Genomic DNA, 57,671 nt, shown 5'->3' on the forward strand with positions numbered 1-57,671 from the left:
CTTCGTCTTGTTTAGTGACGATACGGTTCAGTTGTTCAATCGTATCGTCCTGAAAAGCAGCTTTGGTTTGAAGCTCATCTATCTGATGTTGTAAAGATTCCAGTGTACTCATTGTTACCAGTTGGTGAGATTAGGCTTCCTCAAGTTTTACCATGCGGGTACCTAAAATAAAAGCAACAATGCCAATCGCTAATAAAATTGATACAGGAGTCATCATTTCGCTGTAACTAAAGTCCCGCCAAATAGCGCCCTCAAAGGCCACAATAGCCCACTTAACCGGACTAAAATTACTGATCGCCTGCATCCAACCCGGCATCACAAAAAGCGGTATCATGGCACCGCCAATCATTCCCATCATGACCAAAAACGCATTGGTAATACCCGCCACTGAACGCTCGGTTTTAGCCATAGATGCGAATAACATCATAAGCCCGACAAAACAAACACCCGACGCAATCGCCGCGATGATTAATTTTGGTAAATTAAATCGCACTCCTAGAATAAAGTAAGCAACTACGAACAGCATCGTAACCACAGCTATTTGTGCGGCAAAACAACCGAGCGCTTTGCCCGCGACAATTTGTGTGCGACTAATGGGCGCGACAATTAAGCGGTTCATTGTTCCAAGCGTTTTTTCTTGTACTAAACTGATGGCAAAGCCAATAACACACCCCATGATCGCCCAAATAACGCCCTGTGGAATAGTAATGGCGTAAGCATTCTTTGGTCCCGAACGCTTCACCACTTCTTCTTGCTTTGTAACCTTTAGCGGCATCATCGGATTAGCGTCACCGCTCGCCCCAAAACTTAAGCTCTGACCATTGCTCGTTTCTTGATCCGTTAGTTGCTTCATTTTTGGCAAATAATCACTCAATAAAGACTTCCATTCATCGGGAATATCGTCGCTCTGCTGTATTTGTGAGATTGAGGCATCCAATTGCTCTGACATTGCCATAGGATCTGAGAAAGCTTGTTCAAAGCGCTTGATTCCAAGTTTCATCAATGACCCTTCAAGGTAACCGGCCTCAGCTTTGCGAGAAGGATCGATACCAACAAGAATTTCTGGCGGGTTACCTGAAAACACACCTTTGTAATCATCGCCAAAACCGGCTGGGAGGATAAAATAAGCCACTCGCTTACCGCGACGGACTAGGTCTTTGGCTTTTTCTTCCGTGGCCAACGTAACGCTAAATTCTTCAGCAGCTTCTATATCCGCAATAAAAGCTTGCGAATACTCGGTTTGATCGAGATCAACCACAGCTACTTTTAAAGCTTTAGAACCGCTGCCGCCACTTGAAAAGATTGAACCAAAAATAAAAGCAAACACAAGTGGGAACACAAAGGTAAAAAACACTGCCATTTTATCCCTAAAAAGCAATTTAATATCCTTCTTCATCAAAGCGATAATTTTTTTCATACAGTAACCCCTTAGTCCCTAAGCTGTCTGCCGGTTAAGTTTAAAAATACCGTCTCAAGATCTGGGCGATTCATAGAAATATCGTAAACACGATCGGTCGATTTTAATGCCTGAATTAAATCTTGAGAGACATCCCCGGATTTGAATTGCTTAATACCTTGATCCGAACTGATACTAATTTGAGTGTCGCCACCATGACTTTTAAGCAACTCATCAACCGTTCCTAGCGCTAATAACTGACCGTGATCGATGATGCCCACTTGATCGCAAAGTTTTTGCGCTTCTTCCATATAATGAGTTGTGTAGATAATCGTTTTGCCGAGTTCTTTAAGTTCCAAAACATTATCAAACAACTTATTTCTCGACTGTGGATCAACGCCAGCTGTCGGTTCATCCATAAAAATATAATCCGGATCATGTAACAAAGATGCGGCTAAATTTAGACGTCTTTTCATACCGCCAGAAAAACCTGACACCCGATCATTTGCGCGCTCCTGCAAGCTCACAAATTCTAACGCCCAATCCATACGATCACTTAAATCTTTGCTTGGGATATCATAAAGTGATGCGAAAAAACTGAGATTATCAATGGCGGTTAATTCTTCATAAAGCGCAATACTTTGTGGAATTAAGCCAATTTTATAGCGGGCTTCTTTCGATTGAGGATTAAGTCCAGCGAGACTAACCGAGCCTGAGTCACAGTCAATCAACCCAGTCATGATAGAAATACTGGTACTTTTCCCGGCACCGTTTGGCCCGAGAAGCCCAAAGATTTGCCCCTGTTGAATATCAAGCGAAATGTCGTTGACGGCATGGATACTGCCAAAGTGTTTATGTAAGGCTTGAACTTGAATCATTCCTTTTCCCTGTCGTTATTTATTGCATCTAATTTACATTAGATGCTTTTAAAAAGGAAAAGGTTTAGTTGCAGGATAATTTACCAATTAAGAGAAGCAACAGCGCTTAGCTTTAGTACCACTACCGCAAGGACACGCTTGATTACGGTTGATTTTCTGAGAGACTTTCGGCTTAAAATCACCGTCCGTATAAAACCATGAGCCATTGTCTAGGATGAAATTCGAAACCTCATGAAAAGTATGCAATTTATCTTTGTCGATAAAGCTTGCCTTAAACTCCACAGTCCCCGACGTGCCATGCTGGGAGCTAGCAATTACTTCTAAATGACACCAGCGAGTAGACTTAGCACTTGCCGTTAACTCTTCGGGACTAACGCTCCCTCTGAAGTCTTGATGATGAGTGTCGTAGATGTATTGCCCCAAACCGAAATAGTAAGCACTGTAACGTGACCGCATTAACTGCTCAGGCGTTGTAGCAACCTCTTTACCTTGATGCAAAGGCTGGCAGCACTCCTGATAGTCAAGGAGCGTGCCACTAACACTTTTACCGCAAGGACATAAGCTTCTCTGCATAATCAATTAGATCTCAACTGACAAATCATTCCACTCAGGATTGCTCGATTCTATAAGAGTAACTTTCCATTGCCTTCTCCAAGCCTTTAGTTGCTTTTCTCTTCGCAAACAATCATTAATATCATTGGATGATTCAAAATAAACTAACTTCTTTACTTGGTACTTTTTTGTAAACCCTTCGACCAGTCCTTTACGATGCTGGTAAGCACGCTTTACCAAGTTTCCGGTCACGCCTATATAAATAACCCCGCCTTTTTTAGAAGCCATAATATAAACGTAGTACTCCTTCACACAAAAACTTCCTTATCTTAATTTCAAGATCCTGAATCAAGTTCAGGATGACAGTAGTCGCTTCCTGCTAAGGGATGTCATCCTGACGAAAGTCAGGATCTTATTCCTTATAACTTCTACGCTTCCGGCAACTCACAATACCCAAACATACAACGCGCTTTAATGACTTCACGAATTTCTTCTGGTAACTGCTGCTCCCAGTCGCCCTGCCCCAGCGGGATTTTTGTCGCAATATGACGCGCTGAAATATGGAGGTTTTCATCATTCCAGTTTTCGATTGGCGCCAATAGTCGGTTATAGGTTAAATGTTTTAAAAGGTACTGAGCATTATCATCAACTTCAACGTTATCCAGCGTTATTAGCTTGTTATCGCGTCGGGTTGGATAGACGTAAACATTGGTATTGCCAGAGAATAACTTTCCCATTGCTTCCAAGATTCCGCCCTCGAGACCTTTGTAGTACTTCGCGTCAAACAGCTGGTCAAAGTCTAAAATGCTGAGAACAATACCGATCCGATTTTGCGTATAGCGACGCATCCATGAACGTAACCTAAAGAAACGGAGGTAATCTGAGATCAACACGTTATAACCCAGTTTATTGAGCAAGTCGACACGCGCTAAAAAGTCCGCATCCTCAGTTTCAACGTCGCTGTCCAATTCGGCCATGGTAATCTCAGCGACAGTACACACCTTGTCACTCTCTACGCCATCTTCCTCCAAGAACTGCTTCATCGCCGCCTCGGTCATATCGACATGGACTTTGGTGGGTGGCTTAAAAGAGCCCCGAATAACTAAGACGTCTTTCTTTCGGAGCAAGCTCATCGGCACTTCTGAGCTACCTTTTGCGTCGAACATGACAGCACGGCAACACCAAGAGCGAACCAAGTGCAGGTTCATCAGGCGGTTTTCGACATCACTAAACTGATGTCCTGAAAAGTGGATCAAATCAATTTCAATACGCTTCTGACCAAACGGATTGATCAAATTATCGAGTAACGACTCGATAAACACTTTAGGAGCCTGGTTATAGTTGAAAGCACCATAAACCACATTAACACCTAAAATGCCTAAGGCCTCAGATTGCTCACGATTGGTATCATCCAGCATGCGCACATGCATCAATATTTCGCTGGCTGGTGCGCCAGGCTCAAGCTGTAGACGAATACCAATCCAACCATGGCACTCATTTTTCTGACTGTAGCTTTTAGCAGTTACCGTCGCCGCGTAGCTGAAATACAATGTTTCTTGCGAGCGCACCGCGTCTAAACGCTTACGCAATAAATCATACTCATAATCCAGCATCTGCTCTAAGCGCTCACGACTCACATAACGCCCCGCTTTGCCGTAAATATCATCGCTCACCTGCATGTCGTAAGCGGACATGGTTTTGGCTACGGTACCAGCAGCCGCGCCCGCAGAGAAGAATTGCCGAGCGACTTCTTGGCCTGCGCCAATTTCTACGAATGTCCCGTACTGCTGGTCATTTAAATTAACCGCTAAAGCTTTCTGCTCTGTTGTTAGGTTTTTGTCGTGCTCTATCATTCTTTGTCCGGATTGACTTTAAAGTGCTGCATTAACTCTTTAATGAATTGTGCCATAGTTTGCGTCATTAAGACAAAGTCGGCATCCAGTCGTGCCAGCTTGTCCTGAGAATCAATATCATCATTCTCTTTCACTAGCTCATCCTCAAACTTGAGGCTTTTGAGCAGCAAGTCGCTAGTCAGTACAGCGCTAAATTCATCGGCACGTCGAAGGCCCATTTTTTGCACCCAGAAACCATCTTCTATTAACTCTTTGACCAGCTCTAAATCTTGCTCACCTTTAATCTTTACCACTCGGTCATCTTTAGGATCTTGAAGGTCAAACTGCCCTGTTAACTCAAGGTCGTCCGGTAACTCGCCCAGTACCCACTGGTTCATGATAGCTCCTGGACTTTCTTCGCCCATAAGACGCACGGCACCGAGCGAGCCTAGCGATTCAATTAGTAGCTCAACAAAGGCATCAGCCGCACTCGCGCTACTGGCATTAACCACCAGTAACTCATGGCGCGTATCAATATAACCTTGAGTATGACTCGACTTTGTAAGTGCCTTAGGCTTAAGTAAACTCAAGATATCATCTTTGAGGTTTGCTTTTTCTTTACCGTAAACTTTTCGGCCTTCAGCGTCTTCAATCTGGCTTACTCGATCTTCAAGCGACTCTTTGACCATACTTGCTGGAATGACCTTTTGTTCTTTACGCATAGAGAGCAGAAAAGCTCCATTAGCCGCATACACCAGCCCTTCATAGCCACGTCCTAACGGCGAAACCCAACCAAAAGCATCAGTCTCTTGACGCCCTATATCTTTAAACGACTGATTTTTAAGAAGTTCCTCTAAAGATTCTGGAGAATGCTCAAATTCTGAGCTGAGGTAATAGATAAAACAGTTTTTAAACCACATAAGACTAAGCCACCATCAATTAGACTGCGTATTATGCCAAAACCCGCAGTTGATACTAGCCATCTTTGACCCTTTTTCGATTAATTTCCAAGAATCCACGTGAGTCAGGTTTAAAATTGATAAATCACCCCCATTAGAGCTTCTTAGACACCTTTGATGGAGACACTATGTCAACGACAGACTTTTCAACAACAGAAGCTAAAGCTTCATACGGTATCGGCCTCCAAATGGGCCAGCAAGTAAGCGGAGCCTTCCCAGGCGTTACGATTGATGCCGTTATCGCTGGTATCCAAGACGCCTTTTCAGGCAACGAATCCCAAGTTTCTAACGAAGACTTAAATGCAGCTTTCCAAGAAATTCAGAAAGTTGTTGAAGAAGAAAACGCCAAAAAAGCGAAAGAGTTCGCTGCTGAAGGCGAAGCTTTCTTAGCTGAAAATGCTAAACGCGACGAAGTTACTGTGCTGGATAGCGGTTTACAATACGAAGTGATCACAGAAGGTTCTGGTGACGTTCCTACCGCGGAATCAACCGTCAAAACTCACTATGCAGGTACTTTGGTCAATGGCCAAGAGTTCGATAGCTCTTATAAGCGCGGCGAACCAGCAGAGTTCCCTGTTGGTGGCGTTATTCCAGGCTGGACAGAAGCACTACAGAAAATGCCGGTCGGTTCAAAGTGGAAGTTATACGTTCCTTATAACCTCGCCTACGGTGAACGTGGTGCGGGCGGCGCAATTGGCCCATACCAGGCGCTAGTATTTGAAATCGAATTATTAGATATTGTTGCCTAATAACTCTGTTTCGAGCATTAAAAAAGGTGAGCTAAGGCTCACCTTTTTTTAGACTAGCGGTATTAACGACATCGAGCAGGTCTGTGTTTTTCATCAACGGTACCGCCCGTACAATCCCAATAAGTAATATGGCCATCTTCAAATACTGGAACATACACAATCGTTTGTGGACCATAGCCTAACCGTTGATTTCTGAAGAATACCGTCATCACACCATCATTAACCACGATCTTCTCAATCGCCGAGTTGCCATACTCTTCCGCGGCTTGAATGTTCTCATAGCCGTTATCCAAGTCTTCAACATCAGCACCAAGCATTAACGCTTCCGTAATCTGTACTTTCACCGCTTCAGCAGCATACATTCCCGCTGACGTCTCAGCTCTAATCGTATAATCTTGATAAGCAGGAATAGCAACAGCAGCCAAAATACCGATCACTGCGACAGAGCTGGTCGAACCCAATCCAAGGAATAAATCAGTACCGCCATTCTCAAAAGTAAACTCAATGCCAAGAATGTCTTTATCCGAACGAATATTGAAACCTATCGCTCCTTTTTCTGGGAACCCTAACTCATCCGCTGTCGGCAGCGCCAGCAAATCGATATTTGCACCCGTTAGATCCGACAAAATGATCAGCAACTCGGCATAATAATGGTAACTGCTACGCGATAAGCCATCGACTGATGCAGTAAAGCCAATCAGGGTGCCTGTTGGGTCATAGCCCTGACTCTCTTCGAACCAGTTAGCAATACTGACATCCGCGCCACGCTTTTGTCTTTCCAACAATAACTGTGGCACTGAAGCGAATATTACTTGCTGACCTTCAATGATCCAGAAAATATTTTCTTGGTAGTTTGCCATCAAAGCTGGTGCAAAATTTGAACTTCCACCTGACTGAGCAGCAAATCCCTTTTTTCCACCAAGCGGCGCTAATGATAAGTGGTGAACAACCGTCGAGTTCTTCTGGTAAGTTTGGTACTCAACCTTTGCGGCATCTTGAGCTTGTGCTTTTTTTAGCAAAGCCTCGATGTTGCCCTTGTTATACGTCACCGCTGCAAAAGTGCCTACGGCATCACTGAACACGGTGACTTCAGGACCGAAAGTATTCAGTAGCGTTTCAAGGCTAAGGCCAAGTGCCTTTTCCATGTTGCTGTTGATCTCCTGCCAAGACTGTACGTCCTCAATACCGGCTGTATGTAACTTACTGACTAGCTTCTCAGTCTCCATAGCCGTTGGAATCGAAATCACAGAAGCCCACTTCGGCGTGCCTACAGACTTAACGGTCACCTTGTTCTCAACTGCTGGCAAATATCGCTCACCATCATCTGATGGCATGTCAAGAAGCAGCTTAAGACGTGTTTTACCGCCAGTAACGCCATAACCAAACGCTAGACCATTCGCTTTATCCACACCAAGCTCTTTCAACTTCTGAATTTGCTGAGGCTGCATTCCCATCTGCATAAACGGCATCGCATTCTTCGGGCTTGCCCAGACAAATAACCCTTGGTGACTCGCATCAATATCCTGTTCTAAGGTCAACATTTCATGCTTATCGTTCGGCTTAATAGTGGCCGCAGCATTTTCAAGACTGGTGATTGAGACACCCATACCACTGATCAGTAAAAAGCGTTGATTGCTGGCATCGTAGCTGTAATAGACCGCAGCGCCCGGGCCGAAGCCTATGACGCCTTTAGCAGCATCATCTTGTGGCATATGATTTGCATTTGGAATACCGCTTATCAGATTGACCAGAGCCTCATTAAAGCTTGTCTCATCTTGGTAATCTAAACGAGTACCCGTCAATATCACCGGTTGGCCATTTTGACTGACAAATGCCAGTTCTACCGGCCCAGTGGTGTGCTCAACATAAAATTCGGCCAAGCTTTTAGCCGGATCTTGCAGTTTGCTAATGATATTCTCTTGCAATCCCTGCTGTATTTGCTGAACGACTTTGACATGCTGTTCATTGCCAAGTGCATATTTGAAGCTGTCCTCTTTCGCCGAAAAGCCCGCCCAAAGGTTAGGCGCTCGCACATAAGCCACGGTATTTTGCGGTAAAGAACCGTATAACCAGGCACTGGTCGTTAAGCTTTCCACCTTAAAGCTTGGTTTAGCAACACTTTTCTTATCGCTGTCAGAACAGCCTGAAATGATCAGTCCCCACGCTAGCGCTGCAAACAGCACCTTCTTAATTGATACTTTATTCTTATTACTCGTATTCATGAAATCCTCTGCATTACTTTTGTCGATGTCCTTAAGGGAATTGCCTTATAAAATCACGAGCTAGTTTATTATCCTGAGCAGAATATCTCAATCAGATATGCTTTCATCTAAGCCTAAAATTCACATAACATTCAGTATCGTGCCGTAAACTAACACTTAGAAACAATAGAAATTTGCTTCTTGCCGGATTATTCCCTAACGTATTAACCACTTTTAACCAAGGCAGTGTATTTTGAAATCATCATTTAAAGTTGTTGTTATCGCGTTCTTTTTATTCATGTTACAAGGTTGTGGCTTTCAGTTCTGGTACAACCGTATTGCGTGGGTATCCACTTGGTATGCCGATGACTACGTCACTCTAAGCAGTGCCCAAGAGGAACGCATTGAGTCACTGGTTGAACAACATGCGTATTGGCACCGAACCACACAGTTACCCCGTTACAACCAATTCATTGATGATGTCATTGCCGATCTCAATAATAAAACCGTCGCGGAAAACTACGACAGCTATGGCGAACGCTTGCTTAGTTTTTACTACACGATTCTGGATAAAGTGCTTGATGATGCGGTCAATGAGCTGGCGCAATTAAATGACGAACAGGTTGATGAGTTAATGGACAATATCAACGCTTCTGCACAGAAAGAACGCCAAGAATTCTCCAAACAAACGTCAGAAGAGCGTCGAGAGAAGGCTATTGAAACCACTATTGAGTCATACCAAGAATGGTTTGATGACTTAAGCAGCGAGCAAGAAACATTGATCATAGAGTTAGTTAACAAGATACAGCCTACGACCGAACTCAGGCTGGACTATTTAAAAGAATGGCGTAATGCGTTCTCGCTTGCGCTAGCTGAACGCCAATCAGAGTCAGGCCAAAAAGCCTTGCGCAGCTTGTTACGTAACCCTCGCCAACTGCGATCTTCTGAACTCATTAAACTGTCTGATGCGAATGATGCCTTACGCAAAAAGATCCAGTTAACGCTATTTACGACTCTTTCAGACGAACAAGTTGAACACTTTATCGAATACCTTAACGAGTACCGCGAGGACTTTTCAGAGCTTGTACAAGACGCCGATTAAACGACGCCTTTGAGATAAACGTAGCCTAAGCTGATAGCAATAGCTAAACCAAAGCTGATCAAGGTTCCAATTAAGATATATTCGGTTAAACGGCGATCATGAGCTTCTTTCAGATCGCCAAACCTGAACACTGATTTAGCGGCCAATAAAAAGCCAACCCCTTCCCAATGTCCGGTCACAATAAACACAAAGATAAATAAGCGTTCCAAAAATCCAATGTAGCTTCCTGCGTTCGCCAGAGAATGATTGGTCTGTCCTGGATCGTCGATGTTGACCGGTGACCAGCGTGAAATTAAAACCTTAATAACAATCGACGACACTCTGGTGATTAACAGCAAGGTAATAGCGAGCAGCCATAACTGCTCGACCGCAATAGAAAATTCGTAAAGCTCAGGGAAGTAATACCCCACCACAGCCACGATAATCCCTACGTGTAACAACTGGTCCATGATAAACAAGCTACGACGGTTAAAGAATAACGACTGTTCTTGGCGGATATACCGATTACTGACCGACTTAAAACCATCAATCACATAGTGCGAAACGACTAACACCAACCACCCCAGCCAATATTGTGGAGCAAATGCAAACGCCATGGCGTAAAGCACAGCATGCACTAAAGAGTGCAACACAAGCTTATTTGAAACAAACGCTCGCTGCTCTTTATCCTTGATCCAAGACATCGGCTGAATCAAGAAATCTGCAACTAAATGCGCCATTAGTAGTTTTAATAATAATAAGGTCATTGTTTACTCTGTACGTTTACCATGATGACTTGATAGTGCAGCTAACCGCTCTTTTATTGCTGCACGATAATACTGCTCAGTTTCTTTAATTGCTTCAAAACCCGCTCGAGAAAGGCGCTCACTAACCCGGCTTTGTGGTATCGACAATAGCGTTGCAATCTCCTGCTGGGTCGCTTGCGGGTGCTGCAAACTTGCCATCACCACTTCTGCACGGGTTTCAGACCAATCATCCATAGTCAGCAAAGCTAATTTGAGGAATAGATTAAACGCTTTGTCCAAGTCTTGCCAGGGTGTTTTTATCGCAAGTGTCTGTTTTTTGAGCGAATCGAACTTTCGGCCAGAATATGCAAACGCCTCACCGTTAGATTGCAACACTTGCTCAGCTTCATGCTCTAAAGCACCCACCCCAATCGCGATACGAACATCAAGCTCTTTAAAACGCTTAATAGTCGCTTTTAACTTTAGCGATATCGATAAGGCATCACTAGGATCTTTAAGCAAAAGCTGGAAACTATCGCCACGATACACCTGCCACATTTTTGGATGATCACCGCACTCACCCAGTAACTCCTTGAGCGCAGATAACCAATCATTCGTCTGCTCATAACCTTGAGAATTAACAATATCACCAGTTATAACTGCTACTTGCGGCAGACCATTAATTATTGTTTCTGTCTTTTCACTCATCACAACGTCCTCACCCTCGACCGCTAGGCTTTGCTAGATCACCTATCACAGAAGATTGTCACCTCAAAAAACTAGCACCTCATAAAACTGGCACCTCAGGAGAACGCACCTGCAATTACGCGAAATAGCGTATAACTTATTTTATACGCCATAAAATGTATATTGTCAATATATACGCAATTATAAGTATATCAAGGTTCAAGACAATATCGATAGGGGTTAAAGTAAAAAAAGTCTATGAAGGCTGAAACAGAGAGGTTCAGCCAAAGAAGGGTACAAAGGATACGTCAGAGTAACTCTAATTCTTGTGAGTGAGCGTTGGGTAACCTTTAATCCTTTACTTTCATCTGCACACTCAAAACATCGCATGGAGCACCATGAAGCACACCGTTGGCGGTTGAGCCTAACAGCAGCTCCCAACCGTTTTGCCCGTGAGTGCCGATAGCAATTAGGTCACAACCCTGCTCGCCTGCAAATTTTTTGATGACGCGGGACGGCTTGCCGATTTCGATATGCTGCTTACTTTCTGAAATACCGAAGTGTTTACCGAGCGCTTCTAACCGCTTCATTTTAGCTTTCATAGCTTCCTGCTCCAGCTCTTCGGTATTGACCACCACGGCTCCAAATGGCGCTCCCGCCCATAACCCAGCGTCAATCGGCTCGGCCACATGCAGCAACTCTAAAACACCGCCTTGAGCCAAGACATTTTGAGCTTTCTTGATGACCTTTTTGCTTTCTTTGCGTAAATCGACCGCAACCACAATATGGTTATACAATGACATAATTAACTCCTTGTTAATAAAGTCTATGCATAAACTGTAGCACAGCAAATCGAGGAAATCTTGCTTTGAATCAAGCTTTTAAAGCAAGGAACAGACATAAAAAACGCCCAGTTAAGGGCGTTTAAAACCAGCGGTTATTCTACTTCGCAAAATCCTTCAGGGCCTGCCCCGTTAAACGATAGCCGAGCCACTCTTTTTGGGGCTTAGCCCCAATAGCGTCATAGAAGTTGATAGCCGGCTCATTCCAGTCAAGAACTGACCAGTCTAGGCGCTGACAGTCATTATCAACGGCAACTTTAGACAGGTGTTGCAGTAAACCTAAGCCGATGCGCTGGGCTCGAAAAGCAGGTTTCACGAACAGGTCTTCAAGATAAATACCGTGCTTGCCGAGAAATGTTGAATAGCTGTAGAAGTAAAGAGCAAAACCCGCGGCCTGCCCATCGGTTTCAGCGATTAAGCAGTGTGCTTTGGGTTGTGGCGCAAACACTGTTGATTCAATATCAGCAACCGTCGCAACCACTTGGTCTGACATTTTTTCATAGTCAGCCAACTCTTTAACAAACTCCAGGATAAGCGGCGCATCTTCACGCACCGCTTCCCGAATAACGAAGTTACTCATTAACTTTTATACTTCTTAAACTCGTTACTATACCATTCAAATTGGTTCGCCGTTTGCTCACCCACCGTGGTCATTTTGCTCACGATGTAAATGGTTACCATAGCAATGATAAAGCCAGGCAGTAACTCATAGAGTCCAAACAAGGCAATGTCCGTATTGTTACCGATGTAATCCCAGATCAATACCGAAGCACCACCGGCGATAATACCGGCCAACGCCCCTTGACGAGTCATATGCTTCCACAGCAATGACAGGATAATCACCGGACCAAAGGCCGCACCGAATCCAGCCCACGCTTGTCCAACAAGGTTAAGAACATTCTTGCTCTCGCCGAGCGCGACCCAGATACCAATACCAGCCACTAGAATCACCACAAAACGGTTCACCCAAACCAGCTCTTTTTCCGAAGCGTTTGGACGCATGTGAGGCTTATAGATATCTTCTGTTACTGAGCTTGAAACTGCCAGTAACTGCGAGTCAATGGTGCTCATTACGGCCGCCATAATAGCTGCCAGCAAGAAGCCTGCTAACCACGGGTTAAACAATGCTTGCGTTAATAATAAGAAGACTTTTTCGGCACCTGCTGACGTGTTTAAGGTTGCTACTTCTTCTTGAGTTAACAACTTATATTCACTCGCTGCGAAGTCACCACCGAAGTAAGCAATACCGGCGAAACCGACAAATACCGCACCGAGTACACAAACCGCCATCCACGTCATACCAATACGACGCGCTTGTGGCACTGTGTTGACGCTTTTAATCGCCATAAAGCGTGCCAAGATGTGAGGCTGACCAAAGTAGCCTAAGCCCCAAGCCATCAATGACAAGAAAGTAATCCACTTAAAGGCGTTATCAGCGTCAAACAAACCCGCTGTAAAGCTCGTTAAATGATCTTTGCCCATGGCTTCGCCAGCTTTTTGTACACCTTCAGTGATACCTGCCAGACCGTTGTACTCAACGAGTAATACGATTGGGGCAACCACTAGTGAAATCGCGATGATCAATCCTTGAAAAAAGTCTGTCCAGCTTACCGCTAGGAAACCACCAAGGAAGGTATAAGAAATAATAACGATTGTGCTGACTAATAGCGCGGTGTTGTAGTCGTAGCCAAAGCTTGACTCAAACAACTTACTACCGGCCACTAAGCCTGAACCGATGTAGTAACCATAAAAGACAATCATAACGACAACCGCAGCAATACGTAACCATTTACCACCATCGTGGAAACGGCCCGCGAAATAATCCGGTAAGGTTAACGCGTTGTCTGCAATCTCCGTGTAAGAACGAAGACGACCCGCAATAAACTTCCAGTTAATGTAAGCACCGATGATTAAGAATAGCGCTAGCCAAGACTCAGACAAGCCGGAGAAATAAATGGCTCCTGGGAGGCCCATCAGAATCCAACCGCTCATATCGGAAGCACCAGCACTCAAAGCTGTTACCGCGCCTCCAAGACCTCGTCCACCGAGCATGTAATCGCTAGAATCATTGGTTCTTTTATAAGCCCAAATACCGATGGCTAACATGAAAACAAGGTAAAGACCGAAAGCAATTTCGATCGGGCCAATGCTCATGCCCCAAAGTTCAAATAAAGCTGTACTACTAGAGTCCATACTACTCCTCTAATTTTAAGTTAGTTTGGCTCAGCAGCTCTTATATTGAGCGTATGTATAACGACCTATTCGGCAAAATATTGCTTAAGGTATTCTTCAAAGCTGAGACTGTCACTCTTCTCAATCACTTGCTGTTCAATGATCGACTTCTCAGCTTCTTTCGCAAACAAATCTTGTATTCGCGGCTCGACTGCTTGTGACAAAAACTGCTGCTGAGCTTTAGTTGAAAGCTCCATCGTGTAACCGAAATAGCCCTTACCACTACGCTTTATAGCGTCGTAGTAGAGTCCTGATAAGGTCTTTGATGGGTCGTTAGCCATCTCGATGGCTTCAGACAGTGCTTTCGTATAAGCACGCGTATGGTTACATTTATCGAGCAATACTGCAACCGGACGCATATCTTCAAAAATCTGCAAACTCGCCTCTTTTAGGGGTAAAGAGCGGTTATTTCGCAATAAATTCAAATCTGGCTTGCGCCCGTAATAAACCACGCGACGGAAGTTTTCATCATTTTCAGCATTCTCACGATCCGACTGGTTTTTACTTTCCTGCAATAAACAGAACAGCATAAAGATATCTAGGAAGTCGATTTGAGACTGACTGATCCCCAAAGGCTCAAACGGGTTTAGATCTAAAGAACGAACTTCGATGTACTGTACACCGCCTCGATTCAAGGCCTGCGTCGGACGTTCGCCACTATTGATAACGCGTTTTGGTCGAATCTTGGCGTAATACTCATTCTCAATCTGTAGCAAGTTAGTATTCAACTGACGATACTCACCATCAACTTCAACGCCCAGTTCTTGATAAAACTCATCAGGCGTTCGAATGGCGCGCTCTAACTCTGCCGTATATTCGTGTAAGTCATTGTGTCGTATTGAAAATTTGGCCTGAGCATTATTTTGGTAGCCTAAGTCACTCATGCGCAACGACGTCGAATAATCACCGTACATGGTGCCATCCGAGTCCTCGGTTAAGAAAGCACCGCCCCCACCCTTCATGAACGACTTACAAATCGCAGGCGAAGCCCCAAACAAATAGGGTAACAGCCAGCAATAACGCAGATAGTTACGAATTAAGCCGAGGTATTGATCAGAGATAAAGTCCTGCAACTCCGACGAGTCACCATGAAACGCCTGATAACTAGGCCAAAACTCATCAGGTAACGAAAAATTATAATGAACCCCAGCAATGGTCTGCATGTATCGGCCATAGCGATAACCCAAGCCACGACGATAAACATGCTTCATCATGCCCACATTTGACGAGCCATACTCCGCCAAGGGAACATCCTCCTCTCGGGTCATAATGCATGGCATACTCCCCACCCAAAGGACCTCTTCCCCCATGTGTTGGTAGATATATCGATGAATATCATCCAACCAGTGACGCGGCCCATCACGCTCATTGGTCACAGGTGTAATTAACTCAGGCAAAGCCTCAGAGTAATCGGTCGTAATGTATTGATTGGTTAAAGCAGAACCCCACTCTTTCGGGTGTGGTCTTGATGACAAATACCCATCAGGCGTGACTCGCAAACTCTCCTTCTCGATACCACGGTTGATCTTGGTCAAGGTTTCCGCAGCTTCACTCTCGATAAAGGATAAAGCAGCCCGGTTTAATTTAGGCTCAAACATATCTCACAGGCGGGATAGAAAATAGTTTGCTTACTATGCCACAGTGCTCGGCTATTTTGAAGATAAGTGTTTGTTATATAATGTATAGCGACTATGCATAGATTGGAATTGTCTATGGTTCGGTGGCATAATTCGGCATCGGACACATACTAATAACATGGAACCACAATGAAACTCCTACTCAAAGTAACTTTATTTATCGTCGTCTTGCTAGTGGTAATTCTTGGTCTACTGCAAATTGATGATGACTTGAAGCCGGAAACCAAAGCGTGGATGGAAAGAACACAAAACGTTGTAAACAAGGATAATGATGCCTATTTTTACTTCCTCGGTTTGATGGCTCCTGAGAAAGCAAATCCTATAGAGGTCGGTAAAGCAATCCACCAAAAAGCATTGGCGCAGCCTATTCCTCAAGTTACGGGTGAGCCTCAGTCAGAAAAGGATTACTTCAGTGTCTACCAAATTAATAATGGCCTAAAAGTACAACCCGATAGAATATGCAGAATATTTAACGCCACTTGTTTCCAAGAACTCGTAAATAATAAAGACAGCATTGACGAGATAATTCAAAACAACGCTACGTTACTACAGCGCTATCAAACATTCTTAGGCATGCCAGATTATCAACTCATGCACCCTATCGGTAATTGGCAAAGCATGCCCCGCTACCAACACTTGATTGAAGCCAATAATATCAGCCTAATAGCGCTATTAGCGGTTGAAGATGAAAATACCCTCAATCAGAAATACTCTCAGTTACTTAAACAGACGCGAGCAAAACTAGCTCAATCAGGCTCCCTGATAGAGAAAATGATTTATGTCGCGCTAGTAAATCATAATATTGAATTTTATAACCTACTACACATCAACAATATCACCGAAGCCCCTCAAAGCTTTACAAAACTATCCCCAGAGGAAAAAAGCTTAAAAAAGGTCATGGGGTACGAAACTTTGTCTGGCTCAGCGATGAGTAATCACTTTGAGTTTCCATGGTACTCACTTATTAATAAAGCTGTCATAAAGCAAAACATGATGCTTAACTACCGCTATGAGTTTGTTAGAAAATATAACGAGTTGAGTGTGCTTCCACCGCATCAACAACTTAAAGCTTACGATACAGAAAGGTATACGTCAGACGAGGTCAGTTTAATAAATAAGTACAGAAACTATTCGGGATGGATACTCAGTACAGTTGCTGACTCAGCTTATGACGACTATGTATTTAGAGTTTCTGATCTAGACGCGAAAATTGCAGTCCTCAATTGGCGTTTACAACAGCCCCATGATGCAGCCATTAATGAAGCGTACCTTGAGCAACACGATACAGCGAAACTAAATCCATACAAAACAGGCAGCTTCTTCATCAAAAAAGAACAATCAGACAAGCAAAAGCTTCTCTGCGTACCACTTGATATACATAGTGATCACAAAAACATAAGATGCGTACAACTATAAAAGGACAATACAGTGAGTAATAAAAACAAACCCTCTATGGCACAAACATTCATCGCCTTTATCTTTGCCTTCATTGGTTCAAAAGCCCTTTTCCACTTCATGGACTTCAACTACAGCTTATTCAAAGATCCTTTTGATATTGGAAAACTATTGATTGATATTGGAGTGTTTTTTGGCCTGTTCTTTATCGGCATGATGATTTATAACTTATTTTCAGCGAGAAAAGCATCATGAAAATTACCAAGAAGGCTTTAAGTATTGTTACATTTACTGTCATGTTGCCGTTTGCCGCTGAAGCAGCCACAGATTACAGACTGCTCATAAAAAGGGACCTAGAAAAACTCGTTGGGACATCCGAACTGTACACGGAGTTTGAAAAAAGCTCATGCGGGGATCTTTTGGATAAAGACTTCCCAAACCTAGTAAAGAAAATAAATACGTCAATCCAAGAAATAGAAACTGAAGTAAAGCCCCAATATCCAAAAATATGGCAAGAAGTCACCTCTGAAGATAGCAAAGCGAAGCAACAAGCTAAAAAGTGGGTATCACATAGAATAAAAAAAATTCCTGACCTAAGCAGCAACCAAGATTTTGGTTGCGGTGTGATTTTTGGTGAGCTACTCAGTTTTGGTTATCGCTTCGAAAGAGACCGCGTAAGCTTAATGATGCATATTCGCAATGCGTCAGAGAATCAATCAGAGCCAACGCCATAATGTTAACTTTATAAGATAGAATGGGTTAGGCTTGAGCCGTAACCCATCACGTATAAAGCAATAGAACCCATTCATTACAAGGAACTCTCATGGAAGCATTAATCAGTTTAATCATTGTAGTCATTCTACTTGTGTTACCACTAAAATTTGCCGCACAGTTTATCGGCGCCAAAAACACCGGCTTCTTTAACTGCCTCTTCGCCCTAATCGTCTCCGCCCTATTCCAGTATGGCGTATATCACTTTTTCCCAAGCTTAGACAACACCTACGGCTGGCTCGTCACCGTACCCGTCGCCGCCATTGCCTATATGCTTGTTCTAGGAACGACCTTCATAAAAGGCGTACTGATCGCCATCGTGCAGGTTATCTTAGCTGTGTTATTGACCGCTTTAGTCGCGAGTTTAATGGCGGGAGTATGATTAAATTATTTATCGTTTTCATATTGATAGTTTGCTCTCCTTTACTATATTCATCTGAAGATTGTTCTGTTGGGAAGCATTGTGAGCTAGAAGGAGTACTGGATTTACACTTTACTCCACCAGAATTTACAGCATCACTTACAGTCAGCAATGGCTGTATTCCCTTAGCTTTAGATCCTTCTTTTTATGAAAGACATAAGAAAATTAATGAGAAAAGGGTTGAGGTAAAAGGTATTACATATAAAGCACTCTCTGCTGAAAATCTTGTTACTTATGAACTACAAGGACGGCATGTTGGTACTTTATGTAATAGTGAAATTATACTGCTTGTTTCAGAAATCAACGTAATAAATGATTAAACGTAATTGGGGTAGCTAACTCCTACATAATAGCTAAGTACTATAAATGTTCATTTTCTTTGCATGCCCAAAGAAAACGAACCAAAAGAAAAGGCACCCCAGACGCTAGGTGCTTCGCACTCCCCCCGCTCAACAAAGTTACTCACGCGCCATCAAACTCGACATCCTGTCTCGTTTTGATTAAATTGGGCTATCCCTGCTCAATTTACGCTATAACTTTGCCTCACTCGGCTAGCTTTAGGGGGGGAATTGGAGCTAGCCTGACAATTAAGCAAACGTAGCCTCGAAAGAACGTTAGTGATTTCGAGGTTTTAAAATTAGACTTTTTAGATTCCCACCTTCGCCCGGAGGAAAGATATAGCTTTTGATACCGTTACTTAACGTAAAATCAGAATTTTTCTTTCTAGGCGCGGCGTATCAAGATTTTAAATGACGAGTTTACTAGTAGTAAATGAGTCACTTTAAAATCTTGATACAACAAAGCATAGGGAGAAAAAGGCGATTTTATCCTATGTGCTTACGGGCGTTGTAGAATATCCGCTGCCAAGCACCATCCTCTCTCCACTCATCCGGTCTCCACGAATTCTGCACCGTACGAGCGACACGCTCTGGGTGTGGCATCATGATGGTGACGCGGCCGTCAGTTGTAGTTAGGCCGGTAATACCGTGCGGTGAGCCGTTTGGATTGGCTGGGTAGGTGTCAGCGATATCGCCGTAGTTGTTGATGTAGCGAGCTGTGATTAAACCTGATTCGTTAACTTGCTGCGCGGCTTCGGCTGATGCGAATTGTGCACGACCTTCACCATGCGATACGGCGATTGGCAGGCGTGAACCTTCCATTCCTTGCGTAAATAACGATGGTGACTTTGCCACTTCGACCATGGCGAAGCGGGCTTCAAACTGCGCCGATTCGTTTTTGACGAAGTGTGGCCAGTGCTCAGCACCAGGAATTAATTCTTTTAAGTTCGACATCATCTGACAGCCGTTACAAATACCTAAGCTGAAGGTATCTTCGCGCTTAAAGAAGGCTTCGAACTCATCACGAGCACGGCTATTAAATAAAATCGACTTAGCCCAACCTTCACCAGCGCCGAGTACGTCACCGTAAGAGAAACCACCGCAAGCGACGGCTCCAACAAAATCTTTCAAGCTAACGCGTCCGCTTAAAATATCGCTCATGTGAACATCGATACATTCAAAACCAGCTTTGGTCATGGCCGCCGCCATTTCGAGGTGACTGTTTACACCCTGCTCACGCAAAATAGCGACGCGAGGTCGAACACCACCGTTAATAAAGCTTGCGGCAATGTTTTCGCTTACATCATAGGTCAGTTGTGGCTGAATACCGGGGTTGTCCAAATCAAGCTTTGATTGATACTCTTCTTCAGCACATTGTGGGTTATCACGTAGCTTCTGCATGTGATACGTCAGTTCCGACCAAATCGCGCGTAAATCTTTCATGTCGCGCGACATAATGTCTTGGTCATCCTTGGTCACGCTGAAGGTTTTGGTTTCTGCTGGCACGCCAATGAAATGGCTGAACGCATCAACACTGTGTTCTTTCAGTAAAGCTTCAACTTCTTCACGCTTAGAAGCTGGCACCTGTAATACGGCGCCTAACTCTTCATTGAATAAGATTTCTTCTGCTGTGCCGCTTAGCCCCGTTAAGTCTACGCTCACACCGCAATTACCGGCGAAGCCCATTTCAACTAACGTCGTTAATAGACCACCGTCTGAACGGTCATGGTAAGCACTGACTAAACCTGACTGATTTAGCCCCTGAACTGCATTGAAGAAATTGCGCAAATCATCGCTTGAGTTAACGTTTGCTGGCTCTGCGCCCAATAATTTATAAACCTGAGTAAAGGCGGTTGCGCCTAGACGGTTTTTACCACGACCTAGATCGATTAGTAGCAACTCGGTCTCGCCAATATCAGTTCGTAGTTGTGGCGTTAAACTTTTGCGCACGTCTGTGACCGGCGCAAAAGCCGTAATAATCAATGATAGTGGTGACGTAACACTTTTCTTTTTGCCGCCTTCTTCCCACACGGTTTTCATCGACATCGAATCTTTACCGACGGGAATGGTGATGCCTAATTCTGGGCAAAGCTCCATGCCAACCGCTTGTACTGCTTCATAAAGATTGGCATCTTCGCCCGGTGCACCCGCAGCAGCCATCCAGTTTGCAGAAAGACGGATCTTACGGATATCGTCAATTTTTGATGCCGCGATATTCGTCACCGCTTCACCAACCGCCATACGAGCTGCCGCAGCGCTGTCGAGCAATGCTGCTGGTGTGCGTTCGCCCATCGCCATCGATTCGCCGGTGTAGCTGTTGTGGGTCGACGTCGTTACAGCGCAATCACCAACCGGAACCTGCCAAGGACCCACCATCTGATCGCGCGACACCATACCGCCAACGGTACGGTCGCCAATCGTGATCAGGAACGTTTTATCGGCTACTGCTGGCAATGCCAAGATACGGTCAACGGCTTCGTTGATGTCATCAACTTGTGGTAAGTCCGTTGATGGTTTCGATAAGGTCTTAGCTTCACGGTGCATTTTTGGTGGCTTACCGAATAGGATATCCATCGGTAAATCGACCGGCTTATTTTCAAAATGTTCATCGGCAAGCTCTAAGTGCAACTCTTCTGTCGCCTCACCCACCACCGCAAACGGGCAACGTTCACGCGAACAAATTGCTTCAAAAGCTTCAACATTATCTGGGGAAACCGCCAAAACGTAACGTTCTTGGGCTTCGTTACACCAGATTTCGACTGGCGCCATGCCTTTTTCAGCATTCGGTACACGGCGTAATTCGAACTTACCACCGCGCTCACCATCATGCACCAGCTCAGGGATTGCGTTTGATAAGCCGCCCGCACCCACATCGTGAATAAACTCGATAGGATTACGCTCGCCCATCGACCAGCAGCGATCGATCACTTCCTGACAGCGACGCTCCATTTCTGGGTTGTCACGCTGAACAGAGGCGAAGTCTAAATCTTCCTGGCTTGAGCCAGAAGTCATTGATGAGGCTGCGCCACCACCAAGACCAATCAACATCGCTGGACCACCCAGTACGATAACTTTATAGCCTGGCTTAATTTCTTTTTTCTCAACGTGCTGCTCGCGAATATTGCCCATACCGCCGGCAATCATGATCGGCTTATGATAACCACGCACTTCAGTGCCGTATTCAAAAGTAAACTCTTCTTCAAAAGTACGGAAGTAACCGTTAACCGCTGGACGACCAAATTCGTTGTTAAAGCTGGCACCACCGATCGGCCCTTCTAGCATAATGTCCAGAGCCGTTACGATACGCTCAGGCTTACCAAAATCAGTTTCCCAAGGCTGTTCATAGCCTGGAACACGAAGGTTCGATACCGTAAAACCCGTTAAGCCCACTTTCGGCTTACCGCCGATACCGGTCGCGCCTTCGTCACGAATTTCACCGCCCGAGCCTGTCGAAGCGCCTGGGTAAGGCGAAATACAGGTTGGGTGGTTATGCGTTTCAACTTTACACAACACATGAACTGGCTCTAAGTGATACTCATATTCATTAGTTTCAGCGTTAGAGAAGAAACGATGCGCGCTAAAACCTTCAAATACTGCCGCGTTATCTTTATAAGCCGACAAGACGCCTTCAGAATTATTGGCGTAGGTGTTTTTGATCATCTTGAACAAGGATAAGTCTTTTTCGATACCATCAATGGTCCAAGATGCGTTGAATATTTTATGGCGGCAGTGCTCAGAGTTGGCCTGCGCAAACATCATTAGCTCAACGTCAACCGGGTTACGCCCCAGCTGTGTGAAACTGTCCACCAAGTAATCAATCTCGTCTTCAGCTAATGCTAAGCCAATTTCTACGTTAGCAATTTCTAAAGCTTCGCGGCCACCTTTTAGGATATCCACCGTTGAATAAGGCTTTGGGCTTTCTTGAACAAACAGTTGCTCAGCTTCTTGGTGTTGACTTAATACCACCTGAGTCATGCGATCATGCACTAGCGGCTTTAACTTTTCGGCCAGCTCGGCGTTTAGTGGCTCGCCCTCAGGGTTATTGAAGTAAACGGCAACGCCGCGCTCAATGCGGATAACCTTGTCTAAACCACAGTTTTGCGCAATGTTGGTCGCTTTCGATGACCAAGGTGAAATCGTTCCGGGACGAGGCACCACAATCATGCGATGGCCGCTATGCTCACTCGCAGCGCGGTCAGGACCATATTCCAATAAACGGTCTAGCACTTGTAACTCGTCTTCAGTCAGCTCGGCACTAGCGTGAACATAGTGTACAAACTCACCATAAACCTCAGCGATACGGGGCTCTATGGCACTCGCTTCTTCAAGTAGACGTTGTTTCTGGAATTGTGAATAGGCAGGATTTCCGCGTAGTATGAGCATAAACTTCTCGGCTTCTCTAAACTGTGTGAGGGGTGGATACCAATTAGTGCGCAAATTTTACTCCATCTAGGACTTTTTGATAAGTCATTGAGGAAATTTAAACGCTTAAATTTGCACTTTTTTGGTGTTTACCTTCATAATGCAGTTAGTTACTCATCAAGAATAATCTTTAATGATAACAAGCTTCTACAAAAAATTAGGCTTTCTGGCGCTCTTTCTTCTTACTATTGGCGGTCTGACATCTTGTGATTATAAGCAGGAATCACAGCTCGATCGCATTAAAGAACAGGGTTACATCAAGGTTTACAGCCGCATTTCACCGACCACCATGTCAGTCGGAGAACAAGGCTTTTCGGGCTTTGAATATGAATTGGTGAAACTGTTTGCCGAAGACTTAGGCGTTCGGCTGGAAATTGTGACTCACAATGACATCGCCAAAATTTTGAATGAAGTTGAGCAAGGAGAGGTCGATTTCGCTGCAGCGGGCTTAACCGTGACTCAACAGCGACAACAGCGCTTACGCTTTGGCCCTCCTTACCAGAATATCACCAGTAAGCTGGTTTACTTGAAAGGCACGGATCGACCGCGCGACTTTTCCCAAGTTGACGAGCAGTTAACCATTATCGCGAATAGTTCCCACTCGGAAGACTTGTACGAAGTCCAAAAAGACTACCCTGAACTAAGCTGGACAGAGCGTTCAGATTTAACCTCGCAAGACCTTATGGACATGGTGCTTTCTGGAGAAATCACATACACCATTGTTGACTCGAACGAGCTGGATTTAATGCGCCAAGTTCAACCCGAGTTAGCGGTCGCTTTCAGTGTTTCAGAGCCAGAGGAGCTCGCTTGGGCCTTCAATAAAAATGGTGATAATAGCTTATTTATCAAAGCGATAGAGTTTTTTAGCAAAATACGAGAAGACGGCACACTGTCTTACCTCGTCGAGCGTTACTACGGCCACCTATCTAAATTCGATTATGTAGGCAGTCGGGCATTTCACCGCGCTATCGAGAGCAAATTACCCGAGTTTAAGCCTTATTTTTACGAGGCCGCAGGCGATGATTTGGATTGGCGTTTCTTGGCTGCCATGGGCTATCAGGAGTCACACTGGGAGCCTCATGCGCGTTCACCTACCGGGGTTCGCGGCTTAATGATGTTAACACTAGACACTTCAAGACAGCTAGGCATCGAAAATCGATTGGATCCTGAGCAGAGCATTATGGGTGGCGCTGAATACTTCAGGTTGATGAAAGATAAGATTCCTGAGCGAATCAGCGATCCCGATCGTACTTGGTTCGCCTTAGCGGGCTATAACGTTGGCTTTGGTCACCTTGAGGATGCACGCCGTCTGGCGCAACATGCCGGAGAAAACCCAGACAAGTGGTTGGTGGTTAAAAAGTTCTTACCGTTATTGAGACAAAAGAAATGGTACTCCAGAACACGTTTTGGCTATGCCCGTGGTGATGAGCCGGTTAAGTACGTCAATAATATTCGCCGCTATTACCAAGTGTTGAAAAAAGTTGAACCGCCAAAATCCGGTAATATTGAGCTAGAGCAAGAAGCCAATGACGACGATATCGAACCGGCAGAAAACATTATTGAAGAAGCTATGGATCAGCAAGGCGATGTTGAAGATGGCGTTGAAGATAATATTGAAAATAGTGAGGACACCGAACAATAATAAAGCGGCTCTGAGCTTTTAAGTTCAGAGCCTTAGTTGCTGCAGGGGTTAGACACCTCTCTAATTATTATCTCTCGGCGATACTCTCAATACTTCGGCAATGGTGGTTAAACCTTGTGCCACCTTATAAGCTCCGCTGACGCGCAACAAATTCATGCCTTGTTTTTGAGCTTGTTTACGTAGGTCTCGAATCTCCGCATCATCATGAACCAGGGTTTTGATTTCATCAGTGACACTCAATAACTCATAGATTCCTTGTCGTCCTTGATAGCCGGTATGACGACATTCATCGCAACCAACCGGCTCATAGGTAAATTCGGGCTTTTCTAATGTGCCATTCAGACTATCCCCCACCAGACTATCCCAAGCTTCAGAATTAACCTCTACACGACGCTTACAATGAGTACATAAGGTTCTAACCAAACGTTGCGCCATAACGCCAAGCATTGTGGCGTTCAATAAGTAAGGTTCGACTCCAACTTCAATCAATCGAGTCATTGCCGAGGGCGCATCATTGGTGTGCAGTGTGGATATCACTAAATGGCCAGTCAAAGCAGCCTGTACTGCCATCTGTGCCGTTTCTTTGTCACGGATCTCACCAATCATAATGATATCGGGATCTTGTCGTAACAAAGCCTTAACACCAGCCGCAAAGTCTAAATTAATATCATGATGAACCTGCATTTGATTCAACTTTGGATCGACCATTTCTATCGGATCTTCAATCGTACAGACGTTGACTTCCGAAGTCGCTAGTAGCTTCAACGAGGTGTAGAGCGTGGTGGTTTTACCCGATCCTGTCGGTCCTGTTAGCAATACAATGCCTGTGGACTGACCGATCATTTCGCGCCACGTATGCTCAGTGTCGGGCTCTAGCCCTAGCTCTGAAAATTCACGTGTCAGAACCGTTGGGTCAAAAATACGTCCGACAAACTTTTCACCAAATGCTGTTGGTAATGTCGAAAGTCGCAGCTCAATTTCTTGTCCATTTGGCGCTCGGGTCTTCACACGCCCATCCAACGGCTTACGACGCTCAGCCAAATCCATCCGTCCGAGTATCTTTAAACGCGAAATAACAGCATGAGTAATCGATATTGGTAGTTCATACACATCGTGCAAGACCCCGTCAATTCTAAAACGAATTTTACCAACCTCTCGACGTGGCTCGATATGAATATCACTGGCGCGCTCTTTAAAAGCATACTGCAACAACCAGTCAACAATTTGTACGATGTGCTTATCGTTAGCGTCAGCTTCTTCACCACCTTTCAGCTCGATGAGCTGCTCTAGGTTCGTCACGCTAGTGTCATTCTGCAGCTTAGTGCCTTTAGCGCCAGCAACCGATGCAGACAGTTGATAAAATTCTTTTTGATAGCGTTTGATCGAGGCTGGGTTTGCGAAAACAGGAATAATGTCTTTGCTAACCACCTGACCTAAGCTTTCCTTCCAGCTTAAGTCGTCTGGGTTCATCACCGCCACTTTAACCGTGTCTTCGTGCTCATTGACCTCGACCGCCAGAATATTATGGCGCTGCGCATAAGCATAGGACATCACCTGGGTAATGGCATCGACGTGAACTTTTAGCGGATCGATTCGGTAGTAAGGCAACTTATACAGCCCTGCTAAAAAGCGCGTCAGCACTTCCTCGTCTATAATTTTTTGATGATGGTCATGCCTTGTCAGAGACAGATCTGCAACTTGCTCGATAGGGTGAAGCTTTGGATCTACTTGCCTGAGATGAATTTTGGCAGCATCAAACTGCTCTTGCGAGATCCAATCAGCCTGTAGCAAAAGTTTTAGAATATGGAACGTTGATAATGGCGATGTCATCGAATTGTTTTTCCTTTGATCCGTACCTCCAGATTAAAGCATATTGCCTTATTTTCAAAGGGTTAGTCGCTTACTCTTTAAGAAACTCGATCCAATTAACGAAACTCATAACAGTTGGCCAATAAAAAATGGGGCCGAAGCCCCACTCTTAACTGCTGGATATTGCCTAGAACTTCATCTTCACTGAAAGATAACTGAAGCTACCTTCTGGGTCATACACCGAAGGGTCATAACCATTCAAAGAACAGCTATAACATGCTGGTGGATGCGCATTAAATGCATTGTTAACACCCACAGTTAACTCCATATCCATGCCTTCCAGTTCAGGGAAATAGCTAAATTGGAAGTCACTATAAGTACGAGAATCCAGCTCATTAGTTGACAGTGATTCGTCTGCCGTATTTGGGTTAGAGCATAATCCAAGTGCCGTCAAACTATCGGGAGTACCGTTAAGAAAATCACTACAGGATTCCGTCAAACTATCGACATGACGAATGGTCCAGTTAAACGACAAGTTTTCATACTTCCAGCCCATAGCAAGACGTGACTTCCACTCGGGGATACCAGTGTTATTCTCCTCACGACCAGCCAAATCTCGGCCATTCTCTACATATTCATCAACAAAAGTATTTACCCAGCTTACATCCAACATACCCCAGTCATATTGAGGACTGGTGTAGTTAACAGTTATGTCATAACCTGAAGTTTCAATACTACCGATATTTACCAGTCGGTTGTCAATTGCTCGTATTGTTCCTCCAGCAGTTCGGTCAATATCATCACAAAATGGTGAAGTTATATCAGCCACACACTCATCGATTTTAAGCTGTGCGTTCTGTGGCTCAATCGCATCCTTCAACTCATGTTTATAATAAGTCCCCTTAAAATCAAGCGTATTGATCCAGTCTACGTTCCATTCTGGGCTGTAAACAAAACCTAGGGTGCTACTATCAGAAGTCTCAGCGGCTAATTGAGGATTACCGCCTGTTATTACTGAGATTTGACTATTAACCTGCTCATAAGTATCAGGGACACCTAATGCCGCACAGTTGTCTCCAACAGGAGTTCCCACAACATAATTACTACAGTGATCGGTTAATGGTTCATCAAAACGTGAATCACTCACAAATAACTCGCCGATACTCGGTGCTCGGAACCCTTCTGAGCTTGAGCCTCTCAACATAAAGCTATCAGTAATTCTCCATAAAACGCCAAACTTAGTCGTAGTCTCAGAGCCGAAAGTACTATAGTCAGAGTTTCTCGCCGCTAGAGTTAAAGTTAACTCTTCAGCTGCACTCATGTTGGCTAAAAGCGGAACTCTAAACTCAGTATAGTATTCATCTACTTCATAAGAGCCACTTGTAGGCGAAGATGGTACACCATTACTGTTTCCGGCAACCACGAGCGCATCTGGTTGGTAAAAACCACGATACTCACGTGACTCGATACCTGCTGCGAAAGAGGCATACCCCGCTGGCATCTCAAACAAATCACCTGTAATGTTAGCAGAAATGGTATCGATCACATTCTCACTCTGATCAGTGAGTACTGGTTGAATATAATCCAGCATGTCTTGAGTAATAGTCCCAGAACCATTCCCCTGTCCACCAAAAATATTAAGTGGTACGCAGCCAGCCAGGGCCTGACAGTCTGCTAAAGGACCAAGCGCATTTTTAATATGGCGAATGTTATAACTGCCATAGGTGGTTTGCTTGGCCTCATTTTTACCGTGCGTGTAGTTAACATCCCAATAAAAACTATTGTCGCCGGCAATAAAGTCACCGTTAAAACCCATACCAACATAGGTGGTATCAACATTTTGTTTAAATATACGTGGGCCACCTTCAATAGGACGACGACCAATGAAGATTAAGTTGTTTTCATCCAGCGTCATGCCAAAAGGATTATATGGGTTGGTTTCATGAATACTGACTGTATCTGCTAAACCACCTGTACCGGCATCTGGGCCAAGAAATAAAGGTTCTGGAGCAGCTCGGTTAGTCGATTTACGGTTATTGAACAATGCTTTCGTGTAAAAGTTAACACTGTTGGTCAACTGATAATCTGCTTGTCCAAAAATCGAGGTTCGCTGACTTGGTGTTACATACAGATTGTACTCAGCATAGTTGTAGCGATCGTTATTAGTGAAGGAATGGAAGTCATCATTCGGTCCACCCGGGTTATTTGGATCATAAGTTGGCATACCGGTGACGCCATTATTAATGGTCAAGTTATTTACATCCGGATTCCCGTCGCCATCATTATCTTGTCCGAAGAACAGAAAGCGGCCCTGCGGTGTACCCGAACTACCTCGAGTCAAGCCCGTATTAGGTAATGGCAAAGCAGATAACTCACGCTCGATAGAGTCAACCGCTTCTTGTTCGTAATGACTGACATTAAAAAAGACACGATGCTTATCACCTGAAGCACCAAACGCTAGGTCAAACTGACTGGTTTCGCCGTCGCCCTCATCAAACATACCGCCATAAGCGTTAAACTCCATACCATCAAAGTCTTTACGCGTAATAACGTTAACCACACCAGCAATGGCATCAGAACCATAAATCGATGAAGCGCCATCTTCAAGAATTTCAATGCGATCAATCATACTGATTGGAATCGTATTTAAATCGACAGAATTTGATACACCCGATGCTGACGAGCCATTAACCCAGCGAATACCATCAACCAAAACCAAGGTTCTTTTTGCATTCATATGGCGCAGTGAAACTTGAGAAGCTCCGGCACCGATTCCACCACCATCAGGCGGGAAGCCAAAGTTACCGCTACTGTTAAAACGAGTGTTTAATGCAGAGCCTGCAGCGGGTAAACGAGCAAGGATGTCACCTACCGTTTTCATACCTGTCTGCTCAAGATATTCACGGTCGAGAACCTGTACTGGATTAGCCCCTTCAGCTTGCGCCTGACGAATACGAGAACCGGTAATAACAATGCTCTCAGCATCAGCGCTAGTGTCTTCTTCCGCAGCTATGGTGGAGTTACTGAAGCCTAACGCGGTAAGTACTGCGCCAGCCACCAATAACTGTTTTACGGGTGGAAAAAAGAAATTTTTATCCATGATAATCCCCATTTGTTATTTATTAATTGATTATAAGTGCTTGATCTTTATTGACTTAAAAAGATACAAGCTCCGGCGTTATAGCTTAATCAATACTGAATAACAATTGAGATTTATTTAAAGTGTGAAGTGATTAGACTTTGTACATTAGGTTACGCGTAACGCTTTGTAAGAGTTTGCCGTCGTCTGTAAGGCTATTTCCTCTGCACTCTCTTCCCTCAATTCAACCAAGGTATTGAAGTTTTGGAAGATATTCAAAGGACTGTTGTGATCTTTTTCGCACCCAGCTGGCATCATATCTGGTGCATCAGTTTCTAATACGATATCCGTCAGCGGCAACTTGGTAGCTAGTTCCCTCAGCTTTACTGAACGCTCGTAGGTCATAGCCCCACCAAACCCTAACTTAAAACCAAGCTCTCGGTAGCGCTCAGCCTGCTGCAGACTGCCATTAAAGGCATGGACGATACCACCCTCTTGGAACTTCATGCCCTTTAAATACAGCAAAACATCTTCGTGGGCTTTTCTAACATGAAGTACAATCGGTAACTGGCATGACTTTGCAATTTCAACTTGTGTCTTAAATAACGCAATCTGCACTTTGCGATCGAGATTCTTTTCATAAAAGTCCAAGCCTATTTCACCAATCGCGGCCAAGGGCTTTATACCTACCGCCAACTCTAAATCATGAATATGTTCTTTTCGATGTTCCTTCAAAAACATCGGATGTAAGCCTAAAGCAACCTGAACACCATCCTTAATTGCAGCTAGCTGGCGGATAAACCGCCAGTTTTCTTTTCTCACACCAGGAATCAAAACACCTTCTATTCCGACTTTCCGCATTTGCTCAAAAATAGCATCACGATCATTATCAAAGACTGGAAAGTCTAAATGGCAGTGGCTGTCGAATAATCGAATATTGGGTGTTTTGTGCTTAGGCTTAAACATGGTGTTAGTAAATCCTAGTCTTAGTGCTCTCGTGTTTCTAAGAAGGTAACATCAGGCCAACGCTCCATGGCTAGATTTAAATTAACCATGGTCGGCGCTAAGTAACTCCAGTTATCCCCACCATCAAGAGCGATGTTATCGGCATTTTTGCGTTTGAACTCTTCAAACATCTTTTCATTATCACAAGTGACCCAGCGTGCAGTCGCCACACTCACCTGATCATAGATACACTCTACTTTATATTCATTTTTTAATCGAGCTGCAACCACATCAAACTGCAACACACCAACTGCACCCAAGATCAGGTCGTTTGAATTTTGCGGCCTAAAGACCTGCGTCGCGCCCTCTTCTGAGAGCTGAACCAGTCCTTTCAATAATGCTTTATTCTTCATTGGATCGCGCAAGCGCACGCGGCGGAACAGCTCAGGTGCAAAGTTTGGAATGCCACGGAACTTAAGTTCTTCACCTTCGGTAAAAGTATCACCAATTTGGATCGTACCGTGATTATGCAAACCAATAATGTCTCCCGCATAGGCTTCTTCGAGATGCTCACGATCTCCTGCCAAGAACGTTAGCGCATTATTGACAGCAATATCTCGACCAAGACGAACATGACGCATTTTCATACCCTTTTGGTATTTACCACTACAAATTCTCACGAAGGCAATACGGTCACGGTGCTGGGGATCCATGTTGGCTTGAATTTTGAACACGAACCCTGTGAACTTGTCTTCCGTCGCCGGTACATCACGGTTATCCGTTTCACGCGGCAAAGGTGATGGCGCCCACTCAACCAAACCATCCAACATGTGATCAACACCGAAGTTGCCCAAAGCAGTACCAAAAAACACAGGTGTCAACTGACCATCAAGGAATTCCTGAAGATCAAACTCATGACTCGCGCCTAACACCAACTCAAGCTCATCACGGAGATCGGCAGCCAAACTACCAATCGCCTGATCCAATTCAGGGTTATCTAACCCTTCAATCACACGTTCTTCTTGAATGGTATGGCCTAAACCAGACTTATAGAGATAGGTTTTATCTTCGAGCAAATGGTAAACACCTTTAAACTGTTTACCCATACCAATCGGCCATGACACAGGTGCGCACTTAATCTTAAGTACGTCTTCGACCTCATCCAACAGCTCAATAGGATCACGAATATCACGATCCATTTTGTTCATAAAAGTCACAATTGGCGTATCGCGCAAACGACAGACCTCCATCAACTTAATGGTCCGCGCCTCGACACCCTTAGCACCATCAATAACCATTAGAGCAGAATCGACAGCGGTTAAAGTTCGATAAGTATCCTCAGAGAAGTCTTCGTGGCCAGGCGTGTCTAAAAGGTTTACCACCTTGCCGCCATACGGAAACTGCATCACCGACGTCGTCACCGAAATACCACGCTCCTTTTCCATCTCCATCCAATCAGACGTCGCATGCTTTCCCTTACGGCCTTTAACCACACCGGCTTCTTGAATTTGCTTACCAAATAACAAGACCTTCTCAGTGATGGTCGTTTTACCCGCATCTGGGTGCGAAATAATTGCAAAAGTTCGACGATTCTCGATTTCAGACGTCAGTTTAGACATGCCACTCTCTTCAAGGTTAAAAGGATTGGGGACGCAAGCCCGCAAAAGCGGGCATTATAAGCTATTTCGGGGTGGATTCGCGACCACTAACCGCGTTATCTTGGCGCATCGCAAGTTTGGAGAAATCATGCCCTGTTGGCGACTGATGTAGACGCAAACCAAACTCTGGCAACACCGCAAAAATGTGATCAAAAATATCCGACTGAATATTCTCATACTCAGCCCATTTGGTGGTTGCAGTGAAGGCATAAACTTCAATCGGAATACCCGTCGATGATGACTGCCCCTGACGCACTAGAAGCACCAAGTCTTGACGAATATCGTCCCGATTCTTGAGGTAATTCAAAAGATACGCTCTAAAAGTCCCCAAGTTGGTTAAGCGACGTCCATTGGCACGAGAACTCAAATCAAACTGATGTTCCTCGTTGTATTGGCTAATTTCCTTCTGACGCTCTTCAAGGTAAGGCTCCAATAAACGTGCCCGTTTAAGACGAGCAACATCTTCATCGGATAAAAACTCCACGCTCGTTGCATCCACCAAAACCTGACGCATGATTCGGCGACCGCCGACTTCCATCATCCCTCGCCAGTTTTTAAAGGAATCAGAGATTAGGGCGTAGGTTGGAACGGTGGTAATCGTTTGATCCCAATTGCGTACTTTTACCGTGGTCAAAGCAATTTCAATCACATCACCATCAGCGCCGTAGGATGGCATTTCTAGCCAGTCACCAACTTCCAACATATCATTTGCTGATAACTGAACCCCCGCCACCAACCCGAGGATCGGATCTTTAAAGACCAGCATCACCACCGCGGTCATCGCGCCTAAACCGCTTAATATAATCAGCGGTGATTTACCGGCTAACGCCGAAATCGCTAAAATGATGACGACTATAGTGGCAACCAATTTAACGCTTTGGAACAAACCTCTTAGCGGTAAACCTCTGAAGCGAGACTCGCCTTGTGAAATGTCTAATAAGGCATCAAGCAGTGAAAAAGCCGATAGCAAAATATAAAGTAAGACCCAAAGCAAAGAGGTCGTTAGAACCCACTCAAGGACCGCGGTTTCAGGTTTTAACCACAACCCAGCCTGAATATAAATAATGATACCCTGAACCACTAGAGCAATACGGGTGAATAACTTGCGTTCAAAAAATGCTTTGCGCCAATGTTTTTGTGACTTTTTGGCCATTCGGTCAACAAAGCGAAGAACAATTCGGTGGAAAATGAAATGAATGGCTATCGAAATGAGTAAAATAAGCCCGAGAACCATAACCAAGGCAGTAATGTCCGTAAACTCATATCCTTGGGCCTGTAACCACTGACTAAATTTTTGCTGCATGTCAGAACCTTGTTTAACGATAATTGGTGACTAGTCTACCAACAAGCCCGTCGGTGTTGAAGGTAACTCATCTAAAGAACGGCGCATCACCACCGCATCTTCGCGCTGCTCGTCTTTTGGGTAATAGCTGGAGCGACGCCCTATTTCCTCAAACCCTTCCTTGCGGTAGAACGATAGAGCCGGCTGGTTAGACTCCCTGACTTCTAATAAAACACTTTTCATCCCGGCTTGCTTTGAATGCTGGTAGAGCGAATGCATTAATTGACTGGCGTAGCCACGACCTTGAAGCTTCGGGGTCGTAGTGATATTCATCAAGTTACACTCGTCGTACAAATAATTGAAAACCACGTAAGCAACCACGCCCCCCTTAATCTCTAAGACTAAACTGGGGTACTCCTGCTCAATACAGCTGAGGTGAATACTTTCTTTCCAAGGATGTTCGTGAGCGTCTTGCTCGATCGCGACCAGCTGCTCTAAATCAGTGGCTTCCAGCGGTCGGATAATAGACTCTAGCGGCATTAGTGTAATCGCTGGAGCAAACTCCACCAGTCTCGTTTATTGGCCACAGAAAAGTCTAAGTCTGGCGCCGGAATACTAGGATGGTCAAGCGACTCACCCAAGCCACAGGCAATTACTTTGCCTTTGCATTGCTCTATAGGTGTGGTCAGTTCAGAGGAAGGAGACAGCTCTGCAAGCGCAGCTGAGAATGGTTGCTCTAACCACAGCCTCCACGCAAACTCCATTTGTTTCAACGCCGCTTGCGCCTTGCTTTTATCAGCACCTGTGGCAACGACAAAAATAAAGTCAGCTTGTGAGTCACCTTGAATAAAACTGATAGTGACGGCATCGTTTTGTATCACCGCTTCAGAGTCACTTGGCTCATCACCAGCCGCCGCATGCACATCTTCGTTTTCAACTTGAGAAGCTTTTTCTTCTGCCTGATCGTTTAGAGGCACCCAAACAGGTACCTCTAACGCATCAAGATAAGCTCGATTCCAGTGAGACATGATTACCGCTTTATCAAACTTAATAAATCTTCATCTAAAATATCGTGCTTTTTGTCGGCGAGTTTTTTAAAGGCAACAAACGCCTCTTTTAAATCATCGCTATTTTCAAACTGCACACCTAGCTCGGCTAAATGGCTCTTGAATGCATTTCGCCCTGAGTGCTTGCCTAAAACCATACGATTGTTAGCCCAACCCACATCTTCAGCACGCATAATTTCATAAGTTTCGCGATTTTTAAGAACGCCATCTTGGTGGATGCCCGACTCATGAGCAAACGCATTATCACCCACAATCGCTTTATTTGGCTGCACTGGGAAACCAGTCACTTTCGATACCAATTGCGACGTCGGTACGATGTGGCGCGTATCAATATCCAACTCCACATTAAAGTAGTCTGGACGCGTTTTTATCGCCATGACCACTTCTTCTAGCGACGCATTACCCGCGCGCTCACCTAAGCCGTTAATCGTGCACTCTACCTGACGAGCACCCTTCTGCACTGCGGCCAAAGAGTTTGCTACAGCTAAACCTAAGTCATTATGACAATGAACTGAGAAAATCGCTTTATCAGAATTTGGAATACGCTTAATCAACTGCTCGATAGTGTTAGCGTATTGATCGGGCATGTTATAACCCACAGTATCAGGGATATTAATGGTACGAGCGCCAGCATCAATCACTTGCTCAATAATACGGCACATGAAATCGAGATCGGAACGCCCAGCATCTTCACATGAAAACTCAACGTCATCACAAAGACTGCGCGCCAGTGAGACAGACTTCACTGCTTGCTCAATAACCTGCTCCGGCTCCATCTGAAGCTTGTACTTCATGTGCAAAGGTGAGGTTGCAATAAAGGTATGAATACGCCCCGAGTTGGCGCCTTTAAGCGCATCACCAGCGACTTCAATATCTTTAGCGACAGCACGCGATAACGAACAAATCGTACTGTCTTTAATAGTATCAGCAACCAACTTCACTGCTTCAAAATCACCAGGACTCGCTACGGCAAAACCCGCTTCGATCACATCCACTTTCATCTTTTCTAGCTGCTGCGCGATTTCTAATTTTTCTTCTTTATCCATTGACGCGCCAGGACTTTGCTCGCCATCACGCAAAGTCGTATCAAAAATAACTAATTTATCTTTTGACATATATTCGGTCTCTTTCAATTATAAATGTAGTGCCAACGCTTACGTGGCCTAGCTATATCATAAACTTAATACCCTAGAATACCAAATAATGGCGCTGAAAGATAAGTCCGTAACACTGGTTCGACAACCGAATATCTTATTGATTTACATGAAAAAGGCGCCAAACGGCGCCTTAAAACTTTGTCCAATAATTAGTCAACCACACTTAATCAACCACACCGGATATTTCGTCATTTGAGTAATCATCAACTTGAATCACGTCCATACGCGCGGTTTCAGCATCCGTAAGGAGTTGTTTTTCCTCTTGGTTGATAATGCCTTTCTCTATCGCTTGTTCAATTCGTTCCATGTTGGTTAGGTTTTTATCGAGATCTTTGGCTTTCATCGCTTTACGAAGTTTGTAGCGAACCTCATCCGCAGCCAACACCTTTTTAAAGGCTAACTCGACACGCCCCGTAACATCATCGTCTGCTTTACCGACGTAAGCATACTGAGTAATGCGATCGCGAATTTCGCAATCTTTCATCATCGGTAACACCAACTCTCGCTCTAATGTATCTGAAGGCCTGCTAAAACTTTTACCATAAGGGAAAGCAATAACTTTTAATAGCTTACCAACAGCTTTGTTTGGGAAGTTGTCATAGAAATCATAGAACGCTTCTTGGATTTTATGGAGACCATACTCCATGTTCCAACAAACATAAGGTAAGTCTGCTAATGGTCGCTCTTGATCTTCATAATACTTCAGCACCGTAGAGCACAAGTACAAATGACTTAAGACATCGGCCAAGCGCGCTGATAAACGTTCCTTACGTTTGAGGTCACCGCCTAGCACACTCATCGCAACGTCAGACGTCAAAGCTAAAGCCGAACTCATACGCGTTAATTGCTGGTAATACTTACCGGTTTCACCGGCCACAGGTTTGTCTGCAATTTTTGCCGCTGTAACCCCTAGCCCCAGTGTTCTAAAGAAGTTGCTCACGCCGTAACCAATATGACGGAACAGTAAACTGTCAAAGCGCTTAACCCCTTCTTCTTCATCATCAAGTTGCGCTGCTAACATTTCACGCAACACGTAAGGATGGCAGCGAATAGCCCCTTGACCAAAAATCATGAGGTTGCGAGTTAGAATGTTTGCACCTTCGACCGTAATACCGATCGGTTGGCTCATATAGCCATTCGCCAAATAATTACGCTCACCCATGATAATGGCACGCCCGGCATGCACGTCCATCGAATGGTTCATGATGTCACGCCCCATCTCTGTCATGTGATATTTAGCAATGGCTGACACCACCGAAGGCTTCACACCAAGATCAACCGCACCAGCCGTCATCAAACGACTTGCCTCAGTACGATAAGCAAGACCAGCAATCTGTGCCATGGCTTCTTCAACACCTTCAAAGCGACCAATCGGCAATTTGAATTGCTCACGCACTAGCGCATACGCACCAGTCATACGGTAGGACAATTTTGCTACCGCCGTGCCCATCGCCGGTAACGAAATAGAGCGCCCCGCCGCTAAGCTTTCCATCAACATACGCCAACCTTGGCCGGCGTACTCTTGACCACCGATTAACATGCTCATCGGAATGAACACATCGTTACCGGTTGTAGTACCGTTCATGAAGGCTTGGTTCATCGGTAAGTGTCGACGACCAATCTCAACCCCGGGATGATCCGCAGGGATCAAAGCACAAGTAATACCATAATCGTCTTTGTCGCTATCACCCAACAAACCTTCTGGGTCGTATAATTTAAAGGCCAGACCAACAATCGTCGCCACAGGCGCTAATGTGATGTAGCGCTTATTCCAGGTAATACGAATACCCAGTGTTTCTTCGCCATTAAATTCGCCTTTACACACAATTCCTTTATCCGGAATAGCACCAGCGTCTGAACCAGCCACCGGTGAAGTCAAAGCAAAGCATGGAATGTCCTTACCTTCAGCCAAACGCGGTAAATAATGGTCTTTTTGTTCTTGTGTCCCATAATGCAACAAAAGCTCACCAGGACCTAAGGAGTTAGGCACCATTACCGTCACCGCAGCACTGCCGCTGCGCGTCGCGATTTTTGTGACTACTGTTGAGTGCGCTAATGCAGAAAAACCTTTACCACCGTACTCTTTAGGGATAATCATACCTAAAAAGCCTTTATCCTTAATAAACTGCCAAACTTCTGGTGGCAAGTCTTTGCGTTTATGGACGATATCCCAATCATCCAACATCGAGCAAAGCTCTTCCGTTTCATTATCAACAAAAGCTTGCTCTTCTTCAGTTAACTCAGGTTTTTTATAATTAAGCAGTGTGTCCCACTTTGGTTTGCCACGAAACAATTCTGCTTCCCACCAAACATCGCCCGCTTCCAGTGCTGTTTTTTCAGTATCAGTCATCGGCGGTAAGACTTTTTGCATAAAGCGATACAGTTTACGTGAGATCCAGTCCACACGAAGATCAGGTAAGTAATAAAATAGTGATACCACCGCGTAAATAACTAACGACGCATAAAAGCCCCAAGAGTTATCAAATACAAACAGTAGTACGACAAGAGCCACACCATTAATAAGCATTGCGTTTTTCATGGCTAAGCGTTGGTAGGCACAAAACCCCACCACGACTAACATGATTAACAGCTCAATCAACCCAATCATTATTTATCCTCAATACCTTCAACGAATTATGCTTTCATACCAGCGGCTAAAAACGGGACCATTTCTTCAATCACGTCTTTAACATCCAGGCTACGATTAAAGTCAGCTTCTGAAATTTGCCTAAGCGCATCACTACCAGCCAACGTAAAAATTAAACTACCCAACATATAATGTAAGCGCCAAAAGATTTGGTCATTACTGAGCTGCGGGTAACCTTTTTGGAATAAGTGTGTAAAGCGAACCAAAACATGCCCATAACGTTCCGTGACGTACCGGCGCAAATGCCCTTGAGTTTCGGCGTAGGCTCTACCCAGTAAACGCATGAAAATAGATACCGCGTTTTTTCGTGTGTTATTTAACGACAACAAAGGCTCAATCAGCGCTGACAATAAGGTTTCAGCCTGAAGCTCCTCAACAGGTTCTTTCTCAAGCTCATTCAAGCGAATGCTTAATTGGGTAGTGAAATCCTGTAGAAAGCGGTCGAATACCGCCTGAATCAACGACTTCTTAGAACCAAAGTGATAATTGACACTGGCTAAATTGACCTTAGCTCGGCCAGTAATGGTTCTTAAGCTAGTTTCAGCAAAACCCCGCTCTGCAAAGAGAAACTCAGCAGCATCAAGGATTCTGGTCTGGGTAGAATCATGTAAACTCATAAATAGTAAGCTATCGCACAATAAAACACTTGTTTGAAACATACGTTCAAAACGGAATTTTGTCAAGACAAATGCATAATAGGTGTGAGAAGTGACTCGCCGTCTATAAAAAAGTAACGTTATAAGTTAAAGACAGATCAAATCAAAAAAAAAGAAACGAAAATTTGGATGCTCAATAAAGGAGGTTGGAAAAGCCAGTGAAACTAAGTTATCAATCTAACCACTGATCAAGATCATCATAGCTGAACGGCCAAAATAATTTTTTATCGGTTAAATCATTTTTCAAAACTGGAATACTGGTTCGATATTCTTCTAAAATTTTTTCATCATCAATAATATCAAAAGTGATAATGTCATAACGTGATACTAAATTTTTTTGTTGGTTTAAAGCTAAAATCATCGCTTCAACTTTTTCGCATAAGTGACAACCAAAAGTTGTATAAAAAATTATTTTTTGCTTATTTGGCATAGTTTTTAATAAAAAACATCAAAAAACAGTTCAATAAGGCAACTTTATCATAATTAATGTTTAACATTACAAATTCTTTTCGTATAATTTGATTGAAATTTAATCAAAACATCACACGACAAATAGGGGAAACAATCATGGCTAGACAACCCATTAAATCTGCGGCTAAAAAATCCAAGCCAAAGTCTCCAACAGTAAAACAGCTTGAAGCTGCTGAAAAGAAAACTGCAACTGCAGCTAAGAAAGCTCGTGACGCTGCCAAGAAAGCAAATGACAAAGCTAAGGTTGCTGCTAAAAAAGCAAAAGACAAAGCTAATAAAACGAACAAAGCTGCTGCAAAGAAAGCCAAAGATGCAGCGCGTAAAGCTAAAACAGCTGTTAGCCAAGCTGTAAAAGCTCAAGATAAAGCAAAACAAGCACTAGCCGACGGTAAAGCAGTTGCTAGAAAACAAGACGCTCTAGAGAAAGCAATTGCCAAGTTTGAAAAAGACTGGGCTGCTAAAGAAGAGAAAAAAGTTAAAGCTGCAGAGAAAAAGCGTGTTGCACGTGAAAAAGCAGCAGCTAAGAAAGCAGCAGCTAAGAAAAAAGCTGCTGAAAAGAAAAAGAAAGCAAAAGCTAAGGCTAAAGCTGCAGCAGCTAAAAAGAAAGCTGCTACAAAAAAGAAAGCTCCAGCCAAGAAGAAAGCTCCTGCAAAGAAAAAGTCAGCTAAGAAAAAAGCACCAGCCAAGAAAAAGGCTCCTGCTAAAAAGAAAGCCCCAGCTAAGAAAAAAGCTCCGGCTAAGAAGAAAGCTGCTACAAAAAAGAAAGCTCCAGCTAAGAAACGTGTTACTAAGAAGAAAAAGTAATACGACTGTAGAGTTTTACGTAAAACGAAAAAGCCCAGCGGATGCTGGGCTTTTTTTATGAATGCTGGATTAACCAACAACGATGATGATTTCGACTATTCTTAAAGTCTGGCGGTAAGGTTTTACCCGTTATTTCCTGAACCTGATACTGTTCACCAATAGCCTCCTCCATCACAAACTTCTTAAAGTTATTCGAGAAATAGAGCTTCCCTTTAGGGGCAAGCAAGCTCATTGTCAGAGAAATGAGCTGCTCCTGATCACGCTGAACGTCAAAAGTCGTCTCCATTCGTTTAGAGTTGGAGAAGGTTGGTGGATCTAAGAAGATGACATCATACTGACGCTCACCCGACTGCTCTTCCAACCATTGCATACAGTCCGATTGAACAAAGCTATGCCCATAGGGCGTAATACCGTTAAGACTAAAATTCTTTTTAGCCCAGTCTAGGTAGGTCTTTGACATGTCGACCGTCGTCGTCGAGGCGCCGCCCATAGCCGCATAAACACTTACCGAACCGGTGTAGGCAAATAAATTCAGAAATTTCTTACCCTCAACATCGTTCATCAGCATTTTTCGAGTTTTTCGATGATCTAAGAAAAGCCCCGTATCAAGGTATTGCTTTAAATTAACCTGAAACTTAAAGCCATGTTCATACACCACCTTAAAGTCCTCATCACCGGACTGCTTCGTGTATTGTTGCTTCCCTTTCTGACGCTGACGCTGTTTTAAATGAACATTAACCTCAGGGATCTCTAGTAATCCCGCAGTTACTCTGACAATATCCTGCAAACGTTTGCGGCTAACTTTGTCTGGGATCTCTTTAGGTGGCATATATTCTTGAATATGAACTTCATTCTCATACACATCAATCACTGCCGCATACTCAGGAAGATCCGCATCATACAAACGGTAACAGCTAACGTCATTTTGTTTGAGGTAAGACTTTAAGCGCTGCATATTTTTGCGCATACGATTTTTTAACATCACAGCGCCTTCAGCTAAATTATTTTCCCAGTCCCGATTCCACTTTGTCGGATCAAAAGGTTTGTAATAGTTGTCTTCAGTAACCTCAAACAGATAAAGTTTGCAATCCAGCGCGCCGTTTTTGAACTTATACTGCTTATGAGAGCGTATCCCTACAGCTTTGGCAAACTGTTCATCCGTAGTGATAAAGGCCGCTTTCCAACCGTCGCAACGCACCTTCATATAGTCGCCAAAATCACGATACAACTGAGTGACTTGCTCTTCTTCACCTAACCGCTCAGCATAAGGAGGGTTCGAAAGGAGTAATCCTTTATCACTAATGGCTTCTTTTTTCGGGTGACGAATATCTTGTTCTTCAATAGTGATAAATTCTGCTAGGCCACTCGCTTGGCAGTTATCTTTAGCTAAGGGTAAGTTCTTACGGAAACTGTCACTGCCGTAGAAGTGGTTTTTAAGCCCTTGCTTGCCCTTTTCAGCAATATCCATAGCATCGGTTAAAACCTCTTGCCACAGCGCCTCATCATGCTGTTTCCATGATTTAAAGGCGTATTCAGGCTTGAGCAAACCTGGTGCTATCTTGGCTGCCATCATTGCAGCTTCAATAAGCAAGGTTCCGCTACCACACATCGGATCATGAAAGTCATAACCTTGCTCGGCTAGAGCAGGCCAATCAGCTCGCAACAAGAGTGCTGCGGCTAAGTTTTCTTTTATCGGCGCGCGGCCACCCTCTTCACGATAACCACGCTGATTTAGACCGTGCCCACATAAATCGATACCGACTTTAATCTGATTGCCGTTTACCAGCGCATGCACGCGATAATCAGGGTTCTCTTTATCTACCGATGGACGCTGCTCATAACGCTCTGTGAAGTAATCGACAATAGCGTCTTTGACCTTCTGACCACCGAAGCCTGAGTGACGAATATGCTTGTTCTTTCGGGCGACACAATTCACTAGAAAAGTTTGTTTAAAATCATAATGCCAGCTCCACTCAATGGTATTAACCTTTTGATAAAGCTCATCCACAGAGTCAAAATTATCGTCTAGCAAGCATAAATACACTCTATTCGCTAATCGAGAATGTAAGCAACTGGTATAAGCCAGCTTGAGATCACCCTCAAAGGCAATGTGCGTAGGATGTTCTTTTATATTGGTTGCGCCAAAAGACTCAAGTTCGTCGGCAAGCAAACCTTCGACACCTTTAGGACAAATCGCGTAAAACTGCATAATGATTCTCGATTATCAATAAATGTTAGCGACCGAATCGCTCTTGAATTGCTGTAGCGGCGCTGTGTACCAGCTCAGGACCTTCATAAATAAAGCCCGAATAGACTTGAACCAAAGAGGCTCCCGCTTCAATTTTTTCGACAGCAGTTTCAGCGTTATGAATCCCACCAACCCCTATCACTGGAATTTTATGGTTCATCGCTTCAACTAAGCGCTGAATAACTTTGGTTGACTGAGTGGCTAGTGGTTTGCCACTTAAACCACCTTGCTCATCGGCATTATCCATCCCTTTAACTTGGCTTCTGTCAAAGGTGGTATTGGTCGCGATGACGCCATCCATTTCGAATTGAGTAAAGGTTTCTGCTAACTCCTGAATATTATCGCTCGACAAATCAGGCGCAATCTTAATCGCAAGTGGCTTGTAGACACCGTATTCCTTGTGTAGCTGATGTTGTTTCTCTTTTAAACTGCCCAACAGAGCTTTTAAAGTCTCTCCAAACTGCAAGTCACGTAAACCAGGAGTATTTGGCGAAGAAATATTCACCACCATATAATCCGCTTTTTGATAGATTTTCTCCATCCCGATCAAGTAATCGTCAACAGCACTCTCTACTGGGGTATCAAAGTTCTTACCAATATTGATGCCTAGCACACCGTCATAACTCGCGCCGTTAACGTTTTCCAACAACTGCTCAACGCCGTCATTGTTAAAGCCCATGCGATTCACAATCGCTTCAGCTTCTTTAATTCTAAACAACCGTGGCTTAGGGTTACCGGGCTGGGGGCGAGGCGTTACCGTACCAACTTCCACAAAGCCAAATCCCAGACTACTGAGGGCATCGACATACTCACCATTTTTGTCTAAACCAGCAGCCAAGCCAACACGATTAGGGAACTTGATGCCCATCACTTCCACCGGGTCATCCACTGCTGGCTTTGCCAGTAAGCCTGTCAGACTCAATTTTTGTGCCAGCTTTAGTGAGTTCAGTGAGAGATGATGTGAACGCTCAGCATCGAGCTGGAATAAGATAGAACGGAGTAACGAATACATAAAATTCCCAATCAGTACAGTATGTTAGGCTAGAAAAGCAAAGGCCAGCATTGAAAGCTGGCCTATTTTAACGTATTTGTCTGTTTGTTGGCAGTTATTCTTTCTCCTGCCACTTACCATTCTTATAAAACGCCGCCCAACCGCTGGCCTTACCATCATCTTTAACGCCAGCAACATACTGTTCCTTGGTTTTACGGCTGAACTTCACAAAAGTTCGATTACCGTCAGGATCTTTCACCGGCGCTTTGGCCAAGAATTTATACTTAGGATCTAGCTGGTCTTCAACTAACTTAACCTCGTCTACCGCTGGCGCTCGTGTTTCGCGGTTCTTTGGAAACTTACTCGCGGCCAAGAAAATACCCGCAGCACCATCACGCAGCACATAGTGATCATCCACTTTTTCACACTGCAAGTCCGGCATTGGGATCGGATCCGCTTTTGGCGGTGCCGGCTCACCATTTTTTAGGAGCTTACGTGTATTTTTACAATCTTCACTGGTGCAGCCAAAATATTTACCGAAGCGACCGGTCTTAAGCTGCATTTCACTACCACACTTGTCACAATCTAAGACTGGACCGTCGTAGCCTTTAATTTTGTACTCGCCCTTTTCAATTTCGTAACCGTCACAATCAGGGTTATTACCACAGATGAACAGCTTCGTTTGTTCATCCACTAAATAATCATCCATGGTCGAGTTACACTTAGGGCAACGTTTGCGACTGTGAAGGTAACGCGCCTCTTCATCGTCATCAGCAGCGACAAACTCTTCGCCCGGAATCAAGTTCACCGTATTTTTGCAGCGCTCTTTAGGCGGTAAGGAGTAACCCGTACAGCCTAAGAAAACGCCCGTACTGGCATTCCTAATCGCTAAATGATGTTCACCACACTTTTCACACTGAATCTCAGTTTCAACAGCTTCATTGCGACGCATACCGCCGTCGTCTTCAGATTGATCAGCTTTTTTCAGTTGTTCGGAAAACTCATCATAAAATTCATCCAGCGTAATTCGCCAGTCAGAGCGTCCCTTTGCGATTTCATCCAAGTGCTTTTCCATCGTTGCGGTAAAAGAGTAATCCAATAAATCATCGAAACTCTCAACCAAACGATCAGTAACAATTTCACCCATCTTTTGCGCGTAAAATCGCTTATTATCAAGCCGCACGTAGCCACGATCTTGAATCGTCGAAATAATTGATGCGTAAGTTGATGGACGACCAATGCCACGCTTTTCTAACTCTTTCACCAACGCCGCTTCAGAGTAACGCGCTGGCGGTTTCGTAAAGTGCTGCTTAGGATCGAGCTTCTGTAACCTAAGCGCTTCGCCTTCTTTAACATTCGGCAGTTCTTGGTCTTCTTTACTACGGCTTTGCATCGGCTGAACCTTTGTCCAACCATCAAATCTCATCACGCGACCACGAGCTTTCAGCTCATAATCACCAGCCGTCACTTTAAGGCTCGTCACATCAAACTCAGCCGGAGTCATCTGGCATGCCACAAATTGACGCCAAATCAGTTCATAAAGACGCTCCGCATCTTTTTCCATATTTTTCAGCTGAGTCACACGAACATTCACATCCGACGGACGTATCGCTTCGTGCGCTTCTTGAGCACCCTCTTTACTGGAGTAGATATTTGGGTCACTCGGTAAATACTTAGCGCCATATTGATCATTAATATGATCGCGACAAGCCGCCACAGCATCCTGACTCAAGTTCATGGAGTCGGTACGCATGTAGGTAATATAACCCGCTTCATACAAGCGCTGCGCCATCATCATGGTTTTCTTCACACCATAACCTAAACGCGTACTTGCTGCTTGTTGCAAAGTTGAAGTAATAAAAGGTTTAGGTGCTTTACTTTTTTGCGGCTTATCTTCACGAGATGAAACGCTATAACTGTGTTGCTTTAGCTCTTCTAACGCTTTATTGGTATCCGCTTCATTGGTTGGCTTAAAAGTCTTACCTTGATGCTTGTTAACCATCAAACGCAGCTCATTATCGCTCTGCGTCAAGGTATCTGCATGAACATCCCAATATTCTTCAGGAATAAAAGCACGGATCTCACGTTCACGCTCTACCAGCAGACGTACCGCTACAGATTGCACTCGCCCTGCTGATAAACCCCGTGAAATTTTACGCCATAACAGTGGCGACACCATAAAGCCAACCACACGATCTAAGAAACGACGCGCCTGCTGGGCATGAACATAATTCATGTCCAAGATACCCGGCTTTTGGAACGCTTCTTGAATCGCTTTTTTTGTAATTTCGTTAAAGATAACGCGCTTAAAGCGTGTATCTTCACCACCTAAAGACTCGCGTAAGTGCCAGGCAATGGCCTCTCCTTCTCTATCCAAATCCGTTGCGAGATAGATTTCATCGGCGTCTTTAGCCAGTTTTTTTAATTCGTTTAATACTTTTTCTTTTCCGGGTAACACCTCATAAGTCGCATCCCAGCCTTGTTCAGGGTTAATCCCCATGCGGTCAAACAGCGCTTGTTTTTCTTTGCGTGCTTTATGCTTGGCTTTTTCTTCTGGCGACAGCTTACGGGTTTCAGCAGCCTTTCGCGCACGCTCTTTAGCGTCCACCGGCTTCTTTTTTGAACCTGTTGGCAAGTCACGGATATGGCCTACACTGGACTTAACCACGTAGTCATTACCAAGATATTTGTTGATGGTTTTCGCCTTTGCTGGCGACTCCACGATCACTAAGGATTTACCCATAAAAGAATCTTTTTCTTTGAAATCAATGATTTACTAGTTTTATATATACAAAAAACAGGGCAACTAATGTGGGCTGACCTGTCTATCCTTTTTTATTAATAACAATCAAAGCTAGTCGGTGTCTACCTTTATTTTACTTTAACCGACTTTTTGTTGGCCTATTGGTTGGGTAAACAGTAGGCCATCTTAAGATTAGTATTCTCGTAACACTTGATGTGCAGGTTGGTTTAAAAGGTGACGCAATCCCAACCAGCCAGTGATTCCAATAAAGCTTACGCTTAGTAGCGGAACCCACAACCAGTACCAAGGATGAAGCACCAGATCGATGTCGAAAGCTTGCGAGTACAGAATATTAACCAAGACTTCGCCGCCTATGACACCAAGCACCCCGGAGAATAAACCCAGCAATACCAGTTCGGCTAAAATACTGGCACGGATAAACTTCTTGCGAGCCCCTAATGCTTTTAATAGCGTTGCCGATAACAAGCGCTCTTCTCGACTGACTTGAAGCACCGCATACAACACCGCAATTCCGGCTAGCAGCACGAACAGCATAATAAACTCAACCGCCATGGTGACCTGATCGAGAATCGACTGAACCTGCTCCATAATGGCATCAAGTTCAATAATGGTTACGGTTGGCATCTGCTTTAAGATCTGGTTCAGCACAGGCTTATCTTCAAGCGGCAAATGAAAACTGGTGATATAACTCGCCGGAAAACCATCGAGCCCACCCGGTTCAAAAATAATAAAGAAGTTCGGCTGGAACGAATCCCACTGAATAGAGCGTAGGTTTGTAATTTCACCCTCAACCTCTAAACCACCGATTGAAAACTTGAGAACATCTCCAATCTCAAGCCCCAACCGTTCAGCCAACTCTTCACCGACAGACAATTCCGCGCGGTCATCAGCAACATCGGCCTCAGACCACCACTCGCCCTTAGTCACTGCATTCGCTTTAGGGACGTCAGCCATCCACGTTAGGTTCAGCTCACGACGAACCGCACCGACGCGTTGCTCGTTTTCATCCAGAGCTTCCTCCAGCGACATATCGTTTAAACCAACCACGCGGCCACGCACCATCGGATAAATCCCCTCGGTACTGACGTTACTCTCTTCAAGTAACTGCTCCAGCGGTTCAACTTCTTGTTCTTGCACATTGACTAAGAAATGGTTTGGCGCGCCTTCTGGTAACTGACTTTGCCACTCGCTCAAGAGTTCACTGCGCAACAATACCGTCGACAACATAATGATAAACGCCAAGCCAAAAGCGCTGATTTGGCTGATAGTAAAGGCTGGATATTGCTTTAACTGACCGACACCAAAGCGTATCGGCAGTGATCCTCGCTTACTCAACCACACGCCCACTTTGAAAATAAACCAAGCGATTAGGCGTATCAAAAGATAAGTCACCACGGCAACGGCTAAGAGTATCCCAACTAATAAGGTTGACTGACTTTGCCACCACATCAATAACGCCATGACACTGATTGCCAATAAATAAATGATCCAACTCGACATCGCTCTCGGCAGCAATTCTTTTCTCAACACTCGCAGCGGCGGAACTTTGGCAATTTGTAGAAATGACGGCAAGGCAAAGCCTAGCAATACCACCAAACCACTCAATGTCCCGGTTAACACGGGCGCCAGACCAACGCCAACCATGGGTTTTGGTAAGAAATCAGAGAATTGATTAATGATCAGCGACTGAAGGCCTAAACCTAACGCCAAACCAAGTCCTGAGCCAATCAAACCGATCATCAACAGTTGCCATAAATACAGTTTATGGACCTGACGGATCTGCATGCCTAGACAACGATAAATCGCTGAGTAATCAAAATGTCGCTGACTATAACGACCAGCGGCAACGGCAATCGCTACACCAGCCAAAACAACCGAGATCAAACTCGCTAAGCGTAAAAAAGTTTCAGCGCGATCCAGTGCAGCCTTAAGCGCTGGCGTACCTTCTTTGCCGCCAGTGATCTTTTGCGATGGATTTTTCTGCGACTTTAACCACTGAATATAAGGCTCGCGTATATCGGGCTGACCTGCAATAAACAAGGTGTGCTGTAAACGACTACCTTCTTGAACGATGTTGGCTTTTTGCACATCCTCAAGATTAATCAACACTTTCGGCGCTACGTTAAACACTTCGCTCGCTTGGCCGGGAGCCGCCACGATAACACCGTCGACAGTAAGTTGAATCGAACCAAAATCGATGGTATCGCCAACCTCAACCCCTAAAATGCCTAAGATTCTAGGCTCAAGCCAAATAGTCCCGGGCTTAGGCTGGGCTTGTTGCACGACGCCTTGGGTAAAGGGTTTATCCGCAATTTCAATGGTGCCTTTCAGCGGGAACTTGCCACCCAGTGCTCTTACACTGACTAACTGAAAATTATCACTATTGGATAACACGGTTGCGAACGATTGCGACTTAGTGATCGCTAAACCATCGCTAACTCCACGCTCAATCCATGACTCATCAACCGCTCTTGGCGAATCGAAGGTATAATCTGCCCCCAAGAACTCACTGCTCTGCTCGCCCATAGCCCGATGAACTCGGTCCGTGATCGAGCCAATCGCCACCATCGCCATTACCGCAATGGTTAGTGCGAACAACAAGACTTTGACTTCGCCAGCGTTCCAGTCACGGCGAAAAGTGCGTAACGCCATTCTCAACATAATTATTGCTCCGCAGCCTGATCTTGAGAAACTTGATCTTGCAAAACTTGCTCTTGAGAAGCTTCGGCAGCATTATCAGCAACCACTTTACCGCCTTCCAAACGAACAATGCGCTGACAGCGTTCTGCTAAACGGTCATCATGGGTCACTAACACTAACGTTGTCCCTAACTGCTTATTTAAATCGAATAATAAGTCACTAACCTTGTCACCATTCTTTGTATCAAGGTTTCCCGTCGGCTCGTCGGCAAAAAGGATTTTAGGCTCACTAGCAAAAGCGCGCGCAATCGCTACTCGCTGTTGCTCACCACCTGATAGTTGGTTTGGGTAATGCTGTAAGCGGTCTTTTAACCCCACTTTTTCCAACAGTTCAGTAGCACGCTGCTTAGCGCGGTCCTGCTCTTTCAACTCAATAGGCAGCATCACATTTTCCAGCGCACTCAAGCCGGGTAACAAATGGAACGACTGGAACACAAAGCCAACATTGTGCGCCCTCACGGCAGCACGCTGATCTTCATCCAACTCGTGCAAAGGCTCGCCTGCTAAGTGAACTTCGCCCCCCGTCGGCAGGTCTAAGCCAGCCAGTAGTGACAATAATGTTGACTTACCAGAACCGGATACACCAACAATAGCAACCGTATCCCGTTCATTTACGGTTAAACTAACGTCAGATAGAATGGTTAAATCATGACCTTGAGAGTTAACAGTTTTGGTTAATTCTTGTGTTCGTAACATAATTTCGACAAACCTTGAGATAATAATTGACTCGTATGAATCGACTAATCAGTAATAGCAAACTTACCATGTTTAAAAAACTTTGTGCCCAAATTTTGTTTCCAGTTGTTACAGTGCTGACTTTATTGCTCGCGCTGCCACTGCATGCGGAGACAACTGAACAGGGCAAAATTCTTGTTTTAGGCGATAGCCTAAGCTCAGGCTATAACTTTAGCCCTGAAAAAACATGGGTTGCCCTATTAGACAAGAAACTGAGTGAAGAAAACATCAATTATCAGGTCATCAACAGCAGTATCAGCGGTGATACCACCACACAGGGCCTACAACGCTTACCCAAACTGCTGGAAGTTCATAAACCCGACATGGTGATTATTGAACTAGGCGGTAACGACGGTATTCGCGGCTTCCCGCCAAAAACCATCAAAAATAACCTCGATCAGTTGGTCAAGATGTCAAAACAATCCGATGCCGAAGTGCTACTGTTAGGCCTGCGAATCTTCCCTAACTACGGTGAACGCTATGCCGACGCCTTCTTCAACAACTACCAAAAAGTCGCTGACAGTAATAATATCGCCCTCGTCCCCTTCTTCCTAGAAAACGTCGGCGGTAAAGACGACCTCATGCAAAAAGACGGCGTCCACCCCAATGAAAAAGCACAACCCATTCTGCTCGACAACGTCTGGCCGAAGGTGCAGGAAGTGTTGAGCTCACCTGAATAAAATCAGGCGAGATATAAAATTTAAAAATTAGGACACATGCTTGTATTTAAGTAGCTTTATAGCTAGCATAGCCAGCTTGGTGGAGGCTATCTAAATGGATTTACATTGAATAAAATTCCAACATACATCGTTATTTTAAGCACAGCTATTCTACTATTTGGTGGGCTTGCTATTTTTTCTTTATTTTCCGAAGCTGCTGATGAGAATACGCTTCAAGAAATATCCGAAGCTCCTCTGGCTTTATTTCTTGGTGTTGGAATCCCAATATATATACTTGAAGCCCTCTGCTTTACTGTTATCACTATTGAGCTAAGCGCAAAGTTCGCAAGGTCTACTTGGCTTGGTGCGATCTTAGGTATACTAGCCTATGGGGTTTTATATCACTGGTCCAATGGCGCTTTCTCTATTCTGATATCTAGCTGGATTGTATTGGTGCTCAACAGCAGTTACATTATTCTACGTAAACGCTCACGCAAAATCGGCATTGCTTCAACAATAGCACATAAGTTAGCTTTCTTTTTCTTCGCAGTCTACAGCATATACATGTAGGTACACGCTTAAGACCTTGGAAATAAGATCTGTAGGTGCTTAGATCAAATATTCTCTTTGGTTACTTTCTCTTGCATGAAGACTGAAAGGAATGCCTTTAGGTACAAGAGAAAGTAACTCGCTGTAAGAGCGAAATCATCACTCAAAATAAATAAAGGATTAAAAACTCCACGCAAACCCTAACATCGCTACCCATGGATCAATCTGAACATCCACCGTGGTGGCTGTGGCGCCATTGACGATAACGTCAGCTTCGGTATCAATATCCACATACCAAACACCTGCATTGATAAACCAGTTGTCGCCAACTTTCCAATCAGCGCCAAGCTGAGCAGCGAGCCCAACCGAGTTATCCAAAGCCAGTTCCACATCATCAGAACCCAACGCTGTTTTTAATTCTGGAGACGCCTCCTCATCTAAAAACAAGGTGTAGTTAACGCCTAAACCAAAGTACGGGTTAAAGACATCGCCATCGACATCAGGGTAATATTGAAACGAGACAGTTGGTGGTAAGTGCTTAACCGTGCCGATCGGCAAGCCCGATAAGCTGCCAGTTCCTTCAACATCATGCTCAAAAGGAAGCGCCGCGAGCACTTCGAATCCCCAACGGTCGGTCAGCATCCAGGTACCGCTAAAACCTAATCCAGTGGATGAATCGACAGTAACGCCATCATCGGTTCCTAACACATTAGAGCTATCATCATTAGGGCTGACATGAGCCGCACCCACTCGCAAAATAAAGTCACCCTCCTCATGAGCTTGTGTTTCAATTGCCCCCAATAAAGCGAGAGCCCCAACTGTAACTGCAGTGAGATTTTTTAAAGACTTGATCATTATTAGCTTCCTTTTATTGTTAAAATCAAATTAACAATAATCAGCTTTAAATTTTAAAAAGTTGATGTAGATCAAGGAATTATCGACTTGGCAAATATGCATTAAATTTGCCTCATTTGGATCAAAAAAGGCCCCTTGAAGGAGCCTTTTTTTCTGCAATTTTGACTTAAACTTAGCTAACTAAATTCGAAATTGCTTTATCGAAACGCGCTAAGCCTTCTTCGATATCGTTATCAGTAATCGTTGCAGCCGGTGCGAAACGCACAACATCAGCGCCAGCAACTAAACACATAACGCCGTTCGCCCAACCTGCCTCTAGGAATTGACGCGCTTTTCCTTTCCACTCATCAGACAATACAGCACCCAACAACATACCTTTACCACGCACACCAGAGAATACACCATATTTCTCACCAATCGCTTCAAGGCCGCTTTTAATTTTGGCGCTTTGCGCTTTAACGTGATCCATCATTTCTGGCGTATTAATCGCGTCTAATACCGCAAGCGATACTGCACAACCCAGCGGGTTACCGCCATAAGTGCTACCGTGCGTACCTGGAACCAAGCTCGCAGCAATTTTAGTCGTTGTTAGCATCGCGCCGATTGGGAAACCACCGCCCATTGATTTAGCCGTCGTCAAAATGTCCGGAGTGACGCCCATGCCCATGTAAGCATACAAGTCGCCTGTACGGCCAAAGCCCGTCTGAACTTCGTCAAAAACTAATAGCGCGTTATGTTTATCACACAATTCACGAACCTGCTTCACGAACTCTGGATCAGCCGGGATAATACCGCCTTCACCTTGAATCGGCTCCATCACAACCGCGCACGTCTTGTCAGAGATTAGCTCTTTGAACGCTTCAATGTTGTTATATTCAGTGTGTAAGATACCGCCTGGAAGTGGTTCAAAACCTTCGGTGTATTTCGGCTGACCACCCACACAAACCGTAAATAGCGTACGCCCGTGGAACGATTTAGAGAAAGAAAGGATCTCACTTTTCTCAGGACCGAAATTATCGTGTGCATAACGACGAGCCAATTTAAACGCGGCTTCGTTTGCTTCGCCACCAGAATTAGCGAAGAACACTTTGTCGGCGAAAGTTGCTTCCGTCAGCTTGTCCGCAAGCTCTAAAGCTGGCTTATTCGTGAATACGTTACTTAAGTGCCAGATTTTATCTGCTTGATCTTTAAGAGCTTTAACCATACCAGGGTGATTATGGCCAAGAATGCTAACCGCAATACCACCAGCAAAGTCTACATATTCGTTTCCATTCTGATCCCATACACGCGAGCCTTCGCCGCGCTCAGGAAGAATTTCTGACGGATTGTAATTCGGAACCATGACCTCGTCGAAGGTCGCTCTAGTATAACTATCGGACATAAAAACACCTTAATTTTTGTCTAAGCTGACGATCTCAGCGTACATATTCATCAAAGATTAATCGCACATGATCCCTGTTTTCAACTCAAAATTCCAGCCTTCACTGGAAAAATACCGCATTTTACTTCAGAATATCGCTTTTACTTAAGGGAACTTTTGTCTATCATCCCCTTCCCTAACTTTCAAATACTAATTTTGCATAGTACAACTTTAAGGACTTAGGTCGCATAGTTATGGTAATTCGCCCTGCACAAAGCACTGATTTAGAAGATATTTTGGAGTTGGCTGCCAGCGCCGGCACAGGACTGACAACTCTACCCCACAATCCTGAAACGATTTCCAACAGAATCGACAACTCAGTACAAGCTCTCTCCCAAGAAATTAAACAGCCGGGCTCAGAGTGCTACTTTTTTGTGCTTGAAGATACCGAAGAAAAGAAAGTTATTGGAACCAGCGCTTTAGTATCAGCAGTCGGCTTAGATGACGGCTTCTTTAGCTATAAACTCAGTACTCAGGTTAGTGCTAGCCCAGATTTGGGGGTCTATAATCCTCACCAAATTCTTATCCTAGGAAACGATTACACCGGCGCGACTGAAATTGCGACGTTGTTCCTCGCCGAGGGGCATCGTGGTGGCACTAATGGCCACCTTTTATCAAAGTCACGTTTTTTATTCCTAGCCGATCATCCTGAGCGCTTTTCCGAGAAAATCATCGCCGAAATGCGCGGCTACTCTGATGACAATGGTTTTTCACCATTTTGGGAAGCTCTTGGCAAACGTTTCTTCAAGATGGATTTCGCCAAGGCTGATGCAGTTCGAGGCTTGGGAAGTAACACCTTTATTTCTGAACTAATGCCTAAATACCCTATTTATGTCGATATGCTTCCCGAGGAAGCTCGAGCAGTTATTGGTAGAGTTCACGCGGATACAGCTCCAGCCTTATCGCTGTTAAAGAAAGAAGGCTTTACCCATCAAAACTACGTTGACGTGTTTGATGGCGGTCCAACGGTTGAAGTTCAGAGAAATGCCATCAGAACTATCGCTAACAGTCACATTGTCGAGCTGGTCGCTGGAGAAGTCAGCGGCAACACCTTGCCAATCATGATCAGCAATCGTAAATTAAAGGATTACCGCTGTGTGGTTGCCCAAAGCCGCATAGAAGATGATCACATCATGATTCCTCAGTCGTCGATAGACGCACTAGGATTAAGCGCCGGTGATACGGTTAGAGCGGTTGCGTTATTTAACAAGTTCCGACCTTCGGGCTCGACAAAAACTCAATAAATTCAGGTTTATTATATGTTGCACAAAAACTTATTCATCAATAATCAATGGCTTGCTGGTGAAGGCACGTCGTTCAAGTCGATCAACCCAGCTGACGGTAGTACCGTTTGGGAATCCAATAGCGCAACGCCTGATCAAGTCGGTGACGCTATTATGGCCGCGCAAAAAGCAGGCTGGGAATGGAGTCAAAAGACGCTTGATGAACGTATCGAGGTCATCAAAAAATTTGAAGGGCTGGTTAGAGACAATAAAGAAAAAATTGCAGAAATCATTTCTCAAGAAACCGGTAAACCTTTCTGGGAAACCTTAACCGAAGCAGGCGCTATGGCCGGCAAAATTGATATTTCAATTAAAGCCTACCACGAGCGTACTGGCGTTAAAGAAACCGAAACACCATCTGGGCAAACTGCAATCCGCCATAAACCTCACGGCGTTTTAGCAGTGTTCGGCCCTTACAACTTCCCGGCTCACTTGCCGAACGGTCACATTGTGCCTGCATTAATCGCAGGTAACACTATCGTCTTTAAGCCAAGTGAACTGACTCCGGCCACGGCTGAGTTAACCATCCGTTTATGGGAAGCTGCAGGCCTACCAGAAGGCGTGATTAACTTGGTTCAAGGCGAAGTTGAAACAGGTGTGGCTTTAGCCAATCATCCGCAAGTAGACGGCATTTTATTCACCGGTAGTGAAACCGTCGGTAAGATCTTGCACTCTCAACTTGGTGGCGAACCAGGCAAAGTACTAGCATTAGAGATGGGTGGTAATAATCCACTGATCGTGGGCGATATTAAAGATGTTAATGGTGCGGTTTATCACACCATTCAATCGGCCTTTATTTCGGCTGGCCAACGTTGTACTTGTGCGCGACGTTTGTTCGTACCAAACACCAAAGAAGGCGATATCTTCCTAGATAAGCTAACCGAAGCCACTGCTAATATCCGCGTCAGCCATTACAACGACGATAACCAACCATTTATCGGCCCAGTGGTATCAGAAAAAGCAGCGCTAGATTTATTAGCAGCACAAGACAAGCTGATCGCTAAAGGTGCTAAACCATTAGTTAAAATGGAGCACCTAGAAAAAGGTACAGGTTTTGTTAACCCTGCTATCTTGGACGTCAGCGATGTTGAATTAGAAGATGAGGAGTACTTTGGTCCTCTATTACAAGTGATTCGCTATGAAAAATTCGAAGATGCGATTGTTGAAGGCAACAATACACGCTTCGGTTTATCGGCAGGTTTATTAAGTGACGACAGAGCCCAGTTCGACGAATTCTACACAAAAATTCGCGCGGGTATCGTCAACTGGAACAACCAAACAACAGGTGCCGCAGGCACAGCACCGTTTGGTGGGGTAGGTAATTCAGGCAACCATAAGCCAAGCGCTTATTACGCAGCAGACTACTGTGCGTACCCGGTTGCATCCATTGAGAACAACGCATGTTCTTTACCTGAAAACCTAACACCAGGGGTGAAGCTGTAAATGAGCAAAAAAGCTTTTGAGTTTAACTTTGATGGCCTTGTCGGCCCAACGCATAACTATGCCGGTCTCTCGCACGGTAACGTCGCATCAACGGCTAACGCCAACTTAGTCGCTCGTCCTAAAGAGGCGGCTAAGCAGGGGCTTGCTAAGATGAAGGCACTGCATGACATGGGCTTAAAACAAGGCGTATTAGCGCCTATGGAACGCCCTGACGTGCATACGTTGCGTAAGCTGGGTTTTACCGGTAGCGACGCCCAGGTCATCATCAAAGCCTCAAAGCAAGCTCCTAAAGTCTTAGCAGCGTGCAGCTCTGCATCGAGTATGTGGACTGCCAACGCTTGTACTATGGCACCATCAAGCGACACTGGCGACGGTAAAGCTCATTTCACGCCAGCTAACTTAGCGAATAAGTTTCACCGCTCGATTGAGCACGCCACCACTGGCCGTATTTTGCAGGCGATGTTCAAAGATGATAAACACTTTGCCCACCACCCTGCTTTGCCGATGGGCGATCACTTTGGTGACGAGGGTGCTGCTAACCACACGCGTTTCGTCGATATCAACGCAGACAAAGGTTATGGCAAAAAAGGCTTACACTTTTTTGTCTATGGTAAACACGCTTTTGATAGCAGCAAGCCAGCGCCTCACAAATACCCAGCGCGTCAATCTTTTGAAGCATCACAAGCAATATCGCGCTTACATCAGCTGGATATGGATAACACGGTTTTTGCCCAGCAAAACCCCCACGTCATTGATAAAGGCGTGTTCCATAACGATGTAATCGCTGTGGGTAACGGCAACGTGTTATTTGCTCACCAAAAAGCCTTCTTAAATCAGATGCAGGTTTATACCGACCTAGAACAAGCATTTGATGGCGAAGAGTTCCATGTGGTCGAAGTTGGCGCGAACGACGTCCCTGTTGAAGATGCCGTTAAGTCATATTTATTCAATAGTCAGCTAATCACGATGGATAACGGCGATATGGCCATCATCGCGCCGGGCGAATGTGAAACCACACCGTCAGTCAAAGAATACTTAGATTGGTTAGTGGAGCAGGATACGCCAATCAAAGAAGTGAAAATCTTCGACGTGAAGCAATCCATGCAAAATGGCGGTGGTCCAGCGTGTCTACGTCAACGTGTCGTTTTGAACGAAACTGAAATCGATGCGATGAACCCAAATGTACTTATGTCGGACAAACTGTTTGGTGAGTTGAATACTTGGGTTGATAAGCATTACCGTGACACCCTGGAAGAAGACGACTTGGCTGATCCAAGTTTATTAACAGAGTCACGCACTGCGCTGGATGAACTCACTCAAATCTTAAACCTTGGCTCCGTTTATCCGTTCCAACTCGATTAATTTTTTAAAGCACAAAAAAGCCCGCGTCAATCTAGCATTGCGCGGGCTTTTTATTAACCTAACAAAATTACAGGCTTAAATCTTTCGAATCCAAGTCAAACTTCATTTTATACTTCATACCTTTCTTACCGTAATCTTTTTCAGCAAACTCCCACTGCTTAACAGCGTCAATAGCGTCTTTATTAAAGAGCCCGTTGTCACTAGACTCGGTTACCTGGATATTGCTTGCTTTGCCACTGTCATTGATATCAAAGGTTAAATCCACATAGCCTTCAATATTTTGCTCCACTGCAGCCTTAGGGTAACT

Annotated in this window: 47 protein-coding genes and 1 pseudogene (2 of these 48 running past the window's edge); 14 read left to right on the top strand and 34 right to left on the bottom strand. The window is 44.6% G+C overall.

Annotation, left to right across the window (positions count from 1 at the left end):
* The 7 genes from ABD943_RS02700 to ABD943_RS02730 form a co-directional block, all read right to left on the bottom strand.
* On the bottom strand, window positions 1–112 hold the 5' end (the start) of the coding sequence (locus ABD943_RS02700; RefSeq protein ID WP_345291647.1) for a SlyX family protein. The gene continues 116 nt to the left of window position 1, outside the view; only the first 112 of its 228 coding nucleotides appear in the window; its start codon is at window positions 110–112; the stop codon falls past the left edge of the window.
* 18 nt (window positions 113–130) lie between these two features.
* On the bottom strand, window positions 131–1,417 hold the full coding sequence (locus ABD943_RS02705; protein WP_345291648.1) for an ABC transporter permease: 1,287 nt from the start codon (window positions 1,415–1,417) through the stop codon (window positions 131–133).
* An 11-nt stretch (window positions 1,418–1,428) separates the two neighbouring features.
* The gene (locus ABD943_RS02710; RefSeq protein ID WP_345291649.1) at window positions 1,429–2,274 is read right to left on the bottom strand and encodes an ABC transporter ATP-binding protein; all 846 of its coding nucleotides are present in this window, start codon (window positions 2,272–2,274) and stop codon (window positions 1,429–1,431) included.
* Window positions 2,275–2,361: 87 nt separating this feature from the next.
* Complete coding sequence (locus ABD943_RS02715) at window positions 2,362–2,847, bottom strand: YchJ family protein (RefSeq protein ID WP_345291650.1); 486 nt, start codon at window positions 2,845–2,847, stop codon at window positions 2,362–2,364.
* Between the two features lie 6 nt (window positions 2,848–2,853).
* The gene (locus tag ABD943_RS02720) at window positions 2,854–3,138 is read right to left on the bottom strand and encodes a GIY-YIG nuclease family protein (protein ID WP_345291651.1); all 285 of its coding nucleotides are present in this window, start codon (window positions 3,136–3,138) and stop codon (window positions 2,854–2,856) included.
* A 116-nt stretch (window positions 3,139–3,254) separates the two neighbouring features.
* Window positions 3,255–4,679, bottom strand: coding sequence for a TonB-dependent receptor (locus ABD943_RS02725; protein ID WP_345291652.1), 1,425 nt, complete (start codon window positions 4,677–4,679; stop codon window positions 3,255–3,257).
* A complete protein-coding gene (locus ABD943_RS02730) occupies window positions 4,676–5,578 on the bottom strand; it encodes a recombination-associated protein RdgC (protein WP_345291653.1) in 903 nt (300 codons plus the stop codon). The genes ABD943_RS02725 and ABD943_RS02730 overlap by 4 nt, the downstream gene beginning before the upstream one ends.
* A gap of 167 nt (window positions 5,579–5,745) precedes the next feature.
* Between ABD943_RS02730 and bamJ the strand changes: the two genes are divergently transcribed.
* Window positions 5,746–6,366, top strand: coding sequence for a BamJ family beta-barrel-assembly machinery protein (bamJ, locus tag ABD943_RS02735; RefSeq protein ID WP_345291654.1), 621 nt, complete (start codon window positions 5,746–5,748; stop codon window positions 6,364–6,366).
* Between the two features lie 62 nt (window positions 6,367–6,428).
* Here bamJ and ABD943_RS02740 read toward each other — a convergent pair whose 3' ends face one another.
* Window positions 6,429–8,588, bottom strand: coding sequence for a pilin (locus ABD943_RS02740; protein ID WP_345291655.1), 2,160 nt, complete (start codon window positions 8,586–8,588; stop codon window positions 6,429–6,431).
* Between the two features lie 232 nt (window positions 8,589–8,820).
* On the opposite strand from ABD943_RS02740, the gene ABD943_RS02745 reads away from it, so the two are divergent.
* Entirely contained in the window at window positions 8,821–9,669 is an 849-nt protein-coding gene (locus tag ABD943_RS02745) for a DUF6279 family lipoprotein (protein ID WP_345291656.1), read from the top strand.
* On the opposite strand, the gene ABD943_RS02750 is transcribed toward ABD943_RS02745, so the two are convergent.
* From ABD943_RS02750 to gshA, 6 genes are all read right to left on the bottom strand, one after another.
* Window positions 9,666–10,415 (bottom strand): DUF3307 domain-containing protein, encoded by a 750-nt coding sequence (locus ABD943_RS02750; protein WP_345291657.1) that lies wholly within the window; start codon window positions 10,413–10,415, stop codon window positions 9,666–9,668. The genes ABD943_RS02745 and ABD943_RS02750 overlap by 4 nt on opposite strands.
* Window positions 10,416–10,418: 3 nt before the next feature.
* A complete protein-coding gene (locus tag ABD943_RS02755; RefSeq protein ID WP_345291658.1) occupies window positions 10,419–11,102 on the bottom strand; it encodes a SatD family protein in 684 nt (227 codons plus the stop codon).
* 329 nt (window positions 11,103–11,431) lie between these two features.
* Window positions 11,432–11,884 carry a universal stress protein gene (locus ABD943_RS02760; RefSeq protein ID WP_345291659.1) on the bottom strand — a complete coding sequence of 151 codons (453 nt, stop codon included), beginning with the start codon at window positions 11,882–11,884 and terminating at the stop codon, window positions 11,432–11,434.
* 139 nt (window positions 11,885–12,023) lie between these two features.
* Window positions 12,024–12,503 (bottom strand): GNAT family N-acetyltransferase, encoded by a 480-nt coding sequence (locus tag ABD943_RS02765; protein WP_345291660.1) that lies wholly within the window; start codon window positions 12,501–12,503, stop codon window positions 12,024–12,026.
* Window positions 12,503–14,116 carry a sodium/proline symporter PutP gene (gene putP, locus ABD943_RS02770; RefSeq protein WP_345291661.1) on the bottom strand — a complete coding sequence of 538 codons (1,614 nt, stop codon included), beginning with the start codon at window positions 14,114–14,116 and terminating at the stop codon, window positions 12,503–12,505. Before putP ends, ABD943_RS02765 begins: the two co-directional genes overlap by 1 nt.
* A gap of 65 nt (window positions 14,117–14,181) precedes the next feature.
* Window positions 14,182–15,753 carry a glutamate--cysteine ligase gene (gene gshA / locus ABD943_RS02775; protein WP_345291662.1) on the bottom strand — a complete coding sequence of 524 codons (1,572 nt, stop codon included), beginning with the start codon at window positions 15,751–15,753 and terminating at the stop codon, window positions 14,182–14,184.
* Window positions 15,754–15,921: 168 nt separating this feature from the next.
* On the opposite strand from gshA, the gene ABD943_RS02780 reads away from it, so the two are divergent.
* From ABD943_RS02780 to ABD943_RS02800, 5 genes are all read left to right on the top strand, one after another.
* Entirely contained in the window at window positions 15,922–17,208 is a 1,287-nt protein-coding gene (locus tag ABD943_RS02780) for a hypothetical protein (RefSeq protein ID WP_345291663.1), read from the top strand.
* A gap of 12 nt (window positions 17,209–17,220) precedes the next feature.
* The gene (locus ABD943_RS02785; RefSeq protein ID WP_345291664.1) at window positions 17,221–17,442 is read left to right on the top strand and encodes a hypothetical protein; all 222 of its coding nucleotides are present in this window, start codon (window positions 17,221–17,223) and stop codon (window positions 17,440–17,442) included.
* Complete coding sequence (locus tag ABD943_RS02790) at window positions 17,439–17,921, top strand: hypothetical protein (RefSeq protein WP_345291665.1); 483 nt, start codon at window positions 17,439–17,441, stop codon at window positions 17,919–17,921. The genes ABD943_RS02785 and ABD943_RS02790 overlap by 4 nt, the downstream gene beginning before the upstream one ends.
* Window positions 17,922–18,010: 89 nt before the next feature.
* On the top strand, window positions 18,011–18,340 hold the full coding sequence (locus ABD943_RS02795) for a hypothetical protein (protein ID WP_345291666.1): 330 nt from the start codon (window positions 18,011–18,013) through the stop codon (window positions 18,338–18,340).
* Complete coding sequence (locus ABD943_RS02800) at window positions 18,337–18,699, top strand: hypothetical protein (protein ID WP_345291667.1); 363 nt, start codon at window positions 18,337–18,339, stop codon at window positions 18,697–18,699. Before ABD943_RS02795 ends, ABD943_RS02800 begins: the two co-directional genes overlap by 4 nt.
* A gap of 504 nt (window positions 18,700–19,203) precedes the next feature.
* Here ABD943_RS02800 and purL read toward each other — a convergent pair.
* The gene (purL, locus tag ABD943_RS02805) at window positions 19,204–23,100 is read right to left on the bottom strand and encodes a phosphoribosylformylglycinamidine synthase (RefSeq protein WP_345291668.1); all 3,897 of its coding nucleotides are present in this window, start codon (window positions 23,098–23,100) and stop codon (window positions 19,204–19,206) included.
* A gap of 172 nt (window positions 23,101–23,272) precedes the next feature.
* Between purL and mltF the strand changes: the two genes are divergently transcribed.
* On the top strand, window positions 23,273–24,781 hold the full coding sequence (mltF, locus tag ABD943_RS02810) for a membrane-bound lytic murein transglycosylase MltF (RefSeq protein WP_345291669.1): 1,509 nt from the start codon (window positions 23,273–23,275) through the stop codon (window positions 24,779–24,781).
* A gap of 60 nt (window positions 24,782–24,841) precedes the next feature.
* On the opposite strand, the gene tfpB is transcribed toward mltF, so the two are convergent.
* From tfpB to ABD943_RS02865, 11 genes and pseudogenes are all read right to left on the bottom strand, one after another.
* Window positions 24,842–26,611, bottom strand: a complete 1,770-nt coding sequence (tfpB, locus tag ABD943_RS02815; protein ID WP_345291670.1) for a type IV pilus assembly ATPase TfpB — start codon at window positions 26,609–26,611, stop codon at window positions 24,842–24,844.
* A 166-nt stretch (window positions 26,612–26,777) separates the two neighbouring features.
* A complete protein-coding gene (locus tag ABD943_RS02820; RefSeq protein ID WP_345291671.1) occupies window positions 26,778–29,690 on the bottom strand; it encodes a TonB-dependent receptor plug domain-containing protein in 2,913 nt (970 codons plus the stop codon).
* 147 nt (window positions 29,691–29,837) lie between these two features.
* Window positions 29,838–30,635, bottom strand: a complete 798-nt coding sequence (locus ABD943_RS02825; RefSeq protein WP_345291672.1) for a TatD family hydrolase — start codon at window positions 30,633–30,635, stop codon at window positions 29,838–29,840.
* A 20-nt stretch (window positions 30,636–30,655) separates the two neighbouring features.
* Complete coding sequence (gene prfC, locus ABD943_RS02830) at window positions 30,656–32,233, bottom strand: peptide chain release factor 3 (protein WP_345291673.1); 1,578 nt, start codon at window positions 32,231–32,233, stop codon at window positions 30,656–30,658.
* A gap of 61 nt (window positions 32,234–32,294) precedes the next feature.
* Complete coding sequence (locus tag ABD943_RS02835; RefSeq protein ID WP_345291674.1) at window positions 32,295–33,575, bottom strand: mechanosensitive ion channel family protein; 1,281 nt, start codon at window positions 33,573–33,575, stop codon at window positions 32,295–32,297.
* Window positions 33,576–33,605: 30 nt separating this feature from the next.
* Window positions 33,606–34,121 (bottom strand): ribosomal protein S18-alanine N-acetyltransferase, encoded by a 516-nt coding sequence (rimI, locus tag ABD943_RS02840; protein WP_345291675.1) that lies wholly within the window; start codon window positions 34,119–34,121, stop codon window positions 33,606–33,608.
* Window positions 34,094–34,582, bottom strand: a complete 489-nt coding sequence (locus ABD943_RS02845; protein WP_345291676.1) for a hypothetical protein — start codon at window positions 34,580–34,582, stop codon at window positions 34,094–34,096. Before ABD943_RS02845 ends, rimI begins: the two co-directional genes overlap by 28 nt.
* Window positions 34,583–34,593: 11 nt before the next feature.
* Window positions 34,594–35,736: pseudogene (locus tag ABD943_RS02850) on the bottom strand (2-isopropylmalate synthase); the annotation flags it as partial.
* A 205-nt stretch (window positions 35,737–35,941) separates the two neighbouring features.
* Window positions 35,942–38,386 (bottom strand): acyl-CoA dehydrogenase, encoded by a 2,445-nt coding sequence (locus tag ABD943_RS02855; RefSeq protein WP_345291677.1) that lies wholly within the window; start codon window positions 38,384–38,386, stop codon window positions 35,942–35,944.
* 26 nt (window positions 38,387–38,412) lie between these two features.
* Window positions 38,413–39,042, bottom strand: coding sequence for a TetR/AcrR family transcriptional regulator (locus ABD943_RS02860; protein ID WP_345291678.1), 630 nt, complete (start codon window positions 39,040–39,042; stop codon window positions 38,413–38,415).
* Between the two features lie 211 nt (window positions 39,043–39,253).
* Window positions 39,254–39,511: a glutaredoxin family protein gene (locus ABD943_RS02865; protein WP_345291679.1), complete on the bottom strand. Its 258-nt coding sequence runs from the start codon at window positions 39,509–39,511 to the stop codon at window positions 39,254–39,256.
* 137 nt (window positions 39,512–39,648) lie between these two features.
* Between ABD943_RS02865 and ABD943_RS02870 the strand changes: the two genes are divergently transcribed.
* Window positions 39,649–40,356 (top strand): hypothetical protein, encoded by a 708-nt coding sequence (locus ABD943_RS02870; RefSeq protein WP_345291680.1) that lies wholly within the window; start codon window positions 39,649–39,651, stop codon window positions 40,354–40,356.
* A gap of 55 nt (window positions 40,357–40,411) precedes the next feature.
* Here the strand turns inward: ABD943_RS02870 and rlmKL are convergent, their stop codons facing one another.
* From rlmKL to ABD943_RS02895, 5 genes are all read right to left on the bottom strand, one after another.
* A complete protein-coding gene (gene rlmKL, locus ABD943_RS02875) occupies window positions 40,412–42,565 on the bottom strand; it encodes a bifunctional 23S rRNA (guanine(2069)-N(7))-methyltransferase RlmK/23S rRNA (guanine(2445)-N(2))-methyltransferase RlmL (protein WP_345291681.1) in 2,154 nt (717 codons plus the stop codon).
* 25 nt (window positions 42,566–42,590) lie between these two features.
* Complete coding sequence (locus tag ABD943_RS02880; RefSeq protein WP_345291682.1) at window positions 42,591–43,616, bottom strand: quinone-dependent dihydroorotate dehydrogenase; 1,026 nt, start codon at window positions 43,614–43,616, stop codon at window positions 42,591–42,593.
* 94 nt (window positions 43,617–43,710) lie between these two features.
* Window positions 43,711–46,338 (bottom strand): type I DNA topoisomerase, encoded by a 2,628-nt coding sequence (gene topA, locus ABD943_RS02885; RefSeq protein ID WP_345291683.1) that lies wholly within the window; start codon window positions 46,336–46,338, stop codon window positions 43,711–43,713.
* Between the two features lie 192 nt (window positions 46,339–46,530).
* Complete coding sequence (locus ABD943_RS02890) at window positions 46,531–49,020, bottom strand: ABC transporter permease (RefSeq protein WP_345291684.1); 2,490 nt, start codon at window positions 49,018–49,020, stop codon at window positions 46,531–46,533.
* Between the two features lie 2 nt (window positions 49,021–49,022).
* Window positions 49,023–49,754, bottom strand: a complete 732-nt coding sequence (locus tag ABD943_RS02895) for an ABC transporter ATP-binding protein (protein ID WP_345291685.1) — start codon at window positions 49,752–49,754, stop codon at window positions 49,023–49,025.
* Window positions 49,755–49,822: 68 nt separating this feature from the next.
* Here ABD943_RS02895 and ABD943_RS02900 point away from each other — a divergent pair, with 68 nt between their 5' ends.
* Together ABD943_RS02900 and ABD943_RS02905 are read left to right on the top strand one after the other, a co-directional pair.
* The gene (locus tag ABD943_RS02900; protein WP_345291686.1) at window positions 49,823–50,473 is read left to right on the top strand and encodes an arylesterase; all 651 of its coding nucleotides are present in this window, start codon (window positions 49,823–49,825) and stop codon (window positions 50,471–50,473) included.
* Window positions 50,474–50,578: 105 nt separating this feature from the next.
* Window positions 50,579–51,022: a hypothetical protein gene (locus ABD943_RS02905; protein ID WP_345291687.1), complete on the top strand. Its 444-nt coding sequence runs from the start codon at window positions 50,579–50,581 to the stop codon at window positions 51,020–51,022.
* Between the two features lie 159 nt (window positions 51,023–51,181).
* Here the strand turns inward: ABD943_RS02905 and ABD943_RS02910 are convergent, their stop codons facing one another.
* Together ABD943_RS02910 and ABD943_RS02915 are read right to left on the bottom strand one after the other, a co-directional pair.
* The gene (locus tag ABD943_RS02910) at window positions 51,182–51,856 is read right to left on the bottom strand and encodes an OmpW/AlkL family protein (protein ID WP_345291688.1); all 675 of its coding nucleotides are present in this window, start codon (window positions 51,854–51,856) and stop codon (window positions 51,182–51,184) included.
* A 172-nt stretch (window positions 51,857–52,028) separates the two neighbouring features.
* Window positions 52,029–53,237 carry an aspartate aminotransferase family protein gene (locus ABD943_RS02915; protein ID WP_345291689.1) on the bottom strand — a complete coding sequence of 403 codons (1,209 nt, stop codon included), beginning with the start codon at window positions 53,235–53,237 and terminating at the stop codon, window positions 52,029–52,031.
* 233 nt (window positions 53,238–53,470) lie between these two features.
* On the opposite strand from ABD943_RS02915, the gene astA reads away from it, so the two are divergent.
* From astA to astB, 3 genes are read left to right on the top strand one after another with little or no spacing between them, the layout of a single operon-like run.
* Entirely contained in the window at window positions 53,471–54,520 is a 1,050-nt protein-coding gene (astA, locus tag ABD943_RS02920; protein ID WP_345291690.1) for an arginine N-succinyltransferase, read from the top strand.
* Window positions 54,521–54,535: 15 nt separating this feature from the next.
* Window positions 54,536–56,002, top strand: a complete 1,467-nt coding sequence (astD, locus tag ABD943_RS02925; protein WP_345291691.1) for a succinylglutamate-semialdehyde dehydrogenase — start codon at window positions 54,536–54,538, stop codon at window positions 56,000–56,002.
* Window positions 56,003–57,364 (top strand): N-succinylarginine dihydrolase, encoded by a 1,362-nt coding sequence (gene astB / locus ABD943_RS02930; protein WP_345291692.1) that lies wholly within the window; start codon window positions 56,003–56,005, stop codon window positions 57,362–57,364.
* Window positions 57,365–57,431: 67 nt separating this feature from the next.
* Here astB and ABD943_RS02935 read toward each other — a convergent pair whose 3' ends face one another.
* On the bottom strand, window positions 57,432–57,671 hold the end of the coding sequence (locus tag ABD943_RS02935) for a TonB family protein (protein ID WP_345291693.1). Its footprint extends 1,902 nt past the window's final position; only the last 240 of its 2,142 coding nucleotides appear in the window; the start codon falls outside the window, past its right edge — the gene reads right to left on this strand; it ends in the stop codon at window positions 57,432–57,434.

The sequence above is a fragment of the Kangiella marina genome (assembly GCF_039541235.1).
In the GTDB taxonomy this organism is placed as follows: Bacteria; Pseudomonadota; Gammaproteobacteria; order Enterobacterales; family Kangiellaceae; genus Kangiella; species Kangiella marina.

Excerpts from the sequence above, each read along its gene's own strand:
- ABD943_RS02705 (WP_345291648.1), bottom strand. The coding sequence starts at position 1,417 with ATGAAAAAAATTATCGCTTTGATGAAGAAGGATATTAAATTGCTTTTT.
- ABD943_RS02710 (WP_345291649.1), bottom strand. The coding sequence starts at position 2,274 with ATGATTCAAGTTCAAGCCTTACATAAACACTTTGGCAGTATCCATGCC.
- ABD943_RS02715 (WP_345291650.1), bottom strand. The coding sequence starts at position 2,847 with ATGCAGAGAAGCTTATGTCCTTGCGGTAAAAGTGTTAGTGGCACGCTC.
- ABD943_RS02725 (WP_345291652.1), bottom strand. The coding sequence starts at position 4,679 with ATGATAGAGCACGACAAAAACCTAACAACAGAGCAGAAAGCTTTAGCG.
- ABD943_RS02730 (WP_345291653.1), bottom strand. The coding sequence starts at position 5,578 with ATGTGGTTTAAAAACTGTTTTATCTATTACCTCAGCTCAGAATTTGAG.
- bamJ (WP_345291654.1), top strand. The coding sequence starts at position 5,746 with ATGTCAACGACAGACTTTTCAACAACAGAAGCTAAAGCTTCATACGGT.
- ABD943_RS02740 (WP_345291655.1), bottom strand. The coding sequence starts at position 8,588 with ATGAATACGAGTAATAAGAATAAAGTATCAATTAAGAAGGTGCTGTTT.
- ABD943_RS02750 (WP_345291657.1), bottom strand. The coding sequence starts at position 10,415 with ATGACCTTATTATTATTAAAACTACTAATGGCGCATTTAGTTGCAGAT.
- ABD943_RS02755 (WP_345291658.1), bottom strand. The coding sequence starts at position 11,102 with ATGAGTGAAAAGACAGAAACAATAATTAATGGTCTGCCGCAAGTAGCA.
- ABD943_RS02760 (WP_345291659.1), bottom strand. The coding sequence starts at position 11,884 with ATGTCATTGTATAACCATATTGTGGTTGCGGTCGATTTACGCAAAGAA.
- ABD943_RS02765 (WP_345291660.1), bottom strand. The coding sequence starts at position 12,503 with ATGAGTAACTTCGTTATTCGGGAAGCGGTGCGTGAAGATGCGCCGCTT.
- putP (WP_345291661.1), bottom strand. The coding sequence starts at position 14,116 with ATGGACTCTAGTAGTACAGCTTTATTTGAACTTTGGGGCATGAGCATT.
- gshA (WP_345291662.1), bottom strand. The coding sequence starts at position 15,753 with ATGTTTGAGCCTAAATTAAACCGGGCTGCTTTATCCTTTATCGAGAGT.
- ABD943_RS02780 (WP_345291663.1), top strand. The coding sequence starts at position 15,922 with ATGAAACTCCTACTCAAAGTAACTTTATTTATCGTCGTCTTGCTAGTG.
- ABD943_RS02790 (WP_345291665.1), top strand. The coding sequence starts at position 17,439 with ATGAAAATTACCAAGAAGGCTTTAAGTATTGTTACATTTACTGTCATG.
- ABD943_RS02795 (WP_345291666.1), top strand. The coding sequence starts at position 18,011 with ATGGAAGCATTAATCAGTTTAATCATTGTAGTCATTCTACTTGTGTTA.
- ABD943_RS02800 (WP_345291667.1), top strand. The coding sequence starts at position 18,337 with ATGATTAAATTATTTATCGTTTTCATATTGATAGTTTGCTCTCCTTTA.
- purL (WP_345291668.1), bottom strand. The coding sequence starts at position 23,100 with ATGCTCATACTACGCGGAAATCCTGCCTATTCACAATTCCAGAAACAA.
- mltF (WP_345291669.1), top strand. The coding sequence starts at position 23,273 with ATGATAACAAGCTTCTACAAAAAATTAGGCTTTCTGGCGCTCTTTCTT.
- tfpB (WP_345291670.1), bottom strand. The coding sequence starts at position 26,611 with ATGACATCGCCATTATCAACGTTCCATATTCTAAAACTTTTGCTACAG.
- ABD943_RS02820 (WP_345291671.1), bottom strand. The coding sequence starts at position 29,690 with ATGGATAAAAATTTCTTTTTTCCACCCGTAAAACAGTTATTGGTGGCT.
- ABD943_RS02825 (WP_345291672.1), bottom strand. The coding sequence starts at position 30,635 with ATGTTTAAGCCTAAGCACAAAACACCCAATATTCGATTATTCGACAGC.
- prfC (WP_345291673.1), bottom strand. The coding sequence starts at position 32,233 with ATGTCTAAACTGACGTCTGAAATCGAGAATCGTCGAACTTTTGCAATT.
- ABD943_RS02835 (WP_345291674.1), bottom strand. The coding sequence starts at position 33,575 with ATGCAGCAAAAATTTAGTCAGTGGTTACAGGCCCAAGGATATGAGTTT.
- ABD943_RS02845 (WP_345291676.1), bottom strand. The coding sequence starts at position 34,582 with ATGTCTCACTGGAATCGAGCTTATCTTGATGCGTTAGAGGTACCTGTT.
- ABD943_RS02855 (WP_345291677.1), bottom strand. The coding sequence starts at position 38,386 with ATGATTGGGTTGATTGAGCTGTTAATCATGTTAGTCGTGGTGGGGTTT.
- ABD943_RS02860 (WP_345291678.1), bottom strand. The coding sequence starts at position 39,042 with ATGAGTTTACATGATTCTACCCAGACCAGAATCCTTGATGCTGCTGAG.
- ABD943_RS02865 (WP_345291679.1), bottom strand. The coding sequence starts at position 39,511 with ATGCCAAATAAGCAAAAAATAATTTTTTATACAACTTTTGGTTGTCAC.
- ABD943_RS02870 (WP_345291680.1), top strand. The coding sequence starts at position 39,649 with ATGGCTAGACAACCCATTAAATCTGCGGCTAAAAAATCCAAGCCAAAG.
- rlmKL (WP_345291681.1), bottom strand. The coding sequence starts at position 42,565 with ATGCAGTTTTACGCGATTTGTCCTAAAGGTGTCGAAGGTTTGCTTGCC.
- ABD943_RS02880 (WP_345291682.1), bottom strand. The coding sequence starts at position 43,616 with ATGTATTCGTTACTCCGTTCTATCTTATTCCAGCTCGATGCTGAGCGT.
- topA (WP_345291683.1), bottom strand. The coding sequence starts at position 46,338 with ATGGGTAAATCCTTAGTGATCGTGGAGTCGCCAGCAAAGGCGAAAACC.
- ABD943_RS02890 (WP_345291684.1), bottom strand. The coding sequence starts at position 49,020 with ATGTTGAGAATGGCGTTACGCACTTTTCGCCGTGACTGGAACGCTGGC.
- ABD943_RS02895 (WP_345291685.1), bottom strand. The coding sequence starts at position 49,754 with ATGTTACGAACACAAGAATTAACCAAAACTGTTAACTCTCAAGGTCAT.
- ABD943_RS02900 (WP_345291686.1), top strand. The coding sequence starts at position 49,823 with ATGTTTAAAAAACTTTGTGCCCAAATTTTGTTTCCAGTTGTTACAGTG.
- ABD943_RS02910 (WP_345291688.1), bottom strand. The coding sequence starts at position 51,856 with ATGATCAAGTCTTTAAAAAATCTCACTGCAGTTACAGTTGGGGCTCTC.
- ABD943_RS02915 (WP_345291689.1), bottom strand. The coding sequence starts at position 53,237 with ATGTCCGATAGTTATACTAGAGCGACCTTCGACGAGGTCATGGTTCCG.
- astA (WP_345291690.1), top strand. The coding sequence starts at position 53,471 with ATGGTAATTCGCCCTGCACAAAGCACTGATTTAGAAGATATTTTGGAG.
- astD (WP_345291691.1), top strand. The coding sequence starts at position 54,536 with ATGTTGCACAAAAACTTATTCATCAATAATCAATGGCTTGCTGGTGAA.
- astB (WP_345291692.1), top strand. The coding sequence starts at position 56,003 with ATGAGCAAAAAAGCTTTTGAGTTTAACTTTGATGGCCTTGTCGGCCCA.